Origin of the sequence: Loktanella sp. M215 (assembly GCF_021735925.1) — a bacterium.
Lineage (GTDB): Bacteria > Pseudomonadota > Alphaproteobacteria > Rhodobacterales > Rhodobacteraceae > Loktanella.
The window spans coordinates 572,212-628,445 of record NZ_WMEA01000001.1 but is presented as its reverse complement, the minus strand read 5'-3'; the positions used below and the strand labels follow the sequence as shown (position 1 = coordinate 628,445).

57 protein-coding genes (2 of these 57 only partly in view) are annotated in these 56,234 nt (G+C 64.3%); 38 read left to right on the top strand and 19 right to left on the bottom strand.

The window, feature by feature from the left end:
- From GLR48_RS03065 to GLR48_RS02990, 16 genes are all read left to right on the top strand, one after another.
- Positions 1 to 42 carry the 3' end of an MSMEG_0569 family flavin-dependent oxidoreductase gene (locus GLR48_RS03065; RefSeq protein WP_237058546.1) on the top strand. Its footprint begins 1,239 nt before the window's first position, so only the last 42 of its 1,281 coding nucleotides appear in the window; its start codon lies beyond the left edge, outside the window; its stop codon occupies positions 40 to 42.
- Between the two features lie 333 nt (positions 43 to 375).
- Positions 376 to 1,149, top strand: a complete 774-nt coding sequence (modA, locus tag GLR48_RS03060) for a molybdate ABC transporter substrate-binding protein (RefSeq protein WP_442915826.1) — start codon at positions 376 to 378, stop codon at positions 1,147 to 1,149.
- Between the two features lie 305 nt (positions 1,150 to 1,454).
- Entirely contained in the window at positions 1,455 to 2,348 is an 894-nt protein-coding gene (locus GLR48_RS03055) for a proline iminopeptidase-family hydrolase (RefSeq protein ID WP_237058544.1), read from the top strand.
- A gap of 44 nt (positions 2,349 to 2,392) precedes the next feature.
- Complete coding sequence (locus GLR48_RS03050) at positions 2,393 to 4,069, top strand: ABC transporter substrate-binding protein (RefSeq protein WP_237058542.1); 1,677 nt, start codon at positions 2,393 to 2,395, stop codon at positions 4,067 to 4,069.
- A gap of 3 nt (positions 4,070 to 4,072) precedes the next feature.
- A complete protein-coding gene (locus tag GLR48_RS03045) occupies positions 4,073 to 5,125 on the top strand; it encodes an ABC transporter permease (RefSeq protein ID WP_237058540.1) in 1,053 nt (350 codons plus the stop codon).
- Between the two features lie 4 nt (positions 5,126 to 5,129).
- A complete protein-coding gene (locus GLR48_RS03040; protein WP_237058538.1) occupies positions 5,130 to 6,098 on the top strand; it encodes an ABC transporter permease in 969 nt (322 codons plus the stop codon).
- Complete coding sequence (locus GLR48_RS03035) at positions 6,095 to 7,099, top strand: ABC transporter ATP-binding protein (protein WP_237058536.1); 1,005 nt, start codon at positions 6,095 to 6,097, stop codon at positions 7,097 to 7,099. Before GLR48_RS03040 ends, GLR48_RS03035 begins: the two co-directional genes overlap by 4 nt.
- Complete coding sequence (locus GLR48_RS03030; RefSeq protein WP_237058534.1) at positions 7,096 to 8,085, top strand: ABC transporter ATP-binding protein; 990 nt, start codon at positions 7,096 to 7,098, stop codon at positions 8,083 to 8,085. Before GLR48_RS03035 ends, GLR48_RS03030 begins: the two co-directional genes overlap by 4 nt.
- A gap of 164 nt (positions 8,086 to 8,249) precedes the next feature.
- Entirely contained in the window at positions 8,250 to 9,206 is a 957-nt protein-coding gene (locus GLR48_RS03025) for a LysR family transcriptional regulator (protein WP_237058532.1), read from the top strand.
- Positions 9,207 to 9,347: 141 nt separating this feature from the next.
- The gene (gene speB, locus GLR48_RS03020) at positions 9,348 to 10,259 is read left to right on the top strand and encodes an agmatinase (RefSeq protein ID WP_237058530.1); all 912 of its coding nucleotides are present in this window, start codon (positions 9,348 to 9,350) and stop codon (positions 10,257 to 10,259) included.
- Positions 10,260 to 10,264: 5 nt separating this feature from the next.
- Positions 10,265 to 11,332, top strand: a complete 1,068-nt coding sequence (locus tag GLR48_RS03015; protein ID WP_237058529.1) for an ABC transporter substrate-binding protein — start codon at positions 10,265 to 10,267, stop codon at positions 11,330 to 11,332.
- A 61-nt stretch (positions 11,333 to 11,393) separates the two neighbouring features.
- Positions 11,394 to 12,449 (top strand): ABC transporter ATP-binding protein, encoded by a 1,056-nt coding sequence (locus GLR48_RS03010; RefSeq protein WP_237058528.1) that lies wholly within the window; start codon positions 11,394 to 11,396, stop codon positions 12,447 to 12,449.
- Positions 12,446 to 13,297: an ABC transporter permease gene (locus tag GLR48_RS03005; protein ID WP_237058527.1), complete on the top strand. Its 852-nt coding sequence runs from the start codon at positions 12,446 to 12,448 to the stop codon at positions 13,295 to 13,297. Before GLR48_RS03010 ends, GLR48_RS03005 begins: the two co-directional genes overlap by 4 nt.
- Entirely contained in the window at positions 13,294 to 14,091 is a 798-nt protein-coding gene (locus GLR48_RS03000; RefSeq protein WP_237058526.1) for an ABC transporter permease, read from the top strand. Before GLR48_RS03005 ends, GLR48_RS03000 begins: the two co-directional genes overlap by 4 nt.
- A gap of 5 nt (positions 14,092 to 14,096) precedes the next feature.
- Positions 14,097 to 14,882, top strand: coding sequence for a carbon-nitrogen hydrolase family protein (locus GLR48_RS02995; RefSeq protein ID WP_237058525.1), 786 nt, complete (start codon positions 14,097 to 14,099; stop codon positions 14,880 to 14,882).
- A gap of 145 nt (positions 14,883 to 15,027) precedes the next feature.
- On the top strand, positions 15,028 to 15,948 hold the full coding sequence (locus tag GLR48_RS02990) for an MBL fold metallo-hydrolase (protein WP_237058524.1): 921 nt from the start codon (positions 15,028 to 15,030) through the stop codon (positions 15,946 to 15,948).
- A 121-nt stretch (positions 15,949 to 16,069) separates the two neighbouring features.
- On the opposite strand, the gene GLR48_RS02985 is transcribed toward GLR48_RS02990, so the two are convergent.
- The 7 genes from GLR48_RS02985 to GLR48_RS02955 all read right to left on the bottom strand — a co-directional run bounded on the left by GLR48_RS02985 (position 16,070) and on the right by GLR48_RS02955 (position 21,832).
- A complete protein-coding gene (locus GLR48_RS02985) occupies positions 16,070 to 17,803 on the bottom strand; it encodes a SulP family inorganic anion transporter (RefSeq protein WP_237058523.1) in 1,734 nt (577 codons plus the stop codon).
- A gap of 60 nt (positions 17,804 to 17,863) precedes the next feature.
- Positions 17,864 to 19,534 (bottom strand): bifunctional protein tyrosine phosphatase family protein/NAD(P)/FAD-dependent oxidoreductase, encoded by a 1,671-nt coding sequence (locus tag GLR48_RS02980; RefSeq protein ID WP_237058522.1) that lies wholly within the window; start codon positions 19,532 to 19,534, stop codon positions 17,864 to 17,866.
- Positions 19,535 to 19,560: 26 nt separating this feature from the next.
- Positions 19,561 to 20,445, bottom strand: a complete 885-nt coding sequence (locus GLR48_RS02975) for an MBL fold metallo-hydrolase (protein WP_237058520.1) — start codon at positions 20,443 to 20,445, stop codon at positions 19,561 to 19,563.
- A 14-nt stretch (positions 20,446 to 20,459) separates the two neighbouring features.
- On the bottom strand, positions 20,460 to 20,894 hold the full coding sequence (locus GLR48_RS02970) for a DUF6691 family protein (protein WP_237058519.1): 435 nt from the start codon (positions 20,892 to 20,894) through the stop codon (positions 20,460 to 20,462).
- A gap of 4 nt (positions 20,895 to 20,898) precedes the next feature.
- Positions 20,899 to 21,330, bottom strand: a complete 432-nt coding sequence (locus GLR48_RS02965; protein ID WP_237064311.1) for a YeeE/YedE family protein — start codon at positions 21,328 to 21,330, stop codon at positions 20,899 to 20,901.
- Entirely contained in the window at positions 21,330 to 21,545 is a 216-nt protein-coding gene (locus tag GLR48_RS02960) for a YgaP family membrane protein (RefSeq protein WP_237058517.1), read from the bottom strand. Before GLR48_RS02960 ends, GLR48_RS02965 begins: the two co-directional genes overlap by 1 nt.
- A 101-nt stretch (positions 21,546 to 21,646) precedes the next feature.
- The gene (locus GLR48_RS02955; RefSeq protein WP_237058515.1) at positions 21,647 to 21,832 is read right to left on the bottom strand and encodes a rhodanese-like domain-containing protein; all 186 of its coding nucleotides are present in this window, start codon (positions 21,830 to 21,832) and stop codon (positions 21,647 to 21,649) included.
- A gap of 927 nt (positions 21,833 to 22,759) precedes the next feature.
- Here GLR48_RS02955 and GLR48_RS02950 point away from each other — a divergent pair.
- The 6 genes from GLR48_RS02950 (at position 22,760) to GLR48_RS02925 (ending at position 31,163) form a co-directional block, all read left to right on the top strand.
- Positions 22,760 to 24,142: an NAD-dependent succinate-semialdehyde dehydrogenase gene (locus GLR48_RS02950; protein WP_237058513.1), complete on the top strand. Its 1,383-nt coding sequence runs from the start codon at positions 22,760 to 22,762 to the stop codon at positions 24,140 to 24,142.
- 62 nt (positions 24,143 to 24,204) lie between these two features.
- Positions 24,205 to 25,026 carry an NAD(P)(+) transhydrogenase (Re/Si-specific) subunit beta gene (locus GLR48_RS02945; RefSeq protein ID WP_237058511.1) on the top strand — a complete coding sequence of 274 codons (822 nt, stop codon included), beginning with the start codon at positions 24,205 to 24,207 and terminating at the stop codon, positions 25,024 to 25,026.
- On the top strand, positions 25,023 to 26,105 hold the full coding sequence (locus tag GLR48_RS02940) for a zinc-dependent alcohol dehydrogenase (RefSeq protein WP_237058509.1): 1,083 nt from the start codon (positions 25,023 to 25,025) through the stop codon (positions 26,103 to 26,105). Before GLR48_RS02945 ends, GLR48_RS02940 begins: the two co-directional genes overlap by 4 nt.
- A 68-nt stretch (positions 26,106 to 26,173) precedes the next feature.
- Positions 26,174 to 26,413 carry an NAD(P)H-hydrate epimerase gene (locus GLR48_RS02935; protein WP_336886611.1) on the top strand — a complete coding sequence of 80 codons (240 nt, stop codon included), beginning with the start codon at positions 26,174 to 26,176 and terminating at the stop codon, positions 26,411 to 26,413.
- A gap of 682 nt (positions 26,414 to 27,095) precedes the next feature.
- Positions 27,096 to 28,265, top strand: coding sequence for an ABC transporter substrate-binding protein (locus GLR48_RS02930; protein ID WP_237058507.1), 1,170 nt, complete (start codon positions 27,096 to 27,098; stop codon positions 28,263 to 28,265).
- Between the two features lie 93 nt (positions 28,266 to 28,358).
- Entirely contained in the window at positions 28,359 to 31,163 is a 2,805-nt protein-coding gene (locus GLR48_RS02925) for a methyl-accepting chemotaxis protein (protein ID WP_237058506.1), read from the top strand.
- 418 nt (positions 31,164 to 31,581) lie between these two features.
- On the opposite strand, the gene pqqE is transcribed toward GLR48_RS02925, so the two are convergent.
- From pqqE to GLR48_RS02895, 6 genes are all read right to left on the bottom strand, one after another.
- Positions 31,582 to 32,643 (bottom strand): pyrroloquinoline quinone biosynthesis protein PqqE, encoded by a 1,062-nt coding sequence (gene pqqE / locus GLR48_RS02920; protein WP_237064309.1) that lies wholly within the window; start codon positions 32,641 to 32,643, stop codon positions 31,582 to 31,584.
- Between the two features lie 56 nt (positions 32,644 to 32,699).
- Positions 32,700 to 32,972, bottom strand: coding sequence for a pyrroloquinoline quinone biosynthesis peptide chaperone PqqD (gene pqqD / locus GLR48_RS02915; RefSeq protein WP_237058505.1), 273 nt, complete (start codon positions 32,970 to 32,972; stop codon positions 32,700 to 32,702).
- On the bottom strand, positions 32,972 to 33,727 hold the full coding sequence (pqqC, locus tag GLR48_RS02910; RefSeq protein ID WP_237058504.1) for a pyrroloquinoline-quinone synthase PqqC: 756 nt from the start codon (positions 33,725 to 33,727) through the stop codon (positions 32,972 to 32,974). Before pqqC ends, pqqD begins: the two co-directional genes overlap by 1 nt.
- Positions 33,724 to 34,620, bottom strand: a complete 897-nt coding sequence (pqqB, locus tag GLR48_RS02905) for a pyrroloquinoline quinone biosynthesis protein PqqB (protein ID WP_237058503.1) — start codon at positions 34,618 to 34,620, stop codon at positions 33,724 to 33,726. The genes pqqC and pqqB overlap by 4 nt, the downstream gene beginning before the upstream one ends.
- A gap of 28 nt (positions 34,621 to 34,648) precedes the next feature.
- Entirely contained in the window at positions 34,649 to 34,750 is a 102-nt protein-coding gene (gene pqqA / locus GLR48_RS02900) for a pyrroloquinoline quinone precursor peptide PqqA (protein ID WP_237058502.1), read from the bottom strand.
- A 79-nt stretch (positions 34,751 to 34,829) separates the two neighbouring features.
- Positions 34,830 to 36,938 carry a S9 family peptidase gene (locus GLR48_RS02895; RefSeq protein WP_237058500.1) on the bottom strand — a complete coding sequence of 703 codons (2,109 nt, stop codon included), beginning with the start codon at positions 36,936 to 36,938 and terminating at the stop codon, positions 34,830 to 34,832.
- A 159-nt stretch (positions 36,939 to 37,097) separates the two neighbouring features.
- Between GLR48_RS02895 and gfa the strand changes: the two genes are divergently transcribed.
- From gfa to GLR48_RS02870, 5 genes are all read left to right on the top strand, one after another.
- Positions 37,098 to 37,670, top strand: a complete 573-nt coding sequence (gene gfa, locus GLR48_RS02890; RefSeq protein WP_237058498.1) for an S-(hydroxymethyl)glutathione synthase — start codon at positions 37,098 to 37,100, stop codon at positions 37,668 to 37,670.
- A gap of 94 nt (positions 37,671 to 37,764) precedes the next feature.
- Positions 37,765 to 38,877, top strand: a complete 1,113-nt coding sequence (locus tag GLR48_RS02885; RefSeq protein ID WP_237058496.1) for an S-(hydroxymethyl)glutathione dehydrogenase/class III alcohol dehydrogenase — start codon at positions 37,765 to 37,767, stop codon at positions 38,875 to 38,877.
- 374 nt (positions 38,878 to 39,251) lie between these two features.
- The gene (locus GLR48_RS02880; protein WP_237058494.1) at positions 39,252 to 41,057 is read left to right on the top strand and encodes a methanol/ethanol family PQQ-dependent dehydrogenase; all 1,806 of its coding nucleotides are present in this window, start codon (positions 39,252 to 39,254) and stop codon (positions 41,055 to 41,057) included.
- Positions 41,058 to 41,324: 267 nt separating this feature from the next.
- Positions 41,325 to 41,813 carry a c-type cytochrome, methanol metabolism-related gene (locus GLR48_RS02875; RefSeq protein ID WP_442915825.1) on the top strand — a complete coding sequence of 163 codons (489 nt, stop codon included), beginning with the start codon at positions 41,325 to 41,327 and terminating at the stop codon, positions 41,811 to 41,813.
- Positions 41,813 to 42,622: a substrate-binding domain-containing protein gene (locus tag GLR48_RS02870; protein WP_237058490.1), complete on the top strand. Its 810-nt coding sequence runs from the start codon at positions 41,813 to 41,815 to the stop codon at positions 42,620 to 42,622. Before GLR48_RS02875 ends, GLR48_RS02870 begins: the two co-directional genes overlap by 1 nt.
- Here GLR48_RS02870 and GLR48_RS02865 read toward each other — a convergent pair.
- Positions 42,619 to 43,548, bottom strand: a complete 930-nt coding sequence (locus tag GLR48_RS02865; protein WP_237058488.1) for a YVTN family beta-propeller repeat protein — start codon at positions 43,546 to 43,548, stop codon at positions 42,619 to 42,621. The genes GLR48_RS02870 and GLR48_RS02865 overlap by 4 nt on opposite strands.
- On the bottom strand, positions 43,545 to 44,072 hold the full coding sequence (locus GLR48_RS02860; protein WP_237058486.1) for an SRPBCC family protein: 528 nt from the start codon (positions 44,070 to 44,072) through the stop codon (positions 43,545 to 43,547). The genes GLR48_RS02865 and GLR48_RS02860 overlap by 4 nt, the downstream gene beginning before the upstream one ends.
- 188 nt (positions 44,073 to 44,260) lie before the next feature.
- On the opposite strand from GLR48_RS02860, the gene GLR48_RS02855 reads away from it, so the two are divergent.
- From GLR48_RS02855 to GLR48_RS02805, 11 genes are all read left to right on the top strand, one after another.
- Positions 44,261 to 45,436, top strand: a complete 1,176-nt coding sequence (locus GLR48_RS02855; protein WP_237058485.1) for an ABC transporter substrate-binding protein — start codon at positions 44,261 to 44,263, stop codon at positions 45,434 to 45,436.
- Positions 45,433 to 46,395, top strand: a complete 963-nt coding sequence (locus GLR48_RS02850; RefSeq protein WP_237058484.1) for a PQQ-dependent catabolism-associated beta-propeller protein — start codon at positions 45,433 to 45,435, stop codon at positions 46,393 to 46,395. Before GLR48_RS02855 ends, GLR48_RS02850 begins: the two co-directional genes overlap by 4 nt.
- The gene (locus GLR48_RS02845) at positions 46,392 to 46,823 is read left to right on the top strand and encodes a hypothetical protein (RefSeq protein ID WP_237058483.1); all 432 of its coding nucleotides are present in this window, start codon (positions 46,392 to 46,394) and stop codon (positions 46,821 to 46,823) included. Before GLR48_RS02850 ends, GLR48_RS02845 begins: the two co-directional genes overlap by 4 nt.
- Positions 46,820 to 47,557, top strand: a complete 738-nt coding sequence (locus tag GLR48_RS02840) for an ATP-binding cassette domain-containing protein (protein WP_237058482.1) — start codon at positions 46,820 to 46,822, stop codon at positions 47,555 to 47,557. Before GLR48_RS02845 ends, GLR48_RS02840 begins: the two co-directional genes overlap by 4 nt.
- Positions 47,554 to 48,354: an ABC transporter permease gene (locus GLR48_RS02835; protein WP_237058481.1), complete on the top strand. Its 801-nt coding sequence runs from the start codon at positions 47,554 to 47,556 to the stop codon at positions 48,352 to 48,354. The genes GLR48_RS02840 and GLR48_RS02835 overlap by 4 nt, the downstream gene beginning before the upstream one ends.
- On the top strand, positions 48,351 to 48,938 hold the full coding sequence (locus GLR48_RS02830) for a hypothetical protein (protein WP_237058480.1): 588 nt from the start codon (positions 48,351 to 48,353) through the stop codon (positions 48,936 to 48,938). The genes GLR48_RS02835 and GLR48_RS02830 overlap by 4 nt, the downstream gene beginning before the upstream one ends.
- Before the next feature lie 133 nt (positions 48,939 to 49,071).
- The gene (locus tag GLR48_RS02825) at positions 49,072 to 49,776 is read left to right on the top strand and encodes a response regulator (RefSeq protein ID WP_442915742.1); all 705 of its coding nucleotides are present in this window, start codon (positions 49,072 to 49,074) and stop codon (positions 49,774 to 49,776) included.
- 10 nt (positions 49,777 to 49,786) lie between these two features.
- Positions 49,787 to 50,935, top strand: a complete 1,149-nt coding sequence (locus GLR48_RS02820) for an FIST N-terminal domain-containing protein (RefSeq protein WP_237058479.1) — start codon at positions 49,787 to 49,789, stop codon at positions 50,933 to 50,935.
- Complete coding sequence (locus GLR48_RS02815) at positions 50,925 to 52,295, top strand: ATP-binding response regulator (RefSeq protein WP_237058478.1); 1,371 nt, start codon at positions 50,925 to 50,927, stop codon at positions 52,293 to 52,295. The genes GLR48_RS02820 and GLR48_RS02815 overlap by 11 nt, the downstream gene beginning before the upstream one ends.
- Positions 52,296 to 52,313: 18 nt before the next feature.
- Complete coding sequence (locus tag GLR48_RS02810; RefSeq protein ID WP_237058476.1) at positions 52,314 to 52,967, top strand: hypothetical protein; 654 nt, start codon at positions 52,314 to 52,316, stop codon at positions 52,965 to 52,967.
- Positions 52,964 to 53,320, top strand: coding sequence for a hypothetical protein (locus GLR48_RS02805; RefSeq protein WP_237058474.1), 357 nt, complete (start codon positions 52,964 to 52,966; stop codon positions 53,318 to 53,320). Before GLR48_RS02810 ends, GLR48_RS02805 begins: the two co-directional genes overlap by 4 nt.
- Before the next feature lie 3 nt (positions 53,321 to 53,323).
- Here the strand turns inward: GLR48_RS02805 and GLR48_RS02800 are convergent, their stop codons facing one another.
- The 4 genes in view from GLR48_RS02800 to GLR48_RS02785 are tightly spaced (each overlapping or abutting the next) and all read right to left on the bottom strand, a layout consistent with a single transcriptional unit that may run on beyond the window.
- Positions 53,324 to 54,424, bottom strand: coding sequence for a hypothetical protein (locus tag GLR48_RS02800; RefSeq protein ID WP_237058473.1), 1,101 nt, complete (start codon positions 54,422 to 54,424; stop codon positions 53,324 to 53,326).
- Positions 54,418 to 55,014 (bottom strand): hypothetical protein, encoded by a 597-nt coding sequence (locus GLR48_RS02795; RefSeq protein WP_237058471.1) that lies wholly within the window; start codon positions 55,012 to 55,014, stop codon positions 54,418 to 54,420. The genes GLR48_RS02800 and GLR48_RS02795 overlap by 7 nt, the downstream gene beginning before the upstream one ends.
- Positions 55,011 to 55,928: a VWA domain-containing protein gene (locus tag GLR48_RS02790; protein WP_237058469.1), complete on the bottom strand. Its 918-nt coding sequence runs from the start codon at positions 55,926 to 55,928 to the stop codon at positions 55,011 to 55,013. Before GLR48_RS02790 ends, GLR48_RS02795 begins: the two co-directional genes overlap by 4 nt.
- Positions 55,925 to 56,234: the final stretch of a VWA domain-containing protein gene (locus GLR48_RS02785; RefSeq protein WP_237058467.1), read on the bottom strand. It continues 632 nt past the right edge of the window; the window shows 310 of its 942 coding nt (coding positions 633-942); the start codon falls outside the window, past its right edge; it ends in the stop codon at positions 55,925 to 55,927. Before GLR48_RS02785 ends, GLR48_RS02790 begins: the two co-directional genes overlap by 4 nt.

Below are 56,234 nucleotides of genomic sequence, written 5' to 3'. Positions count from 1 at the left end.
GGACGGTGCGGCGCGGAACCGGTCCGGAGTCATTCTGCCTGACCGGCCCGTCAGGGCGACCAAGCATCCGGACCGCAACGATCTGCTGGGTGCTTTGGCACGTGTATTGCGCTGGATTGCATGTGGTGGTTATTTGGCCACGGGTGGTGCTGCGCCAAGGCACACTTTTGCTTTTGAAAGCGTCAGCTGGGTGGTGCGGGCGACGCAAGCCGCTTGCAGATGCCGCTGCCGCAGGTCCAGCGGCGCGATCCAGTCGCTGCTGGGCGATATGCCCGGAAAGAAATGACGCTTGCGTTCCGATACACCGACACGCGATATCTCTTGCTGAACTTATCGCTGCCAATGGAAGCCGCCACGGTGACACGCCCTTTCCGGATGACCCCGTCCTTGTCCATGGCTGCCGTGGTCTTGGCGGCGATAGTGGCATCCTGCCCCATACAGGCCTCGGCCGATGACATCACGGTCTTTGCCGCAGCCAGCATGAAGAACGCGATGGACGAGGTCGCAGCCCGGTGGGCCAATGCGACGGGCAACACTGCTGTGGTCTCGCTTGGCGGCAGCTCTGAACTCGCACGGCAGATCCAGCAGGGGGCGCCTGCCGATATCTTCATCTCTGCCAGTCCCGACTGGATGGACGCGCTTGATGAAGGTGGCCTTGTGGCCGCAGGCACGCGGTTCGATCTGCTGGGCAACACCCTTGTCCTGATTGCGCACGGAACGGATGTGCCACCGGTCGCCATCACACCCGGTTTCGATCTGGCAGGGTTGCTGGGGGACGGCCGTCTGGCAATGGCGCTGGTGGATGCTGTGCCTGCGGGCGTCTATGGCAAGGCGGCGCTGACAAGCCTTGGTGTGTGGGACAAGGTCGCGCCTGATGTGGCGCAGGCCAACACCGTCCGCGCGGCCCTCGCCTTTGTGTCGACGGGAGAGGCGCCCTTGGGTATCGTTTATGCCACCGACGCCGCTGCCGACGATCGGGTCAGCGTCGTCGGCACGTTCCCAGAGGACTCGCACCCGCCGATCATCTATCCGGCGGCAGCCATGGCGGCGAGTGACAATCCCTTGAATGGCGACTTTCTGGCCTTCCTGCGCAGCGACTCTGCGCGGGTGGCCTTTGAAAGGCAGGGCTTTACGGTCATTGCCGACTGAGCGGGTGCGGAGCACTGATCACGCCATACGGTCCCATCTTTTTATGCTTCGGACCGTTTGATCAAATTTGGCATTGGATCGACCGTCTATACGACGCACATCGGTCGAACGGTCCAGCCTGTTCTGGTGCCGAAAGGCGTTCTACATGGGTGTATCGATTGATTATCTTGATCTATTTGCGTGCCTAAATTTTAAGCGCTGCGCTACCTGAAACGGAGAGTTCCGGATCATTTTGACCTGTTCGATTGCCTTCGATTTTTTAAAGCGCATGCTTGCGCCAAAGAGCGATCACAGGCGGATATCAGGTGAAGATTACCACGGGCACAGCGGCATTCGGGGAATACGAGACGTGGTATCAGGTGAAGGGCGATCTGGACTCGGAAACGCCGCCGTTGATCGTCCTGCATGGCGGTCCGGGCTGCACCCATGACTACGTTCTGGCCTTCGGCGACATTGCAGACACCGGGCGGCCTGTCATCCTGTATGACCAGATCGGGAACGGACGTTCGACCCACCTGCGCGACAAGGGGCCGGACTTCTGGACTGTCGACCTGTTCATTGCAGAGCTGGAAAACCTGATCGATCATCTGGGCGTGCGGGACGGGTATCACGTCCTTGGTCAGTCCTGGGGCGGGATGCTGGGCGCCGAATTCGCCGTGCGCCGGCCCGATGGTCTGATCTCCCTCGTGATCGCGGATTCGCCCGCTTCGATGGCGCTTTGGGTGCAGGAGGCGAACAAGCTGAAGGCCGCACTGCCCGCCGACGTGGCCGAGGCGCTGACGTCCCATGAGGCAGCGGGCACGACCGACGATCCCGCCTATGTCGCGGCGTCCGATGTCTTCTACGCCAAGCATGTCTGTCGCGTGCAGCCGATGCCGCCAGAGGTCGTGCGGACCTTCGATGCCATCGCCGCCGATCCGACCGTATATCACACGATGAATGGACCCAGCGAATTTCACGTCATCGGCACCCTCAAGAACTGGACGATCATCGACAGGCTGCACCGGATCGCCGTGCCGACGTTTCTGATTTCCGGTCGCCATGATGAGGCGACGCCGGCCACAGTGCAGCCCTATGCGGACAACATTCCCGACGTGCGCTGGCAGATCTTTGAAGACAGCAGCCACATGCCGCATGTCGAGGAGAAGGACGCCTGCCTGTCTGTTGTCGCCGCTTTCCTGAACCAGACGGGCCGCTGAACGGCCCGCACATCATCTGACTGAACTCGACTTGGGGGATACCAATGATACGACATCCAAAGACGACACTGCTGGCGTCCGGTCTGGCGCTGCTGGCCGGGACCGCGCTGGCCACGGCACAGGACCGCGCGTCCCTGATGGACGCCCACAAGGGCGGCACGCTGAAGCTTGTGGCCCGCGCCGCCGCCGGCACCATCGACCCGCACGTGAATTACACCCTGCAATACTGGCAGCTGTACCAGTCGGTTTATGACGGCCTTGTTGCGTTCCAGAAGGGCAACGGCATCGACGGCACCGTGCTGGTCCCCGATCTGGCCGAGGCGATCCCGGAGGCCACGAACGACGGCAAGACCTATGTCTTCAAGCTGCGCGATGGCATCAAGTTCGCCGATGGCAGCGATCTGGGCGTCGACGACGTGGTCGCGTCCTTCCAGCGCATCTTCAAGGTGTCCAGCCCGACGTCCGGCACGTTCTACAACGGCATCGTGGGGGCCGAGGCCTGCATCGCGTCGCCCGCCGACTGCACGCTTGAAGGCGGTGTCATCGGCGATGCCGAAGCGGGCACTGTCACGATCAACCTGACGGCAGCGGATCCGGAATTCTTCTTCAAGATCGCCGTGCCCCATGCGTCGATCCTTCCGGCAGAGGCGCCGACGACCGACGTGGGCGTCGAACCGATCCCTGGCACCGGCCCCTACATGTTCGACAGCTACAATCCGAACGAAGCCCTTGTCATGGTGCGCAATCCAAACTTCACCCAGTGGAGCGAGCAGGCCCAGCCTGACGGGTTCGTGGACCGCATCGAATACGGCTTCGGCCTGACGGACGAGGCCGAGGTCACGGCGGTCCAGAACGGTCAGGCCGACTGGATGTTCGATCCGCCCCCGTCCGACCGCCTGTCGGAAATCGGCACGCAATACGCCGATCAGGTCCACGTCAATCCGCTGACCGCCTTCTGGTATGCGCCGATGAACGTGAACCTTGCCCCCTTCGACGATGTGCGCGTGCGGCAGGCGGTGAACTATGCGGTCGACCGCGCCGCGCTGGTCGGCATCTTCGGGGGGCAGGTCCTCGCTCAACCCGTCTGCCAGATCCTGCCGCCGGGCTTTCCGGGGCATGAGGATACCTGCATGTATACCAAGGACCCGGGCACGGTCTGGTCCGCGCCCGATATGGAAAAGGCGCAGGCGCTGGTCGATGAATCCGGCACCAAGGGGCAGGATATCACCGTCATTACCGAGGATTCCGTCGTCAGCCGCGATGTCGGCACCTACATTGCATCGGTGCTGACCGATCTGGGCTACAACGCTTCGGTCAAGGCGATCTCGGCCAATATCCAGTTCACCTATATCCAGAACACCAGCAACAACGTGCAGATCTCGGTCAGCCAGTGGTATCAGGACTATCCGGCCGCCTCGAACTTTCTGAACGTGCTTCTGTCCTGCGCCTCGTTCCACCCGGGGTCGGATTCGTCGGTCAACATCGCGGGCTTCTGCGACGCCGACATCGACGCCCGGATGCAGGCCGCGATGCAGCTGGCCGTCACCGACCCGGAGGCTGCGAATACCGAATGGGCGGCCATCGACAAGGCGATCATGGAAAAGGCCCCGATGGCGCCGCTGTTCACGCCCAAGCACGTCGACTTCCTGTCAAAGCGGGTCGGGAATTTCGAATTCTCGAACCAGTTCCAGTGGGTCATGGCCAATTCCTGGGTCCAATAGGCCATGAACCGGCCTGCCACAGTATCGGACTCCGCACCCGCCGCAGGGGTCGATCCTGTGAACCTGTCCGCGCCCGGCGTCCGCGCCGGACGCGGTCCCTGGGCCACGGCGGTGCGGCGGCTGTCCCGCAATCGTTCTGCCGTCGTGTCCGTCATCGTGTTGTGCATCATCGTGGTGCTGAGCGCGCTGGCGCCGCTTTATGCCGATTTGGCGGGCAGCGATCCGTTCCGGTCGAACCTCGGCGGGTCGATCACGCTGAACGGCACAAGCGTTCCGGTCATGCAGCCATCCACCACCGGGCTGGGGCTGGGCGTGACGCCGATCGGGCCGACATGGACGACGGCCTATATGCTGGGCGCCGACAATCAGGGGCGCGACGTGGCGGCGCGGTTGCTTTATGGCGGCCGGAATTCGCTGTTCATCGCGGGGGCGGCCACGGTGATCTGCTTGACTCTCGCCTCGCTCATCGGTGTTGTCGCGGGGTTTGCGGGCGGCGTCGTGGACATGGTGCTAAGCCGGATTCTCGACGTGCTTTGGGCGTTTCCGGTTTATCTGCTGGCGATTTCGCTGTCGATCGTGCTGCTGAACAGCAGCTTTGCCATCGGGCCATTCACCATCACCGCGGGCAGCCTCGTGCTGCCCATCGGGATCATCGGCGTCATCTACGTTCCTTATGTCGCGCGACCGATCCGGTCCAAGGTGCTGACCCTGCGCCAGTCGGAATTCGTGCTGGCCGCTATCGGGCTTGGCATGCCGACCCGCCGCATCCTGCTGCGGGACATCCTGCCCAACGTCGTGCCGACGCTGATCGTCTTCGTGCCGATCCTTCTGGCGCTGGCTATCGTGACGGAATCCGCGCTTTCGTTCCTGTCGATCGGGGTGCAACCGCCGGATGCCAGCTGGGGCACGATCATTCAGGACGGGCAGACCTTGCTGTATTCCCGGCCTGTCGTCGCACTGGCGCCCGGGATCGCCATCGTCATCACGGTGCTGGCGCTGAACGTGCTGGGTGATTGCATGCGCGACGCGCTCGATCCCCGGTTCAAGCTGGGATAGGCCGATGATCGCAACCATCCTGCAACGCCTGATCCAGATGGCCTTCGTGATGTTCGGCATCTCGGTGCTGGTCTTTGCCATCTTCTTTGCGACCCCCGGATCGGACCCCGCCGCCCGGATCGCAGGCCGCAATGCCGCGCCAGAGACGGTGGCCCAGATCCGCCACGACTTCGGCTTCGACCGTCCGCTGCCGGTGCAATACGCGGTGCTGATGAAACGGCTGTTCATCACACGCGATCTGACGTCCTTCGTGAACCGGGGGCAAAAGGTGATCCCGCAGGTGCTGGACGCCGTGCCCGCAACGCTGTCGCTGGTCACGGGGGCCGCGATCCTGTGGGTCGTCGGCAGCATCGGCGTCGGACTGGTGGCGGCCGCGATGCGCGATACATGGGTGGACCGGGGGTTGATGATCCTTGCCCTCATCGGCATCTCTATGCCCGTGTTCTGGCTGGGCGAGGTGATGAACCTCGTCAGTCAAAGCCGGTTTCACGACACATGGCTGTTTTCATGGGTGCCGGGGCTGGGCTACGTGCCGCTGACGGACAGCGTGTCGGGCTGGTTCAAATCCCTCGTCATCCCGTGGCTGACCCTCGCGGTGCTCTACATCGGCATCTACGCCCGCATCCTGCGGGCCAATATCATCGAGGCTTACGGCGAGGATTACATCCGCACCGCCCGCGCCAAGGGTCTGTCGGGCCGCCGCATCATGTTGCGGCATGCCTTTCGCACGTCGCTGCTGCCCTTCGTGACGATGTTCGGCCTCGATTTCGGTGCGCTGGTCGGCGGGGCGGCGCTGCTGACAGAGGTCGTCTTTGGCATCAACGGCGTCGGGCGGCTGACCTATCAGGCGCTGCAAAGTCTTGATCTGCCCGTGATCCTTGCCACGGTGATGTATGCCTCTTTTTTCGTCGTCGCGGCCAACGCGGTCGTCGACATGCTTTACGCCGTGATCGACCCGAGGATGCGCGCATGACCGAACCCTTGCTGGACGTCACTGGGCTGAGCGTCACGTTTGCCACCGAGGCGGGAGCGCTGACCGCGGTGCAGGATGTGTCCTTTACCGTGCAGCCCGGAGAGATCCTGTCCGTCGTGGGCGAAAGCGGGTCCGGCAAGACCCTGTCGCTGCTGTCGGTGATGGGTCTGCACGATCCGCGCAACACGACCGTCGGGGGCACCGTCACCTTTCGCGGCCAGTCGTTGCTGGGGCTGAAGGAACGGCAGATGCGCCGCCTGCGCGGGAACGAGATCGCCTTCATCTCTCAGGACCCCATGACCGCATTGACCCCTGTGCTGAGCATCGGGGCGCAGATCGTGGAGCAGATCCGGGCGCATGAACGCGTCGGTGCGCGTGCGGCGTGGGACCGGGCCGTGGCGCTGCTGGCCGAGGTGGGGATATTCGACCCCGACGATACCGCCCGCCGGTTTCCGCACCAGTTGTCGGGCGGCATGCGCCAGCGGGCGGTGATCGCGATGGCGCTGTCGTGCAACCCGTCGCTGCTGATCGCGGATGAACCGACGACGGCGCTGGATACGACGGTGCAGGCGCAGGTGCTGGACCTGTTGCGCAAGCTGCGGCGCGATCATGGATCGGCCATCGTGCTGATTACCCACGACATGGGTGTCGTCGCCGAAATGGCCGACCGGGTCGTCGTGATGTATGCGGGCCGCGTTGTGGAAAGCGGCACCGCCGCCGACGTTTTCAACGCGCCGATGCATCCTTATACGTGGGGTCTGCTCGGCTCTATCCCGCCGCTGACAGGCCAGCGCCCCGCGCGTCTGCCGTCCATCCCCGGTGCGCCCCCGATGGTGGGACAGGTGCCCAAAGGCTGCGCCTTTGCCCCGCGCTGCCCCGCTCGCATGGCGGTGTGCGGCACCGAACCACCCGCCCGGCGCGACGGCGATCACATGGCGCTGTGCCATCTGAACGCCGAACAGCGCGCTGCAGCCCGATCCGTGACGGCGGTGCCCGCATGATCCAGTCCCCGATCGCCCGCCCGCTGATGGAGGCCGTGGCCCTGCGCAAGACCTTCACGGTCGGAAAGACGCTTCTGCCCGGCAGCGGTCGCGCGTTGCACGCTGTCGACGGCATCGACCTGCGCATCGACCGAGGCGAGACCTTGGGCCTGGTCGGCGAAAGCGGATCTGGCAAATCCACGCTGGGCCGCTGCCTGACGCGGCTTTACGACATCTCGGGCGGCGCATTGCGCTTTGACGGGCAAGAGGTGACGCGGCTAGGCACCCATGCCCTGCGGCCGTTCCGGCGCAAGGTGCAGATGATCTTTCAGGACCCCTCGTCGTCGCTGAACCCGCACCGCCGGGTCCGCGATATCCTGAGCGAACCCCTGATCGTTCACCGCATCCGCCCCCGCGACGAGGTGTCGAGGCGGCTGGACGAGCTGATGGATCTTGTCGGTCTGCCGCAGGCCTACCTTGAACGGTTTCCGCATGAATTCTCGGGTGGGCAGCGCCAACGCATTGGCATCGCCCGGGCGCTGGCCATGGAACCCGACCTGATCGTGGCTGACGAGCCTGTATCTGCGCTGGACGTGTCGGTGCAGGCGCAGATCGTCAACCTGTTCGCGGACCTGCGCGAACGGCTGTCGCTGACCTATCTGTTCATCGCACACGATCTGGGCGTGGTGCGGCAGGTCTCGGACCGGGTGGCGATCATGTATCTCGGCTCTATCGTCGAGACGGGCCCGGTCGAGGCGGTGTTCGACCGGCCGGCGCATCCCTACACGCAGGCCCTGATTTCAGCGATTCCGGTGCCGCGCGTGGACAGCGGTCGGGGCAAGCGGATCGTGCTGGAGGGTGAAATACCCAGCCCGTTGAACCCGCCCGCGGGATGCAAGTTTTCAACGCGATGCCCCCATGCAAGCGACCTGTGCCGCAGCACGCGCCCCGCGTTGGTGCCGACATCAGACGGCCGCACGCTGGCCTGCCATCACCCGCTGGCCTGACGCGGCGGCTGTACCATCATCATGTAAACGTTTCTGCGAACCGGTATCACGCGGCTCGGTCGGCTAGAGCGCGCACAACTGCAAGATCTTCATCTGAAACGCGGGATCTCGTCATCCGTCTTGAAAACAAGAGGTGGCTGTCTGATCTGAAAGGGGCCAACACCATGCAGATCCTGGGGTCAGACTTGCGGCTTTTGCGCGTGTTCGACGCGGTTGTCAGACATCGGGGGTTTGCTGCGGCACAGGCCGTTCTGAACCTGCATCAATCGACCATTTCCAACCACATCCAGGCGCTTGAGGATCGGTTGAAAGTCACGCTTTGCACCCGCGGTCGCGCGGGCTTTGCGTTGACCGAGGAGGGACGGGTGGTTCACGAGGCCACGGTGCGGCTTCTGATGGCTCTTGACGGTTTCGTAGGAGAGACCGAGGTCATTCATGGCCGGCTGGTCGGGCGGCTACGGATCGGTGTGGTGGACAGCATCGTGTCAGACCCCGATTGCCACATCCCGCAGGTGATTGCCCGGATGGAGAAGCGCCATCCTCAGGTCAGGTTCGAATTCCGCAACGGGTCGCCGCAGACGCTTCAGACCGGCGTCCTAGACGGTGATCTGCACGCAGCGGTCGGCAGTTTTCCCTACAAGGTGCGGGGACTGGCCTACCGGTACCTTTATACCGAGACGAACACGCTGTATTGCGGGCGCGGTCATCCGATGTTCGATCTGCCGACGCAGGACATCACGGCGGATATCCTGCGGACGCACAAGGTTGCGGGACGCACCTACTGGCGGCCGGACCATGCCAACAATCAGGTCTTTGCCCAGACCACGGCCACGGCGGAAGGGGTCGAGCAGCAGCTGTTTCTGATCCTGTCGGGGGCCTATCTGGGATATGTGCCGGATCATGCAGCCTTGCCGTGGGTCGGGCGCGGTACCCTGCGCTGCCTGCGCCCAGACCTGTTTCGCTATGCCTGCCCCTTTGACGTCGCACTCAGACCTGCGGCATCCCGGGGCGCTCTGGCCGATGCCTTTCTGGAGGAACTGTCAGAGGTCTACGGACTGGCTGCGGATCAGGATCCGCCAGACACGAACCGATACATTGACGATCATCCACCTTTTGATTGAGCATTTGGTATATTTGTCCTGACCGGCTGATCTATGGTGCGTGACAACAGAAAACATCCGGAACGGAGGCCCAAGCTGACTGCAACATTCAACCAACCGCTAAGCGGCAACGAGATGCCGCGCTTCGCAGGCCCTGCAACGATGATGCGGCTGCCCACACAGCCCACCGCAGCGGGGCTGGACGCCTGTTTCATCGGCGTTCCGATGGACATCGGGACATCGAACAGGCCGGGGACGCGGCTAGGGCCGCGCCAGATCCGCGACGAAAGCCGGATGCTGCGGCCCTTCAACATGGCAACGGGTGCCGCCCCCTACGAGCATCTTCAGGTGGCGGACATCGGCGATGTCCCGATCAACACGTTCGACCTGAAGAAATCCGTCGGGATCATCGAAACCTTCTATGACGATGTGCTGGCGACGGGCGCCATTCCCCTGACGCTGGGGGGCGATCACACGCTGACCTGGCCGATCCTGAAGGCGATCCGCAAGGTGCACGGTCCGGTCGCCCTGATCCACATCGACGCGCACGCCGACGTCAACGAACACATGTTCGGCGAAACGGTCGCTCACGGGTGTCCGTTCCGCAGGGCCTGGGAAGATGACTGCCTGCTGAACGACAAGGTGTTCCAGATCGGGCTGCGCGGAACGGGCTATGCGCCGCAGGATTTCGATTGGGGACGTGACCGGGGCTGGAAGGTCGTGCAGGCCGAGGGCTGCTGGCACCGCTCGCTTGTGCCGCTGATGGCGCGCATCCGCGAGATGATCGGCGATACGCCGGTGTACCTGAGCTTTGATATCGACGCCCTTGATCCCGGCTTTGCCCCCGGGACAGGCACAGTTGAACCGGGCGGTCTGTCCACGTGGCAGGCGTTCGAGATCGTGCGGGGCTGTGCCGGGCTCAATCTGGTCGGCTGCGATCTGGTCGAGGTGTCGCCGCCTTATGACACCACCGGCAATACGGCACTAATCGGTGCAAACCTGCTGTTCGAAATGCTGTGCGCCTTGCCGGGCGTCGGACGCCGCGACATCACATTAACCAACCTGGAGTTCTGAGAATGATGAAAAGACGCACATTTCTGGCCACCACCGGTGCTGCGACGATCGGCACGCTGGCGGCGCCGACGTTGCTGAGCGCCCAAGGTGCGCCGCTGAAGGTCGGCACCTACGGCGGCTATTTCGAAGACAGCTTCAAGACGCACATCTTTCCCGAATTCACCAAAGCCACGGGGATCGAGGTGGAGTCGATTGCCGAACCCACCGGTGAGGCATGGCTGGTACAGCTGCAACAGGCGGCGCGTGCCGGTCAGGCCCCGGCCGATGTGTCGATGATCGCCCAGGTCGCCCGGCTGCGCGGCGAGCAGGCGAAGCTTTGGGCGCCGCTGGATCAGGCCGCGATGCCCGAGACGAAAAGCCTGCCGGACTTCTTTCAGCACAGCTACGACGACGGACAGATGTACGGCACCGGTGCGGTCAGCTGGTATGTGAGCCTGGTCACGAATACCGACGTCTATACTGATGCGCCGGCATCCTGGATGGCGCTGTGGGACTCTGCGAATGCGGACAAGCTGGGTCTTCTGGCGCTTGCCTCGAATTCGTTCCTGCTGGAAATCACGGCGACGACCTATTTCGATGGCACCGATATCCTCGCGACCGAAGAGGGCGTGCTGCAGGTCATGGCCAAGCTGGCAGAGGTCAAACCGAACGTCAGGCTGTGGTACCGTGACGAAGGTCAGTTCCAGCAGGCGCTGGAAACAGGCGAAATTCCGATGGGTCAATACTATCACGACGTGACCGGATTGGCCGCAGCGGACGGCAAACCCGTCCGGTCGACCTTTCCGAAAGAGGGCGCAGTGCTCGATTCCGGCTCTTGGGTCGTGTCGAGCGCGTCCAAGCAGATCGAGCAGTCGCAGGTCTTCATCAACTACATGGCCCAGCCGTCGGTTCAGGCGACACTGTCGCGGTTCGTCGGCACCGCCCCGACCGTCCCGCGCGAGCTGACTGATCTGACGGATGAAGAATTTGCAGCCGTCTCGTCTGACATCGCGCCGATCCTGCCGCGCTACGATCTTTATGTGGATCGTGCGGACTGGGTGAACCAGAAGTGGTCCGAACTCGTCACCGGCTAGAGCGATACGAATGCTGGTCCGGGGCCTTTGCCCGGGCCAGAGAAAAAGGCAGGACAGCGTCATGACACAACTTTCGCTTCAGGGCATCACGAAGCGGTTTGGCGATCTGACCGCCGTTGACGATGTGACACTCGATATCCCCGACGGCAGCTTCGTCTGCCTTCTGGGGCCGTCCGGTTGTGGCAAGACGACCCTGCTGCGCCTGATGGCGGGGCTGGAGGTGCCAAGTGCCGGTCGCATTCTGGTGGCCGGCGAGGATCAGACCGATGTGCCATCGGAAAAGCGCGATTTCGGCATGGTCTTTCAATCGCTTGCCCTGTTTCCTCATTTAAGCGTCGCCCAGAATGTGGCCTATCCCCTGACGATCCGGGGTCGCCCGAAGGCCGAGGCGCGGGCGCGGGCCGAGGAACTGCTCGCCCTCGTGCAGCTGGACGGCGTCGCAGATCGGCGGATTCACCAATTGTCGGGCGGTCAACGCCAGCGCGTCGCCATCGCGCGCGGGCTGGCGATCAATCCGAAGGTGTTTCTGCTGGACGAGCCGCTGTCCGCGCTGGATGCGAACCTGCGCGAGCATATGCAGGTCGAATTGCGGCAGTTGCAGCAGCGGCTGGGCGTCACGACGGTTTGCGTGACGCACGATCAGAAGGAGGCGCTGACGATGTCGGATCAGGTCATCGTCATGGAAAAGGGCCGTGTCCGGCAGATCGGTGCCCCGATGCAGGTCTATCGCAACCCGGCCAATGCCTTTGTCGCGGGGTTCATCGGGACGTCGGCGCTGATCCCCTGCCGGTTGGTCGGGGGGCGCACGATCGAGATCGCCGGACAGCCGCTGACGCTGCATCCCGATGACCGGGTCAATTGCGGGGGCGGGACCGATGCTGTCCTGTCGGTCCGGCCAGAGGACGTGCGTCTGACGGTGCGGGAAGATGGGCCGGACACCTTGACCGCCCGTGTCATCTTTGTCCGCGATCTGGGCGAAAGCGTGCACTACGTGCTTGATCTGAACGGTCAGGACATCACGGCCCTTTATCATCCGTCGGCGCGGCCGGACATCGCCTCCGGCGATGTGGTCAGCGTGACCTTCGCCCCCGGCAGCTGCACGGTCCTGCCGGCATGAGTGTCCGTAGCGACCATCCCACCCCTGCTTGGCTCGCGGGCTTCCCTGCAGTCTGGCTCGGGATCTTCTTTCTGGTGCCCTTCGTCATCATGCTGACCGTCAGCGTGGCCCACCGGGTCCCCGGCGGATTCTTCGAGCCGGGGTTCGAGCTCGACAGCTACGTCAGGTTCTTCTCTGCCTTCTTCGGCAAGATCCTTCTGACCTCTCTTGCGCTGTCGGCGGGGGCGGCGGTGATCTGCGTCGGGCTGGCGTTTCCCTTCACGGTGATCCTGTCGCAGATGCGCAGGCGATCGCAGACGATCATTCTGGTCGTGCTGCTGTCGATCCTGTCGCTGTCAGAGGTCATCATCGGATTTTCGCTGTCGACCTTGCTGTCACAGACGGCCGGTGTCGGCAACCTTCTGGTCTGGCTTGGCATTCTGGACGCGCCAAGGGCGTTCACGCCCAGCCTTTTCGCGCTGATGACCGGCATGTGCTACCTCGCGCTGCCCTATGCGGTGCTGGTGCTGTACCCGCCGGTGTCGCGTCTGGACCCCGAGTTGACGGATGCCGCCCGGATGATGGGCGCCAGCCCGTTGCAAAGGTTCACGACGGTGACCATTCCGCTGTTGCGGGCGCCCATTCTGGGGGCCTTGATCCTTGTTTTCGTTTTTACGCTGGGGGTTTATCTGCTGCCGCAGGTTCTGGGCAAACCGCAGCACTGGACGCTGTCGGTGCACATCACCGATCAGGCGGTGTTCCAGTCGAACCTGCCGTTCGCGGCGGCGATGGCCGTGCTTCTGTTGATCGTGTCCCTGGCGCTGGTCGGTTTGACCTTGCTGGTCGGTGGCAAGGGGGACGCGACATGACCAAGGCGGTTCAGACGACCTATGTGGCCGTGATCCTGCTGTTGCTGGCCTGTCCGATCATCGTGGTGGCCGGTGTCTCGTTGAACGGTCAGCAAAGCCTGCGGTTTCCGCCGCAGGATCTGTCCCTGCAGTGGTATGCTGCCTTCCTGCAGGATCCCGCCTGGCTGATCCCGTTGCGCAATTCACTGGTCATCGCGGCTGCGGCCAGCACGTTGGCGGTCGTCATGGCGCTGCCGCTGGCATTGCATATCTGGGCGCGAGGCGGCTGGGTATCGCGAGCCTTGTATACGCTGGGCGTGGCACCTTTCATGTTGCCTCCTGTCATTTCTGCCCTCGGGTTCATGGTGTTCTGGATTTCGGTCGGCATGTATGGCCGCATGGCCGCGACCATCGTCTCTCATGGTGTGTTCCTGATCACGCTGCCCTTGGTCACGCTCAGCCTTGGCCTATCGGCCATCGACCGGTCACTGATCGAGGCGGCGCGCACGATGGGGGCCGGGCGCTGGACCGTGTTTCGCACGATCCTGCTGCCGCTGCTGACGCCTTATGTGATATCGGGCTATGCCTTCGCCTTCGTCTTGTCGCTGAACGAATACATCATCGCCTACATGGTGGCCGGTTTCACGGTCGAGACGTTGCCGATCAAGATCTTCAACAGTCTGCGCTATGGCTACACACCGATCATGGGCGTCGTGTCATTGCTGTTCGTCATGCTGGCGGCGCTGATCTTTGGCATGATCGGCCGGTTCGGCGACTTGCCGCGTCTGTTGGGTGCCGAAAGGGTACAGGAGTGAGTATCATGCGTCTTGCACTGTGGCAGGGCGCCGGCGTGCCCGGCGATCTGGACGGCACACTGGCCGAGGTTGCACGGATCGCCGCGATGGCGCGGCAGCAGAACGCGGACCTTCTGGTCTTTCCCGAGGGGTATCTGACGGGTTACTATCTGCCGGGTCTTGTCCGTGGCGGTTTGCCGGGCGTCGAACAGGCGCTGGCAGATGTCGCCGGCATCGCCATGCGCCACACCCTCGCCATCGCGATGGGAACACATGTCGAGGCCGGCGACGGTCTGAGCAATGCGGCGGTCGTCATCGACGCATCCGGCAGGGAACTGGGGCGATATGCCAAGCGCGCCCTGTTCGGCGACTGGGAAAGACAGACGTTTCAGCCGGGACGCGAACCGCTCCGCTTTCAGTGTGCGGGTCTGACCGTTGGCGTTGCGATTTGCTATGACGTGGAGTTTCCGGAACTCATCCGAGCCGAGGCGCTGGCAGGCGTTGATCTTGTCATCGTGCCAACGGCCCTGATGGCGCCGCACGACCGGATTGCCCGGCTTCTAGTGCCGACCCGCGCGATGGAAAACCAGATCGCGATTGGCTATGCAAATCGTGTCGGTCACGAAGGACCGTATGCGTTTGTCGGCCTGTCGTCGATCCGGGACCCGCAAGGCGAGCCTTTGGCCGCCGCAGGGTCAGAGGCACAGTTGTTGGTGGCAGACATTGACCGTCAGGCGATCCAGAACGAGCGTGCGGCAGACTCCTACCTTGACGCCTTGGACCGACTGCGGTCATCCCCGCTGTCTGCATGATCCTGCATTGACCTGACCGCCTGCGGGTGGTCTGCGGGGCAAAGATCGGTTTACCAGCAGGCTTTGTCTGATGGATAAGGGACGATAAATGATGGTGCAGGGTCTGAATCGACGCGGACCCTCTATGCCGGAAAGGTGCAGACATATGGATGACATTCCAAAGCTGAAACAGCGCTTCGTGCGGCATTCGCCTTCGACCGGCGCAGGCAGCCCGGATGTCTGGGGCATCTACGAGCCTGATACGGGATCGATCCAGTATGTCTGTGCCGATCCGGCGACGCGCGAGGCTGTGCTGATCGACGTGGTCTGGAACTTTGACCCGGTCGGTTTCAAGACAAGCACCGTCAGCATGGATCAGGTACTGGACCTTGTGCGCGACAATGGGCTGACCGTCGCGCGGGTGCTGGACACCCATCCCCACGCCGATCACGTCATGGCCTCGACCCTTTTGAAGGCTCGCACCGGGGCACCGAATGCCATCGGTGAAAAGGTGCGCGACATCGCGGTGCTGTGGCGGGACATCTACAACACGCCGGGTGCCTTCGATCCGGATGCGGATTTCGACGAGCTCTTTGCCGACGGGGACAGCTTTGCCGTGGGTGACCTGACGGTCCGGGTCATGCTGTCGCCGGGGCATACGCTGGGATCGGTCACTTACGTCTGCGGCGACGCGGCTTTCGTGCATGATACCTTGATGCAGCCGGACAGCGGCACGGCGCGGGCCGATTTCCCGGGTGGCAGTGCAGATGATCTGTGGAACTCGATTCAGGCGATCCTTGCGCTGCCGGACACGACGCGCCTGTTCGTGGGTCATGACTATGGTGCAACCGGGCGGGACGCACCCGCATGGGAGGCGACGGTGGCCGCACACAAGGCAGACAACATCCATGTCAGGGACGGGACCGCCAAGGCCGACTACATCAAGGTCCGACAGGACCGCGATGCCACCTTGGCCTTGCCGCACCGGATGCTGGCAGCGCTGCAGATCAACCTGCGCGCAGGGCAATTGCCGCCGGCAGAGGATGACGGGATGCAGTATCTGAAAATCCCGGTCGACAGATTCTGATCATCCGGGCCAGCCTGGGCCGCCATATCATCATCGGCAGGAAAGCGATCCGGCCTGACGAACGGCAGACGCACCGCCCATGCTCATGCGGGCAGCGACGTCATTCCGGTCGCTGCCGCCGTCAGGCGACGGCGGTCGCTTTCGGGCGCAGGGCCTCGATCGCATCGAACTGGGACAGAAAGACTTTGCCGGTCATGTGATCGAGGAAATGGCTGCGATTCAGGCGATCCATCACGGGACCTTTCACCTCTGACAGGTGCAGGCGGATGTTCATGTCGGACAGGCGGGCCGACAGCGCCTCAAGGCTTTCGAGGGCACTGAAGTCGATGTCGTTCACGGCAGAGCACATCAGGACCACGTTGCGGATCGCGGCGTCTTTCACCACCCGGTCCAGCACGTAATCCTCCAGATATCTGGCGTTGGCGAAATAGAGGCTTTCGTCGATGCGCAGGGTCAGGATGGCGGGGTCGGTCTGGACGTCGTGGCGCTTGATGTTGCGGAAATGCTGGGTGCCGGGGACGCAGCCGACCTCTGCGATGTGGGGTTTGGAGGTCTTGTAGAGGTGCAGCAGGATCGACAGGATCACGCCCGCCGACACGCCGGTTTCCACGCCGAACCACAGGGTCGCGAGGATCGTGACCAGCACGGCGGCAAAGTCGGCGCGGGAATAGGACCAGCTGGTCCGCAGGATGCTGAAGTCGACGAGGGACAGCACCGCCACGATGATCGTCGCCGCAAGCGTCGCGTTGGGCAGGAAGTAGATCAGCGGCGTCAGCGCGAAGGCCGCGATGGCAAGGCCCACCGCGGTATAGGCACCGGCGGCGGGGGTTTCCGCGCCTGCATCGTAGTTCACGACAGAGCGGGAAAAGCCGCCCGTCACCGGGAAACCGCCGGTCAGGGCAGAGGCGACGTTGGCGGCCCCCAGACCGATCAGCTCTTGGTCCGGGTCGATGCGCTGGCGCTTTTTGGCGGCCAGCGTTTGTGCGACGGAAATCGATTCCACGAAGCCGATGACCGAGATCAGCAAGGCGGGTAGCAGCAGTTGCCCAACCAGCGTCGGAGAGAAGGAGGGCAGTGTCAGCGGCGGCAGGCTTTGCGGGACATCGCCGACGATCTTGACCCCGTGGTCTGACAGACCCAAGGCCCAGACCACCACGGTCGTGACCACGACGGCCAATACCGGACCGGCCTTTGTCAGCGCGCCAGCGAGCCCAGCCTTCATGCCCCAGCCGCGCAACAGCGGGTTCAGGCCCTTGCGGACCCAGAACAGAAAGGCGGTGGCGCCGACGCCGATGACAAGGGTGATTGGATTGATCTCGCCCAAGTGTTCGAACAGGGTCTTCAGCAGTTCGGGCAGGGTGTCGCCCGACGCGCTGATGCCGAGGATATGCTTGAGCTGGCTCAGCGCGATCAGGATGCCGGATGCGGTGATGAAGCCCGCGACAACCGGATGCGACAGGAAGTTCGCGAGGAACCCCAGCCGGAACACGCCCATCAGGATCATCATGCCGCCCGACAGTGCCGCCAGCGTCAGCGCGGCCAGCGCGTAACCCATCGTGCCCTGATCCGCGATGTTCCCGATCGCCGCCGCCGTCATCAGCGACACGACCGCCACCGGCCCCACCGCCAGCGCCCGGCTGGTGCCGAAGATCGCATAAAGGATGATCGGCGCGATGGAGGCATAAAGCCCCGCCTCTGGCGGCAGGCCGGCCAGCATGGCGTAGGCCAGCGACTGCGGGATCAGCATGATCGTGACGATCACGGCGGCCACCAGATCGTTTGACAGGTTGGCGCGGCTGTAGGTGCGACCCCAGGTCAGGATCGGCAGATAGCGGGCGATGGCGGCGGTGTTCATGAGGTGACTTTCAGGAAAGGTCGCGGCCCGGGGATGGCCCCCGGACCGCCGGTGCTTGCATCAGGCGGTCGTCTTCTCGGGTTCGGCCATCCATTCGCGGCCCTTGAGCATGGCGTGCCAGTACACCTGCGGCAGGGCCTGCGCCTTGAGCGTCCAGGCCAGACGGCTGGGCTGCGTGCCGTCGATCAGCCACGTGGGAAAGCTGGGCAGCAGCTTGCCGCCATAGCCGAACTCGGCCAGCACGATCTTGCCACGCTCTACCGTCAGCGGGCAGGAGCCGTAGCCGTCGTAGATCGCGGCGGCGGATTTGCCGTGAATGTCCGCCATGATGTTGTCCGCCACCACCGGGGCCTGCTTGCGCGCGGCGGCCATGGTCTTGGCGTTGGGTGCGTTCATCACGTCGCCCAGCGACCAGATGTTCTGATAGGTCTTGTGGCGCAGGGTGGCCTGATCCACGTCGACCCAGCCTGCCGCATCCGCCAGCGGAGAATTCCTGATAAACCCGGGCGCGCGTTGTGGGGGGCAGACGTGGATCATTTCGAAGTCGACCGTGACCTCGGTCGGGGCGGTGTCAGGCTTCGCCACCTTGAAGGTTGCGGTCTTTGCGGCGCCGTCGATGGCGGTCAGGGTGTGGAAGAAGTTCAGGTGCGCGTCATATTTCTCGACATAGCGCATCAGCGCGGGAACGTAGTCCTTGACCCCGAAGAGCACGCCACCGGCGTTCATGAACTGGACGTCGATATCCTTCAGCACGCCCGCGCGGTGCCAGGCATCGCAGGACAGATACATCGCCTTTTGCGGCGCACCGGCGCATTTGATCGGCATCGGCGGCTGGGTAAACAGCGCGCGGCCGCCCTTTGTCTGTTGCACCAGTTTCCAGGTGTAGGGTGCCAGGTCATAGCGATAGTTCGATGTCACACCGTTGCGGCCCAGCGTGTCGCTCAGGCCTGCGATGCCGTCCCAGTTCAGTTCCAGCCCCGGGCAGACGATCAGGCGGGTGTAGCCGACCACACGACCGTCACCGAGGATGACGGCGTCCGCGTCCGGCGTGAAATCCGCCACCGCGGCCTTGATCCACGTCACGCCGTCGGGGATCAGCGGCCCGGTCTGACGCTTCGTGTCCTTGGCATCGAAGATGCCGCCGCCGACCATCGTCCAGCCGGGCTGGTAATAATGCACCTCTGACGGGTCGATGATCGTGATGTCGAGGGTCTTGTCCCGCGCCAGCAGGCTGGCGGCCACGGCGATCCCGGCAGAGCCTGCGCCGACGATCACGATATCCGCGCGCACGTCGGGGGCTGCCAGCGGCTTGGTCGTTTGGGCCGCGGACTGTGCGACGGTGGCGGTCATGTCGTAACCGGCGGCGTGGGTGCGGGCCAGCAGGTCGGCTTCCGGCCGCTTGCCCGCCTCTGACCGTGTCCACAACGTCGCGGCGCGGGTGCCTGACTTGCAGAAAGCTAGCACGGGGGCCGGAATCTCTTCTAGTGCGGCACCGAAGGCCGCGACGTCGGCGTCGGTGATCTGGCCAGACACGACGGGCAGGTGCCGCACCTGCAGGCCCGCTGCCTCTGCTGCGGCCCTGATTTGGGCGAAAGAGGGTTGGTCAGCGGATTCGCCGTCCGGCCGGTTGCTGATGACACTGGCAAAGCCTGCGGCCTTGATCGCGGTCATGTCCTCTAGCGCGACCTGCGGCGCGACCGAGACCTGGTCCGTCAATTCCCTGATATCCATCGCCATTCTCCTGCCCGGGGTGTCGTTCAAAGGCCGTTGACCGGCACTTTCAGCATCAGATTGCCGTCCTTGTCGCGCGGCAGGACACCGGCGCGCATGTTGACCTGCAGCGACGGCAGGATCAGTTTCGGCACAGCCAGGGTCGCGTCGCGTTCCGTGCGGAACTTGACGAAGTCTGCCTTCGTCGCACCGTTGCCGACGTGGATGTTGTGGGCCTTTTCCTCGCCCACGGTGGTTTCCCACGCGATATCGCGGCCGTTCGGTCCGTAGTCGTGGCACATGAACAGGCGCATGTCGTCGGGCAGCGTCAACACCCGCTGGATGCTGTCATACAGCGTCGCCGCGTCGCCGCCCGGGAAATCGGCGCGCGCCGATCCGCCGTCCGGCATGAACAGCGTGTCGCCGACGAAGGCTGCGTTGCCGATCACATGCACCATGCAGGCGGGCGTGTGGCCGGGCGTGTAGATCGCAAAAGCCTGCATCGCGCCGATCTGATAGGTGTCGCCATCCTTGAACAGCGCGTCGAACTGTGACCCGTCGCGCTGGAACTCGGTGCCTTCGTTGAAGATCTTGCCGAAGGTTTCCTGCACGACCATGATCTTGTCGCCGATCCCGATCTTGCCGCCCAGAGCGTTCTGAATATAGGGCGCGGCGGACAGGTGATCGGCATGGACATGCGTCTCGATCAGCCATTCCAGCGTCAGACCGTGTTCGCGCACGAAGGCGATCATCCGGTCCGCGTGGTCATAGGTGATGCGGCCGGCGAAGTAATCGATGTCCATGACGCTGTCGATGATCGCGCAGGACGTCGAGGCCGGGTCCTTGACGACGTAGCTGATCGTGTTGGTGGCGTCGTCGAAGAAGGCGGTGACCTCTGGGGCGGTGGTCATGTCGACGGGAAAATCGGTCATGGTGTGTGGTCCTTTCAAGCAGTGGCGGCGCGGGAGGAGCGTGCGGCGGTGATGCCGCGCGCCAGCAGGATACCTGCGATCAGTGCGCCGACGAAAATGAAAACCGAAGTGTTGCCGGTGCCAAGCGCCGGCAGCGCGCCGCCCGGGCAGAAGCCCGCGATGCCCCAGCCTGCGCCGAACACGGCGGACCCGCCCAGCAGGCGCACGTCGATCACGCGGCTGGTCGGTAGGTGAAACCGGTCGGCCATGACCGGCATCGGGCGTTTGAGCACGAAGCGGTAGCCGAGGAACGTGACGATCACGGCGCCGCCCATCACGAAGGCGAGGGACGGGTCCCAAGTGCCGGCGATATCGAAGAAGTTCAGCACCTTGGCCGGGTTGGCCATGCCAGAGACGGAAATGCCCGCGCCGAAGATCAGGCCGGTCAGATAGAGGGTAAGAATGCGCATGGGATCAGGCTCCGATGACGTGGCGGATGATGAAGACGGTGGCGGCTGTGGCGGCCATGAAGGTCAGGACCGAGGCCGCTGACCGCGGCGACAGCCGCGCCAGACCGCAGACCCCGTGGCCCGAGGTACAGCCCGACGAGAATGTGACGCCGACGCCGACCAGCAGGCCGCCGACAATCAGCATGGTCGTCGAGACTGGCACGTCGACGACGGGCATCGCCCCCGTCAGCCACAGCACCAGCAGCGGTCCGCTGACCATGCCGGCCAGCAGCGTAGCGCGCCAGGTGAAATCGGACCGCGAGGCGGGGGCGATGAGGCCCGTCAAGATGCCCGTCGCGCCGAAGATGCGACCGTGCAGCCCCATCAGCAGCACGGCGGCCAGTCCGATCAGGGCACCGCCGCCCAGTGATTGCAGGGGTGTGAACGCGGTCTCCATCATTTCACCGCACAGGTGCTCATGCCGAGCAGGGTATAAAGCGGGCAGACCCGGAAAAGCGCCGTCCCGATCATGACAAGCCCGACAATGGTGATCAGCGTGACGGCAAGCGTGCCGTGAAAGACCGCAATCGGTGCGATCCATGTCAGTGCCAGCAGGACGACCCCGACAAGGGCCCGCATCGTACGGTCTGCCGTTCCGATATTATGTGTCATTGGAATGATCCTTCGGTAAGGGGTGAAGCGCTTCCCGACGATAGCGCTTGATGGTTATCAAAGACTTTGTCCCCGCAGGGCGACAAAACCCGAAAAGTGTGTTAAGGCGCGCCGGGGCAGAGGTTGATCGCGTGGGGCACGTGATCCTCGGCAACGTCGTCCGGCCAACGGATATCCAAGGCCACGGCAGGCTTTGCCAGACGTGCCGCGACATCCTTCGGCTGATCATGGCCAGTCTTGGCGCGGGCAGTTTCCGCAAGGGACAGGCGTTTTGCGGTGTGGACCATGAGACTCTCCGTGAAAGAATCTGCGTTTCGTTACTTATTCAATAATTCATATATGTTTTTATCCGCTGAGGCAATATGCAATGATGTCGCAGGATGATGCTCTTGAAAGTCGCTCGACGCCAGCGCGCAAGGGACGTCATATCAGTGGGCAGGTGATGCGATCGGAGAAGCTGCGCATCAAACAGGTCTTCGGTCGAACCGACAGGGTCGTCCCTGGTGCTGTCCTGCGCCGGACGCGCTGAACAGAACATGCCGCCATGCTGTATGGCAAGGCTCCGGATCTTGCCCGACGTGCGTCAGATGTGGTGAGAGGTGGCCGCCGACAGACGTCACCGGGACTGCACCCAGACTGGTAGAGGCCAAGCCGATCGCGGCGATGACAGGCTAGCCGCAATCGGGACGGGTCCCAGCCGCGGCCCAGCCCACTTCGGAACGGTGGCGCAGGAGCGCGTTTGTCCGTGCTTCGAACCCGACTGAAGAGGGCGATCAGTCGGAAAGACACGCAATGGCCATCACGTCGCGTCGTTGATCCGGGCACGTCAGACTGTGTGCGGCTCTGAAGGACCGGAGGCGGTCAGGTGGGAATGCGTCTCGCGCCGCCCCGTCACGCGCCACGCTGCTGATTGTTCCAGGTCGCGCGACCTTTGAATCCATCTGTCCGGCCTGCCCTCGATTGCGGCGACCGCCAGCTTGGCCTTGTTGGCGGTATCATGGCGCCGCGCCGGGTGGCCTCTGACACGCCGTATCGCGCCATGGTCGGCTGATCCCGCGTGATCCCCGAAGATTTCGCCATGCAGACCTGGATCAGTCCGTCGCCGCAAGAAAGCGCGCATAGAGGACAGAGCCAGCCGACAGGCTGACAGTGTGGGCGCCTTGGTCGGTCAAGAGCCACCCGCCATCCCAATCAATGCCTGCGAGGAGACGACAATGACCTATCAAAGCTTCAATCCTGCCACGGGCAAGCTGCTCAAGTCGTTTGCAGACCTGACCGATGCGGAACTGGAAACAAAGCTCGCCGCCGCCGCCGACTGCTATAAGGCATGGAAGGCGATTTCCCACGCCGACCGGGCCGTCATCATCGCCAAGGCGGGCGATCTGCTGGACGAACGGGCCGAGGATCTGGCCCGCACCATGACGCTTGAAATGGGCAAGCGCATCGACGAGGCGCGCGGCGAAGTCGCCTTTTCCGCCAACATCATGCGCTATTACGCCAAGAACGCTGAAAAATTCCTGCGCGACACGCCGCTGCATCCGGAACATGGCGAAGGCCATATGGAAAGCAGCCCCATTGGCGTCATCTTCGGGGTCGAGCCGTGGAATTTCCCCTATTATCAACTGGCCCGCGTGGCCGGACCGCACCTGATGGCAGGCAACACGCTGGTCATCAAGCATGCAGGCTGCGTGCCGCAATGCGCCATCGCGTTCGAGGCGGTGCTGACCGATGCCGGTGCGCCGCCGGGGTTGTACACCAACCTGATGATCTCTCACGACCAGTCCGATAAGGTCGTGGCCGACCCGCGCATCAAGGGCGTGGCCTTGACCGGCAGCGTCGCCGCGGGGCGGATCATCGCCGCCAGCGCGGGCCGCGCGTTGAAGCCCTCGTCGATGGAACTGGGCGGGGCCGACGCCTTTATCGTGCTGGCGGATGCCGATATGGCGCATACGCTGAAGTGGGCAATCTGGGGCCGGATGTACAACACCGGACAGACCTGTTGTGCCGCAAAACGCTTCATCGTGATCGACAGCGTGGCCGAAGAATTCATGGCGGGGTTCGAGGCCGGGTTGGCGGCGCTGGAGGCGGGCGATCCGCTGTATGCCGCGACCACGCTGGGTCCGCTGTCCAGTGAATCCGCGCTGGTCGATCTGCTGGCGCAGGTCGACGTCGCGGTGAAACATGGGGCCACCGTCGTCTTGGGCGGCACGCGGCTGAACCGGGCGGGCAGTTACATGCAGCCGACAATCCTGACGGACGTCACCCCCGACAACCCGGCCTTCCGCGACGAATTCTTCGGCCCCGTGGCGATGGTCTTCCGGGTCAAGGACGAGGCGGCGGCCGTGGCGCTGGCCAACGACAGCGACTTCGGTCTGGGCGGGTCGGTCTTTACCACCGATATGGACGCCGGACGCCGGGTGGCGAGTGCTGTCGAGACGGGGATGATGTTCATCAACAACATCAGCTGGTCCGACGCGGACCTGCCCTTCGGCGGGATCAAGGCGTCCGGGTACGGCCGCGAACTGGGCAACATGGGCATCCAGCAGTTCGTGAACAAGAAGCTGGTACGCACCATCAAGGCAGATGCGCCGGTCTGAGGTATCGCCTCCGGGCGGCGGAAGGCCTTCGCCGCCCGGCTCCTTTCATCGGAAGCTTGCCCATGTTCGTGAAGAGCGCCGTTCTGAAAGAAACCGGTCCGGGCGAGCGACGGGTCCCAGCGGTGCGCAGCGGTGCCAAGGGCAAGCTGACGGCGATGCCGCAGATGGTCGCCTTCATCGCTTTGACCGACGGCACGCCGTGGCTGGGGGTGCCGACGCTGATCGCTGTCTACTTTGGCTTGGCACGCCTCTTCGGCATCCTGACGACTTTGCCCATCGGCGGGGCGGACATGCCGGCCCTGATCTCGGTCTACACTGCCTTCACGGGGCTTGTGGTCGGGTCGGCGGGCTATGCCCTGCAGAACCCCGCAATGATGATTGCGGCTATGTGCGTGTGGGCTGTGGGCCTGATGCTGACACTGCTGAGGCCCAAGGTGATGAACCGGTCGGTCGCCGATATCCTGTTCAAGACCTTCAGGGCCACCAAGACGCAGAGGTACGGCAAGGTAGACGGCGAACCGAAACCGACCGCCCCCGCCGACGACGGCATACGTGATGGCAGGCAGGTCATCATCTTCCAGTCAGACGCGATCAATCCTGAATTCGCGCTTGCCGACGTGGCCCTTGTGATCGGGGCGAATGACGTGGTGAAGCCGGCGGCGCGGACGGACACGTCCTCGCCCATCGCGCGCCAAGTCTACGTCATTGGGTGCGGGACCGGCAAAGGCTACGCCGGTATCGTCAACGCGCTTTTTTACAAGGGTAATTGCAACGCGGTCTACGGCGACGCCGCCGCGATCCTGACCGAGATGACCGAGGCCGTGCGCGGCCTTGGCAAGGCCGCAGCGGAGCCCGCGCGGATCATTCAAGGAGACACCTCATGACCAAGACAATGCACGCCGCCTTCGTCACCGCCTTCGGCAAGCCGCTGGAATTCCGCGACGTGGCGATCCCCACGCCCGGACCGGGCCAGATCCTGGTCAAGACTGAGGCCTGCGGCGTCTGCCACACCGACCTGCACGCCCGCAACGGCGACTGGCCCGCGAAACCGACACCGCCCTTCATCCCCGGCCACGAAGGCATCGGCATCGTCGTGGCGCTGGGCACCGGTGTCACGCTGGTCAAGGAAGGCGACCGGGTCGGCGTGCCATGGCTTTATTCCGCCTGCGGCCATTGCGAACATTGCCTGCAGGCCTGGGAAACTGTCTGCGCCGAGGCGCAATACGGCGGCTATACGGTCAACGGCGGTTTTGCCGAATATATCCTGGCGGATCCGAACTACGTGGCCCACATCCCCGCAGGCCTGACACCGCAACTGGCGGCCCCGCTGATCTGCGCAGGGGTTACGACCTACAAGGGCCTGAAGGTGACAGAGGCGCGGCCCGGGGAATGGGTCGTGATCTCTGGTGCCGGGGGCCTTGGGCATCTGGCGATCCAGTATGCCAAGGCGATGGGGTTGCAGGTCTGCGCGGTGGATATCGACGCGGGCAAGCTGGCGCATGCGACAAAGCTGGGGGCGGATTTCGTGGTGAACGCGACCGACGCGGACGCCATCGCGGCTGTCCGCAAGGGCACCGACGGAGGTGCCCATGGCGTGCTGATCACCGCTCCCTCGATCCCCGCCTTCCATCAGGGCATCGCGATGGCCCGCAAGCGCGGCACCTGTGCGCTGGTCGGCCTGCCAAAGGGCGATTTCCCGGTGCCTTTGTTCGACGTCGTGGCGAACTGCATCACGATCCGGGGATCCTTCGTCGGGAACCGCGAAGACATGGCCGAAACGCTTGCCTTTGCCGCGGACGGTAAGGTCAAGGCCGACATCGAGTTGCAGCCCCTGAGCGCAATCAACGACGTCTTCGATCGGCTGGAGCAGGGCAAGGTCGCGGCCCGCGTCGTGATCGACTTCGCGGGCCCTGCCGACACCGGCAAGGCTATGCCGCGTGAACTGGAGGCGCTGCCATCCTGAACCCCATACAGGCCCTTCTGACCGTGGGTCAGATGACCGAGGTCGCCGCCTGACGGGGGAAGGTTGCGGTGTTGTGCGGTCCGGGCAGCAACGGCGGCGACGGGTTTGTCGTGAGCCGGCATTTGGCCGTGGTCGGCCGGGACGTGCGGCTGGCCTTGCTGTGGCACCGGGACCATCTGAAGGGAGAGGCGGCGCATCACGCAGCGCTTTGGTCCGGCGCTGTGGCATTGCCTGACGCCAGAGGTGGTCGACGATACAACGCTGGTCGTGGATGCGCTGTGCGGCGCTGGTCAGAGACGGGTCCTTGATGCGCCTGTGGCCCCGATATTTGCCGCCGCTGCACATCGCCCGCAGTGCCGCCGATAGGGTGATCGCAACCCCCGACGGTCGCGCGATCATCAATGCGAACGCGCCGCCGACGCCGGGGATGGCGGCGGCGGTGGATGGCAAGCGGCTGCGGCTCTGCGCCTTCACAACGCCGGGCGATGCAGATCTGCAGAGCCTTGCCCGCAGCCTCGCAGCATGCTTTTGCGCCGCTCCGACGCGGCTCAGCAGAGGTACAATTCCTCTTATATCCAGCGCCAGCGTGAGGCTCCGCAGGGCTGCTGTCATGCATGGGACATAGGCTGAACCCACTTCTGGTCGCATGTCAGAGTGGCCGAGGTGCGACGGCTTTGCACGGTCCGGCTGGGGTCCGGGTCCCTTCGACCGCTGGATGCGGCCGGAATTGTCGTCGTGCGCCTTCAGGTTCTGTTCTGGTTCAAATGCGATCAACCCAGCCGCAAGATAGGGTGCATTTACCAACTGCGATGCGTTTTAAGTCCGGGGGCGATGCAACCCAAAGTTCTGGTTTCATTCAAATGCAATGCCCGTGGACAGGGCAAAATCCGCAGGCGCAGGAACTTTCGGGAATGGCGCATAAGGCCATTCACCTCGCATTGACGAATACCCTTCAAGGTCGCGACGAACGTATCAGACCGGGAGAGCCTCATGAAACCGATCATCCGACTGCTGGCCCTGGCCGCGCTGGCAAGCCTCGCGGGTCAGGTCCGTGCCGAGAGCGGCATCGCGCCTGACGCCGTCAGCTTCGCGCAGGTCGCAGCGCTCGACGGCCCTGCCGCTGCCCTTGGTACGGGCATGCGAGACGGAATCCTCGCAGCCTTCGAGGAGGCAAACCGTGCCGGCGGCGTGCACGGTCGCACCGTGCACCTTGACAGCTTCGATGACGGTTACGAGCCGGACCAGTCGGTGGCACTGGTGCGGTCGATCATCAGCGGCGATAGCCATCTGGGCTTTATCGGGGCGGTTGGCACGCCGACGTCGCAGGCTGCCCAGCCCATCACGACCGAGGCCGGCGTGCCCTTCATCGCTCCGTTCACCGGAGCGGGCTTTCTGCGCGATCCCGCCCTGAGCAATGTCATCAACGTCCGCGCCAGCTATGGCGCCGAAACGGAAGCGTGGATCGCCTATCTTGTTGATGGCCTGGGCCTGCAGTCCATCGCGATCCTGTATCAGGACGACGGTTTCGGGCGGGTCGGGCTGGACGGCGTCGTGCAAGCCCTCGACAAGCGTGGGATGACCCTGGCGGCGCAAGGGGCCTATACCCGCAATACCGTCGCCGTGAAATCCGCCCTGCTGGGCATTCGCAAGGCTGCACCGGAGGCTGTCGTCATGGTCGGTGCCTACAAGCCCATCGCCGAATTCATCCGCCTGTCAAAGTCGCTGAAGTTTGACCCCACCTTCGTGAACATTTCGTTCGTGGGATCCGATGCGCTCGCTGCGGAGCTCGGCCCTGACGGCGCAGGCGTGATCATCAGTCAGGTCGTGCCATTTCCGTGGGATGCGTCGCTGAAGATCGTTGCGGATTATCAGGCCGCCATCACCGCCGCCGATCCGGATGCACATCCCAGTTTCGTGACGCTGGAAGGCTATCTTGCGGGTCGCATCGCCCTGCGTGCGCTGGAGGAGGCCGGCCCCGACCTGACCCGGGACGGATATCTGGCGGCGATGAACGGACTCGGCAGCTTCTCTCTCGACGGACTCGATGTCGCCTATGGTGCAAACGACAACCAGGGTCTGGACGACGTGTTCCTGACGCGGATCACGGACGGCGGCACATTTGAAACAATCGCAGCACCGCAAGCTCACGCCAGCAACTGACGCAGCGCCGCGACTCACCGCCCAACCGCCGCCGCCCCGATGCAGGTGGTGGTCGGTGCGCGCGTTGCGCAACTGCACGTACCAAGGAATGATATGACCCAAACCCTCAGACGTCACTTCGGCAGCATCGCTTTCAAGATCATGGGCAGTCTGGCAGCCATGGGCATCGCAACCGGAGCCGCAGTGATCGTGGGGCTTCTGGTCTTCGCGTCGCTCGGGGCGTCGGTGCAGTCGCTGATGACCGGCGGCATCCCGCGGATCGGGGCGAGCCTGACCGTCATCGCCGGAAGCCGTGCGGCAAGGGATGCGCTGGCCTCGGTCACATTGGCCGCGGGGCCCGAGGCGCTGGATCAGGCGCGGCAGCGGTTTGGCATGGCGCTGGATGAACTGGACGCCAGCGTGGCCAAGATGGATTCGGCCGCTGCGTCCGGGCTGCCGCAGATGGTTGACGATCTTGCTGGGGCGGTGGACCGGATGGCTGCCGCCCTTGGCGAGAGGTTCAGGGCCGAGGCGCAGATGATCGCTCAGATCAAGGATTTCCAGTCCCTCGCGACGACGACGAGCGAGACCCTGACAGAACAGTCCGACACGGCCTTCTTCGACCTGTCGATCGGCGGCGAGACCACTGTCACGACAGTCCGCGGCGCCCTCGAGACACTGACGGAGGACGAATTCGGATTGATGCAGGCCATCATGGAGGCGCGGGCGGACCTGAACCTCGTCACCAGTCTCGCGTTGGCGATCAATGCAGAGCAGGACGCCGCGTTGGCCGTCATCATGCGCGATATCGTCACCGCGGCGTTCAACCGGATGGACCACGCCCTCACGCTGCTGAAAGACAACAATCGCCTGGCTGACAGCGAGGATACTTTGCTGGCGGCCCGCGACGCACTTGGTCAACTGGCCAAAGGCGGGTTTGCCCGTCGGCCGGGCCTGTCTGAACGGTTGCTGGCGTTGCGCAAAGAGAGTGACGCCGCTTTGGGACAGTTGATCGACGATCAGTCTTTCGCATTGGCCATCATGGCGGAGGATCGTGCCACCGAAACCGATGCTGCGATCCGCAAGCTGGTCGATACCGACGTCGGCAAACTGCGGGAAACGTCGCAGATCGAGATTGCCGTGAAATCCTTGTTCGTGGATGCGCTGCTGGGTGCGGCGTCACAGGACACGATGGCTGTCGAGGCCGCGCAGGCGTCTTTGACGGAAAAAGCGCGTGTCGTTGCTGCCAATGCGACGGTTGATATGGTGACACCTGACCTGCGCGCAGGTCTTGATCGGATCATCGCATTTGCAGATGCGAAAGACGGGCTGCTTGCCACGCGGCGCACGTATCTTGATGCCGTGACCACGGCCGCGGCCCTGTCCCGCGATGCCAGCGACCGGCTGACACAGATCGCCGCCACGGCCCAAGAGCAGGGCGCAGAGGCCATGCAGGCGATGGTGCGGTCTGGCGATGCGGTGCTGGCCGAGACGGCGCGCGCGCGTGTAAAGATGCTGCTGATCGGTGGCATGGGTGCGGCGCTGCTGCTGTTGTCGCCGCTGCTGACATGGTTCTGGATCGTCAAGCCAATGGGCCGTGTCACGCGGGTGACGGAACGGCTGGCCACCGGCGATCTTGCTCCGGTAACAGGTTTCGAGCGGACTGGCGGAGAGATCGGGCGGATGGCGGCAGCACTCGGTGTTTTCCGCAACGGGCTGATCGACCGCGAGGCAATGCAGGCCCAAGAGCGCGAGCGCGAGGCGCTCGACCGGTCAAACGCCCTCGCGGCCCAAGAGGCGAAACGTCTGGCAGAGGTCAAGGCCAAGACCGCACAGGCGGAACGCGATGCGCGTGAACGCGCCCGCGACGACGCCGACCGGGCGCGGCAGGCCGACCTTGCACGCACGGCGCAAGCGGAACGCGACGCCCGTGCCGCCGAGCAGGCGCTGGTCGTGACTAATCTGGCCCAGGCGCTGCAGAAACTCGCTGCAGGAGATCTGACCACCGAGATCGCGACCCCCTTTGCCGGGGGGTACGAGGACCTGCGTCGTGATTTCAACGCGACAGTGGGGGCGCTGGCCGCGACATTGCGCGAAGTGATTGATAATGCGGAAAGCATCAAGAACGGAGCGCGCGACATCTCATCCACCGCCGATGGCCTGTCACGGCGGACCGAAAGCACCGCCGCGACCCTGCAGCAGACCGCGCTTGCGATGGATCAGTTGACGTCGTCGGTCGGATCCTCGGCGCGTCTGGCCATCGAAACCGATGCCTCTGTCGCAGCCGCCAAGGGGAATGCGGAGGTCAGCGGTGGCGTCATCGCCGAAACCGTCGCGGCCATGGACCAGATCGCCAAATCGTCCGACAAGGTCACGGCGATCGTGAAGCTGATTGACGATATCGCGTTCCAGACAAACCTTTTGGCGCTGAACGCGGGGGTCGAGGCCGCGCGGGCGGGCGATGCCGGCCGCGGCTTCGCCGTCGTCGCCTCGGAAGTGCGGGCGCTGGCGCAGCGGTCATCCGAGGCTGCGAGCGATATCGGAGATCTGATCGCCCAGAGCGGGCATCAGGTGCGCAAGGGCGTGGAACTGGTCGGCCGCACCGGTGCAGCGCTTGGCGAGATCGTCGCCTCCGTCTCGACAATCGCGGGGCAGGTGTCGGATATCGCCGCATCCGCAAAACGTCAGTCGACGACCTTGGCTGAAATCAATGGCGCTGTGACACAACTGGACCAGTCGACCCAACAGAATGCGGCCCGGCTGGAAGAGACGACAGCCGCGAGCGAAACATTGACGCAGGATGCCGTGTCGCTGGTCGTCAGTCTGGAACGGTTCAATCTGCGCGATGCTGGGGTCGGTTTGACCCACAGGCAAAGTGGCACAGGTGGCGCATTGTCAAAATACGCCAGATCAATCTGACGAGGGGAGCCCGCAATCGCGCCATTGCTGCGGTTTTCGGCGCCCCATTCCGTTTTGGCCGCATCCTGATATGATAATGCCGAGGCATTAGGGCTGCATTGTATCGGGATGCCGTCCGTTCCCTGCGTGCAGTCCTCTTCTCGGCTAAGTCGGGGCAGGCGATCCAGCCAATCAACGCGCGCGGCTTTGCTTTCACGTCGGGTTTTATGTCCTGATCTCGTTTTCAACGTGATCACGCTGGCCCGTCAGCTGAGATGGATTTCCGTTCTTCGAAACGAGGACTGTGGTGCTCGCTCAAGAGGCGCTGAATGGCAGCAGCTCGCTGATGATCTCATGTTACGCAGAAATGCGCGGCCGAGATTAGACCACCGCCGTTCGCGTAACAGTGAACAACACCCCACGCGCGCCGTAGCAGAGCCTATGATGGGCTGGCGCGGTGGGTGAGCGTTGCGCTGTCGTCCGTGGCGAAATCCTCGGCCAGTGCGACCATCCGGTCATGCAGAGGAGACTTGATGCAGACGGGGTCCGTCGCCGCTGGATCGCCGGCGATCGCCATCGCCTGACACCGGCAGCCGCCAAAGTCGATCTTGCGGCGGTCGCAGGAGCGGCAGGGTTCCTGCATCCAGTCTTCGCCGCGGTAGGCCTGAAAGGCGGCGCCCTGATACCAGATCTCGGACAGGGGCCGGTCACGGACGTTGTCGAAGGTCAGGTGCGGGATGGTTTCGGCAGCGTGGCAGGGCAGGACCTTGCCGTCCGGCGTGACATTCAGCCCAGTCGTGCCCCAGCCGCCCATGCAGCGCTTGGGGTAGTCGCTGTGGTAGTCGGCGGGGACGTAGTCGAGGACCAGCTGGCCCTTCAGCCGCACGCGGGCCTCGGCCACGATCCGGCCGGCCTCGGCCGCCTGTTCGCGGGTCGGCATCATCGCGGCGCGGTTTTCCATCGCCCAGCCGTGGAATTGCACGATGGCGACCTCGATGCGGCGGGCCTTCATCTCAACTGCCATTTCAATGGCGCGGGGCAGCTGATGCAGGTTCTGGCGGTGCACGACGGCGTTCAGCGTCAGCGGAAAGCCCGCATCGACGATCCACTGGGCAGCCTGCATCTTGCGGGCAAAGCCGCCGCGGTAGCCGCCGATGCGGTCGGCCATGTCGGCGTCGGTGCCTTGCAGCGACAGCTGCACGTGGTCCAGGCCCGCCTCGTCCAACTCCTTCAGCCGTCGTTCGGTCAGGCCGATGGCCGAGGTGATGAGGTTGGTATAAAGCCCCGCGTCCCGGGCCGCGCGGACGAGGTCCACCAGATCGCGGCGCGAGGCAGGTTCGCCGCCTGACAGGTGCAGTTGCAGCACGCCAAGGTCGGCGGCCTGTTTGAAGACGTCGATCCAGACCTCGGTCGGCAGTTCGGCGTCCCTTTTCGTCAGCTCCAGCGGGTTGGAGCAGTAGGGGCAGGACAGCGGGCAGCGGTGGGTCAGTTCCGCCAGCATCGCGATGGGCGGCTTGGGACGCACCGTCGTCGCGGCGGTGGGGGTGGCGTGGGTGTTCACGGGCGGGCCTCCATGATGCGGCGGTCCATCAGGCCGGACAGGAATTCGCGCATGTCGGTGGTGATCTGGTCGACGGGGGCCGCGTAGCGGGCGGCAAGCGTGTCCGCGATCTGCGATACCGACCTCTGGCCGTCGACCTCGTTCAGGATAGCGAGGCCGACGGGGTCGAGGTTGATCGTGCGTTCCGGGGCGAGCAGCACCCAGAGGTCGCGGACCCGGTCGAAATGCAGGCGGACGCCGCGCGGGATGACGGGGATAAAATCCTCCATCAGGAGGCCTTGGCGCGGGCCGGGATCAGATGCGTGCCGGGTTGCCATGCGCCGGGCGGGATCGCACCCGGGGTGACGTAGGCCGCGTGCAGGGCGTCGAGCTGCGACCAGAGCACGTCGGTCTTGAAGGTCAGTGCGGCGGCGGCGGCGTCCTGCTTTTCCTGCGTGTCGGCATGATCCAGCACCCAAGCGAGGCCGAAGGCCACGTCCTTGGGCGCCTCCGACAGACGGTTCTTGAAGTAGGATAGACTGCTGTCGTCGGCAAAATCGTAGTGCTGCAGCAGGCCTTCGATGCGGGCGGCGTGGATTTTGGGCGCAAAGAGTTCGGTGAGGGAAGCAGCCACCGCCTCCAGCAAGGTCTTGTCGCGCACGAAGCGGACGTAGGCGTCGACGGCGAATTTCGTTGAGGCCATGACACCGTCGGTGCTGGCGACATAATCGCGGTCGAGGCCCACCGCATCCGCCAGCCGCAGCCAGCGCATGATGCCGCCTTCGTTCTGGTCGGTGCCGTCGTGATCCTCGATGCGCGAGCGCCACGCGCGGCGCAGGGCGGGGTCGGTGACGCGCGACATGAAGGCCGCGTCCTTCATCGGGATGCTGGCCTGATAGTAGAAGCGGTTGATGACCCAGGCGCGGACCTGATCCGGGGTGCAGCCGCCGGAATGCAGCAGGTGATGAAAAGGGTGCTTGTCGTGGTAACGCTCGGCGCCGATCTGGCGCAGGCGGGCCTCGAAGGCCTCTTTCGTTGCGGTCATATGTCGATCTCCATCCCGTCCTGCCCGATCGTCCATCCGGCCTGTTCCGCGATACGACGCTGGTCCGAGGCCGGTCTTAGGACCGGGTTCGTGTTGTTCATGTGGACATAGACGCGGCGACCCGCATCCAGCCCGTCGAAGGCGGCCATCGACCCGTAAGGCCCCGACATCGACATGTGCCCCATGCGCTTGCCGGTCTTCTGGGACAGCCCCGCCGTGACCATTTCGTCATCCTGCCACAGCGTGCCGTCGAAGAACACCGCCGCGGCCCCCGCCAGCCTGTCGCGCAGGTCGCCGGGAAAGGCGGCACAGCCGGGGATATAATAGGCATCCTTGCCGTCTGCCTGCAGATGCACCCCCACGGTCTGTTCGCCCATAAGGTCGGTCTGAACCGTCGCCCCTTCAAGATAGAGCGGCACCTTGCCGGGCACCGCGAAGAGCGTCGCCGTCAGACCTGTCGCGATCTCGACCGGCTTGCCCAAGGCAATGGTCTGCCGCGTCACCACGGCGGGATTCAGGGCGGCAAAGATCGGGTTGTCGGCCAGCGTGCGATGAATGTCGGCGGTGGCGAAAAGTGTGAAGGGCTGCTGTTCCCGCAAGGTCAGAAGGCCCGCGACATGGTCGATGTCGCCGTTCGTCACCAAGACGGACTGCACAGGCAAGCTGCGCAGATCCGTAGGATGCAGCGCAGGCGTGCGGGCCAGCTGGTCACGGATATCGGGTGAGGCGTTCAGGATCGCCCAGTCGCTGCCATTTGCCGTGAAGGCGACGGAAGATTGGGACTGCGCCGGGATTTCTCCGCGTCGCGCCAGATTACAGTTTTCGCAACCGCAATTCCATTGGGGCAATCCACCGCCAGCGGCGGCCCCCAGAATATGTGCGCGAAAGGTCATTCAGCGGCCCCCCGCGCACATGAAATTTCTAGAACAGCACGCCGCCGGCGTCTTCTTCGCCGTCCGGGCCGTACATGTTGATTTCCATGCCGCATTCGATTTCGCGGATGATCGGTTTCGTCCAGGCCATGATGGTCCTCCCAATGGGTTGCGTATCAAACGACTATCGGTAGGTGCCGGGTCAGCGTCTATCATACTTATGTCGCAGATCACGTGGAAGAGAGGTCGGCGCCAGTGACCTTTAGCGCGAAAGCATAGGATCGTGCCGCATCCTCAAGTGCGGCAAAGCGGCCGGACTTTCCGAAGTGGCCAGAGGTCATGTTCGTGCGTAACATCAGGATGTTGTCGTCGGTCTTGAGGCGGCGCAGGCGGGCGACCCACTTGGCGGGTTCCCAGTAGGTGACGCGCGGATCGGACACTCCGGCAGTGACAAGGATCGGCGGATAGGCCCGGGCGGTCACGTTATCGTAAGGCGAATAGCCGCGGATATCGTCAAACGCCTGCCTGCTTTCGATCGGATTGCCCCATTGCGACCACTCGCCCGGTGTCAGCGGCAGGGTATCGTCGAGAATCGTCGTCAGCACATCCACGAAGGGCACATCGGCGATCGCCCCGGCCCAGAGGTCCGGCGCCATGTTCAGCGCGGCACCCACCAGCAGTCCGCCCGCAGAGCCGCCTTGGATGACGATCCGGCCCCTGTCCGTGTAGCCGTCTGCGATCAGTTGAAGCGCCACGGCGATGAAATCGTGAAAGGTGTTGGGCTTGGACGCGAACTTTGCCGCCTCGTACCAGTTGCGGCCAAGCTCCTCTCCTCCCCGCACGTGGGCGATGGCGTAGACGAAACCGCGATTCACCAGCGACAGGCGGTTGGCCGAAAAGGACGCGGGCATGCTGGCGCCGTAGGACCCGTAGCCATAAAGCAGGCAAGGTGCTGTGCCGTCCAGCGCGGTGTCCTTGTGATACAGGATAGTCACCGGCACCTGCGCGCCGTCGTGGGACGGGGCTGTCGTGCGGATCGTGACATAGTCGGCCGGATCGTGGCCCGAGGGAATCTCGACCGTCTTGCGCAGCGTCCGCGTGCCCGAGGCGAGGTCGTAATCAAAAACCTGCGTCGGCGTGGTTGGCGAGGAATAGGTAAAGCGAAAGTTGCCGGTGTCGTATTCCGGACTGGGATCGCTGCCGAGGCTGAAGGCCTGCTCATCGAACCCGATGCTGCGCGCGGCGCTGATCGGCTCGTCCACCCGCACGTAGCAGATCCGCGGCAGGGCATTGCGCCGCTCTGTCCAGATCGTCCAGTCCTTGTAGGCCGCGAGGCCCACGATCATGCGCCCGTCCTCGTGCGGGATCAGGTCGGTCCAGTGGTCGCGTGACGGGGTGGCGACGGGTGTCGTCATCACCTTGAAATCCTGCGCGCCATCGGCGTTCGTCAGGATCAGGAAGGCGTCGCCCTGATGTTCGATATCGTATTCCAGCGCGGTCGTCCGCGGCTCGACCATGCGCGGGGCGGCGGTCGGGTCAGCGGTCGGAATCACGCTGATCTCGTTCTCGTCATTCATGCCGGTCGAGATCGCGATAAAGGCGCCGGACCGCAGGCGATGGACGCTCACATGATACCGCGTGTCGGTTTCCGTGTAGACCAGCGCATCGGTGGCCGGATCGGTTCCGAGGGTGTGACGGTAAGCCCGGTTTGGGTGGTGGCGTGCATCGACGCGGACATAGAACAGTGTCCGTGCATCGGCCCAGGCGACAGATCCTACGTCGGGAATATGATAGTCCAGATCGGTGCCCGTGGTCAGGTCGCGAAAGGTCAGGCGATGGAACTCCGACCCGTTCACATCGGCGGCCCAGGCCAGCGTGCGGTGGTCTGGGCTGACCTGAGTCGTCCCGAGTTGAAAGTAGTCCTCGGTGGCGGCGGCGACGTTGACGTCCAGCATCACCGCGGACGGGCCGCCGTCGCGGGGGGTGCGGATGAATACCGGATATTCCGCACCATCGTCGTAACGCACGCCATAGGCGTAGGGGCCGTTCTGGCGCGGCACGCTGCTGTCGTCCTCCTTGATACGCGCCCGCATTTCGGCGACCAGCCGCGTCTGCAGATCGGTCGTATCGGCCATTGCGGCGTCGTAATAGGCATTTTCCGCCGTCAGATAGGCGGCGATATCGGCGGGCAACCGGTCGGGCGCGCGCATCGCCTCTTGCCAGTTGTCGGCGCGCAGCCAGCCGTAGTCGTCGTGCAGGTCGACGCCGTGGACCGTCGTGACGCGCGGGTGGCGTGCGGCGGAGGGGGCGTCGGGCAGGGCCGGGAAAGAACGTGACATGGTGGTCCTTTGGAAGTGATCGCGCTCAGTGTGGTCACCTCCCCGCCGGATGACAATGGGATGGGACGGTCCGTCCGGCACCCATCCCCTTTTAGGTTGAATTGTCACAGGGCGGTGATCGTCCGATAGTCACCTGACATTCACAGGGGGAGACCTGCAATGACCTATGAAAACGTAAAGATTCACCCGGCGGTGGACAATGGCGTCAAGCACGACGAAAAGCCCGGCTTTTCCGGCGGAACGCTGACCTGCAAATGCGCGACCGACAAGGTCGAGGTCAAGATCAGTGCCCAGACCGCACACAATCACATCTGCGGTTGCACGCAGTGCTGGAAGCCCGAAGGCGCTGACTTCAGCCAGGTGGCCGTCGTCGACCGCAATGCTGTCGAGGTCACGGCGCACCCGGAAAAGCTGGAAGTGGTGAACAAGGATGCCACCATCCTGCGCCACGCCTGCAAGGCATGCGGCACCCACATGTATGGCCGTATTGAAAAAGAGCATCCGTTCCACGGCCTCGACTTCGTGCACACGGAACTGTCGGGCGAGTCCGGCTGGTCAGAGCCGCAGTTCGCGGCCTTCGTGTCGTCTGCGATCGAAGGCGGCGTGAGCCCCGACAAGATGGGCGATGTCCGCGCCCGCCTGAACGAGCTGGGTCTGCCGCCCTACGACGCCCTGTCCCCGGCTCTCATGGACGCCATCGCAACTTTCGTTGCCAAAAAAAAGGCGTCCTGACGGCCTGATCGCACGCGTCCGCGCTTTTCTGCGCGGACGCCTCACATCTTGACGAAAGACGCGCGGCCTTGGGCCGCTTAAGAAGGATATAGACATGCGAACCCGTGCAGCCGTGGCCCTGAAGGCCGGACATCCGCTTGAAGTGATGGAGGTGAACCTGGAGGGGCCGAAGGCCGGCGAGGTGCTGGTCGAGATCAAGGCGACCGGCCTGTGCCACACCGACGCCTTCACTCTGTCGGGCGACGATCCCGAAGGTGCCTTCCCCGCGATCCTGGGCCATGAAGGCGCCGGCGTCGTGCTGGAGGTGGGCGAGGGGGTGACCAGCCTCAAGCCCGGCGACCACGTGATCCCGCTCTACACGCCCGAATGCCGCGAGTGCGAGTATTGCCTGAACCCCAAGACGAACCTCTGCCAGAAGATCCGCACGACCCAAGGCGCGGGCGTGATGCCGGACGGGACCAGCCGGTTCAGCATGCTCGATGGCACGCCGATCCTGCATTACATGGGCTGTTCCACCTTCGCCAATCACACGGTCCTGCCCGAAATCAGCCTGGCCAAGATCCGCGACGACGCGCCCTTCGACAAGGTCTGCTACATCGGCTGCGGTGTGACGACGGGCATCGGTGCGGTGATCAACACCGCCAAGGTGGAATACGGGTCGCGCGCGATCGTCTTCGGTCTGGGCGGCATCGGTCTGAACGTGATCCAGGGCCTGCGGATGGCGGGGGCGTCGCAGATCGTCGGCGTCGACATCAACCCCGACAAGGTTGCGATGGGCAAACGCTTCGGCATGACGGATTTCGTGAACCCCAAAGAGGTGAAGGGCGACCTCGTCGGCCACCTGGTCGAGCTGACGGGCGGCGGCGCGGATTATACATTCGACGCCACGGGCAACGTGCAGGTCATGCGCACAGCGCTCGAATCGGCGCACAAGGGCTGGGGCGAGAGCATCATCATCGGCGTGGCCCCCGCCGGCGCCGAGATCAGCACCCGGCCGTTTCAGCTGGTTACGGGACGCAGCTGGCGCGGCACGGCCTTCGGCGGTGCGCGCGGCCGGACGGATGTGCCCAAGATCGTGGACTGGTACATGCAGGGCAAGATCGAGATCGACCCGATGATCACCCACACGATGCCGCTCGACGACATCAACAAGGGGTTTGATCTGATGCACAGCGGCGAAAGCATCCGCGGCGTCGTCATCTACTGAGCCGACGCGCTCCAAGCGGCCCATCCCGACGGCCCGGTCATAGCGACCGGGCCGTTCGCATGCGCGTCCTTCGGCAGGGGCGGCCACCTGATTTTTCGCTGAAAAATCGCCGGGACGGTTATGCTTGGGGCGGGCCATTTTGCAGGCAGACAAGGTGACCGTCCGCAGGCCCGGCCCCATCGGTATCCCTCGCCACCCATCCAAATCATACTATAGGTTGAAAAGCCCTTGTTCGCGTTGACAGGACGGCTGCGGGGACGCTTCATGAGATCAGGATATGGACGCGACAGGCTATCGCAACCGCCCGAGGAGGGGCAGCTGCACCCCGTTGCATCCACCGTATTCGTAAGCCTGACGCATCTGGGAGGATGACAATGAAATCGGTAATGATGAGCATGGCCGCTGGCCTGTTGATGACGACGGCGGCTCCTGTCTTCGCCAATGACTCCGTGACAGCGATCGCCAACGACCCCGGTCAGTGGGGCATGCAGCTGGGCCAGTATGACGGCTCCCGCTACTCCAAGCTGGACAAGATCAACAAGGAAAACGTCGGTGATCTGCAGGTCGCTTGGACCTTCTCGACCGGCGTGCTGCGTGGCCACGAAGGCTCGCCCCTGGTCGTGGATAACGTGATGTACGTCCACACGCCGTTCCCGAACACGGTCTATGCCCTCGATCTGAACGATGAAGGCAAGATCCTGTGGAAGTACCAGCCGCAGCAGAACCCCGACGTTATCGGCGTGATGTGCTGCGACACGGTCAACCGCGGCGTGGCCTATGCCGACGGCATGGTCTTCCTGCACCAGGCCGACACCACGGTGGTCGCGCTGGATGCGAAGACCGGCGAAGTGAAATGGTCCGTCCAGAACGGTGACCCGGCGAAGGGCGAAACCAACACCGCGACCGTCACGATCGTCAAGGACAAGGTCCTCGTCGGCATCTCGGGTGGTGAATACGGTGTGCGCGGTCACCTGACCGCCTACAATATCGCCGACGGGTCCATGGCATGGCGCGCCTACTCCACCGGGCCGGACGAAGACATGCTGGTCGACCCGGAAAACACCATGGTTCTGGGCAAGCCGATCGGAAAAGACTCCTCGCTGAACACCTGGGAAGGTGACCAGTGGCAAATCGGTGGCGGCACGACCTGGGGCTGGACGACCTACGACCCCGAGCTGAACCTGATCTACTACGGCACCGGCAACCCCTCGACCTGGAACCCGTCCCAGCGTCCGGGCGACAACAAGTGGTCGATGACCATCATGGCCCGCGACCCCGACACAGGCATGGCGAAATGGTTCTACCAGAAGACACCGCACGACGAGTGGGACTTTGACGGTGTGAACGAGAACATCTTGGCCGATCAGGAGATCGACGGCACGATGCGCAAGGTGCTGGTCAACTTCGACCGGAACGGCTTTGGCTACACGCTGGACCGTGAAACCGGTGAATTGCTGGTGGCCGAGAAGTACGACCCGCAAGTCAACTGGGCGACCGAAGTCGACATGAACAAGGACTCTGAAACCTACGGACGCCCCTTGGTCGTGGCTGAATATTCGACCGAGCAGAACGGCGAAGACACCAACACCACCGGCGTCTGCCCGGCGGCACTGGGGTCCAAAGACCAGCAGCCGGCGGCCTATTCGCCCGATACCGGACTGTTCTACGTGCCGACCAACCACGTCTGCATGGACTACGAGCCCTTCCGCGTGAGCTATGCCGCAGGCCAGCCCTACGTCGGTGCGACCCTGTCCATGTTCCCGGCACCCGACAGCCACGGCGGCATGGGTAACTTCATCGCCTGGGACGCCACCAAGGGCGAGATCAAGTGGTCCCTGCCAGAGCAGTTCTCTGTCTGGTCCGGTGCGATGGCGACCGCTGGCGGCGTCGTGTTCTACGGCACGCTGGAAGGCTATCTGAAGGCCGTCGACGCCGAGACGGGTGAAGAGCTCTACAAGTTCAAGACGCCGTCGGGCATCATCGGCAACGTCTTCACCTACGAAAATGCGGGCAAGCAGTATGTCGGCGTCCTCTCGGGCATCGGCGGCTGGGCTGGCATCGGCCTCGCGGCCGGTCTGTCGAATGCCAACGACGGTCTGGGTGCCGTGGGTGGTTATGCGGCACTGTCCGATTACACCGCTCTGGGTGGCCAGCTGACGGTCTTCGCTGTCCCCGAGTAAGCGACTGCACTGAATGATGGCGCCGCCCCCGGGTGATCGGGGGCGGCGTTGCTGTCTGCACAGCACAGAATCGTACAACCGCAACTTAAGTTTGATTTGCGCCCAGTATGCCGCGGGATACGCTGACACCAACACTCTATGGGAGGAGTAACAATGAATCGTTTTGTGACCAGCGCAGCGCTTGCGATGATGGTGGCGAGTGGCGCCTTTGCACAGGATACAGCGACGACCGATGCGGCGGCGACAGACGCGGCACCCGCTGCTGACATGGCGGCTGCCGCCAGCGCTGACGGCGCGACCGACAACGCGGCACTGACCGACACTGCTGTGGACCACAACGACGGTATTCGCAACTTCAACGCCGAAGACGTCCCGACCTTCGCGATTGCTGCGGACGGCACCGTCGATTGGCCGACATTTTCCGGGTTCCGTCGCTATCATGCCGAATGCCACGTCTGCCACGGTCCCGACGGCGAAGGGTCGAGCTATGCGCCGGCGTTGAAAAATTCGGTCATGCGGATCGACTACTACGACTTTGTCGGCATCGTCGCCGGTGGCAAGCAGGAAGTCGGTCAGGCGCAGAATCAGGTGATGCCGTCCTTCGGCGCAAACCCGAACGTGATGTGCTACCTCGATGACATCTACACCTACCTGCGGGCCCGTGGGACCGAGGCGATCCCGCGTGGCCGTCCGGCCAAGAAGGAAGCGAAGACCGACGCCTATGACGCGGCCGAAGCCTCTTGCATGGGCTTCTGATGCGCCTGGCGCTTGCCATGATCCTGTGTGCGGCGGTCCCCGCCAGCGCACAGGTCGCGGATCTGGTGGACCGCACGCAGTTGCGGGTCTGCGCGGATCCGGCAAACCTGCCGCTGTCGGCAGAGGACGGCAGCGGGTTCGAGAACAAGATCGCGGAGCTGATCGCGGCGCAACTTGACGTGCCCGTCGCCTACACGTGGTTTCCGCAGGTCAACGGCTTCATCCGCCAGACGCTGAGTGCTGGAAGATGTGACGTCGTCATCGGCTATGCCCAGGGCGACGAAATGGTGCTGAACACCAATCATTATTACACCTCGACCCACGTGCTGGTGGTCAAGGCGGACGGGCCGTTGGCCGGTGTGACGCAACTTTCGGATCCCGCGCTGAAGGATGCCAAGATCGGCGTGGTGGCCGGTGCGCCGCCGACGACCCATGTGGCGCGTCTGGGGTTGATGAAGAACGCCAAGCCCTACAACCTGATGACCGACCGCCGGGTCGAGGATCCTGCCGGCGATATGCTCCGCGATGTGGAGGATGGGACGACGGACGCCGCCCTGCTGTGGGGGCCGATCGGCGGGCCGAAGGCCAAAGCATTTCCCGACCTGAAGGTCATTCCGCTACTGGCAGAGGCCGCGACGCCGCGCCTTTTCTATCGCATCACGATGGGTGTGCGCGCTGGCGAGGATAACTGGAAGCGCGAGTTGAACAGCCAGATCCGCCGCAATCAGGACGGGATCGACGCGATCCTGCGGGACGCGGGCGTGCCGCTTGTCGACGATTACGGCACCGCGCTGAAGCCCGAAAACTAGGGCTTCGGTGCCGTGAAGGTGCCGAAGGCCCGAGGGCCTGCGGGGACGTCGACCTCTGCCACGACCTGCAACGTCGCTGTGTCAATCAGGCTGACCGTATCCGAAAACCAGTTCGCGACCACGATGCGCGACCCGTCCGCGGTGGCGGCGATCCCTTCGGGGTAGTCGCCGACGTCCACGGTGCCGGTCACGGCAAAACGCGCGGCATCGAAGACGGTGACGGTGCTGTCGTATTGGTTGGTGACATAGCCATGCCCCGCCGCAAAAGCGACGGCATAGGGCCGTTCGCCGGTGGCGATTGTGGCCAGAATCGTACCGCTGACCGGATCGAGCACGCTGACCGTGTCGTCGAGCACATCCGCGGTAAAGATCAGACCGTCGTGGAGCGTGACGCCAAAGGGATGCTGGCCGACGGGCCATGTCGTCGCCTCATCGCCCTGGATCACTGTCACCGCATCGGCGTCACGATCGGCTGTCACGATCAGGCCGGGCGCTGCTGCAACGCCGGACGGCAGCGCGCCGACAGGCCATGACGCGACCTCGGCGCCGGTTTCGGGGTTGATTTCCCTCAAGGTTCCGGTCTGGTCGGTGACAAGCGCCGTACCAGTCTCTGGCCGGATCGCGAGGCCGAAGGGCGCGCCTGCGATCTTATGCTGTGCCAGGGGCCGCCCCGTCATGTCGAAGACGTGCAGCAAGCCCGTGTCCACCGCGACGGCCATGATGCGACCGCGCGCGGCGTCGATGGCGACGGCGGCGGGGTTGCCGGGCAGGGGGGTGATGGTCAGGATGGCGCCCGTATCCGTGTCGATCAACGTCAGCATGCCGGCCGTCTGAGAGGTGATGGCGGCGATATCCGCGCGCGCGGCACCGGACATGCAAAGGGCCGCCAGAATGGCGGCCCCGGTCACGCGTATCGCAGGGATCACTCGACCTTGCCGAAGCGGTCGACCAGCGCGTCGATGCCGGTCTGGTGCAGGGCCTCGACACTCGCGACGGCGGCATCGTCATTCAGGTCCGCCGGCGGTTCGTTCTGCGGGAAACCGCGGTAGAAGGCACCTTTCCACGTCAACAGCGTCTTGCCGTCGGCGTCCTTCAACGTGATGTGAGAAGCGTAGTTCGTGGCCTTCACGACGTCGAGGTTGGTGTCCAGCATCAGGGTCGAAATCGCGTATTTCTCGGGCTGCAGCTTCAGCAGTTCCTCGTTGATGACCTGACCGTCCTCCATCGTGCGCACGCGGGTGGCGCCTTTTTCGGTGCCGGTCGCCGCGACGCTGGCGACACCCGGAAACCACGACATGTCGTCGAAGTGGCCGATCACGCCCCACACGTCGTCCACCGGCGCGTCCAGCGTCACGGTCTGCTCTGTCTTCAACCGGACGGGGCCGTGCGCGAGGGCCGGTCCCGTGACCAGCGCCAGGCAGGCCGCCAGCGTCATCATCATTTTCGTCATCTGTCTATTCTCCCTGATCGCGTCGGTGCGATCTTGTCCCCTTGATGCGGACCTTGGAAGGGGACCTGCAATCCAACGAAAGTATGAGGTTCAGCAATATCAGGCCCTTGTCAGGTCATTGTGAAAAGAAAGCGGTTGTATCGCAGACGCGGGTTGTGTCCGATGGCATGCAAGGGGAGGACGCAAGGATGAGACAGGGGGCGATCTGCTGCGCGCTGGCGCTAAGCGCGCTTGGCCACCCGGCGCTGGCCGATGTGACCTACCGCGCCGCCGTGATCCGCGTCGACGCGCCGGGTCCGTTGCCGATCTCTCGCCTGGACCTGCCGCCCAAGGATCTGGGGTTCGCGGGGGCTGCCCTTGCCACCGACGACAACATGACGACGGGCGCCTTCACCGGCCAGACCTTCGAGACGGTGACGGTCGTGGCGACACCGGACACGGTGCAGGCCGACATGGCAAAGCTGCTGGACGACGGGATTTCCTTCATCGTGACGCTGGCCGATGCCGCCACCACCGTGGCGCTGGCCGATCAGGCGGGTGACCGGGCGCTGCTGATCAACGCCGCCGCCACGGACGACAGCCTGCGCGGCGCCGACTGCCGCGCGAACCTGTTGCATGTGACGCCGTCGGACGCGATGCGCGCCGATGCGCTGGCGCAATACCTGATCTGGAAGCGCTGGGGCGCGTGGTATCTGATCGCCGGCAGCCATCCCGAGGACATCGCACTGGCAGAGGCCTACAAACGCGCGGCCACCAAATTCGGTGCGGAGATCGTCGAAGAGCGCACCTATGAGGATACCGGCGGCGCGCGGCGCACGGACACCGGCCATGTGCTGGTGCAGGCACAGATTCCTGTCTTTACCCAGCGCGCGCCCGACCACGATGTGATGATTGCGGCCGACCATACGGGCGTCTTTGCGGATTACCTGCCCTATCACACGTGGGACGCGCGGCCCGTGGCCGGGTCCGCCGGGCTGATCCCGACCAGCTGGACCCCGGCGATGGAGGCCTGGGGCGCGACCCAGTGGCAGAACCGGTTCGAGGAAGGCGCCCGCCGCCTTGCACAGGAAGAAGATTTCGAAACCTGGGTCGCCTTGCGCGTGCTGGGCGAGGCCGCGACACGCACGAATGGTGGCGATGCCGCCGCAATCCGCGATTTCATCATGTCGGGCCGGTTCGAACTGGGTGCCTTCAAGGGGCAGAAGCTGACCTTCCGCGACTGGGACGGGCAGTTGCGCCAGCCCGTGCTGCTGGCCGCCGACAACGTCATCGTCTCCGTCTCGCCGCAGGACGGATTTCTGCATCAGACCAGTACCCTCGACACCCTCGGAATCGACCGCACGGAAACGGAGTGCCGCAAATGAGACCTCTTGCCCTGATCGCGCTGACGCTGGCCGGACAACCGGCCTTGGCCGACCGCATCTTTGTCACCAACGAGCGTGGGAATTCCGTCAGCGTGCTGGACGGTGACACGCTGGAGGTCATCCACACGATTGAAGGGATGCAGCGCCCTCGGGGCATCATCGCCAGCCACGACGGCAAGACGATCTACGTCTGCGCCTCCGACGACAACCTCGTGCGGGTCTACGATGCGGCCACGTTCGAGGAACTGCCGTCGCTGCCGTCGGGCGCCGACCCGGAGCTGTTCGTGCTCGACCCGGTGGGCGACCGGTTGTTCATCGCCAACGAGGACGACAACCTTGTCACGGTGGTCGACGTGAACACCCGGCAGGTGCTGGCCGAGGTGCCGGTCGGCGTCGAACCCGAAGGCATGGGCGTCAGCCCGGACGGCAAGATCGTGGTCAATACCTCCGAGACGACGAACATGGCGCACATGATCGACACCACGACCTACGAGATCGTCGGGAACGTGCTGGTGGACGGACGGCCGCGCTATGCGGAATATACGCCGGATGGCCAGACGCTTTTCGTTTCGGCCGAGATCGGTGGGACGGTCAGCGTGATTGACGTGCCCAGCCGAGAGGTTACGCACAAGATCACGTTCGATGTGCCCGGACTGCTGCCAGAGGCGCTGCAGCCCGTGGGCATGCGCGTGACCGAGGATGGCAAGAAGCTTTACGTGGCGCTGGGTCCGGCGAACCGGGTCGCGGTCATCGACGTGGCCAGCGACACGGTCACCGATTACCTGCTGGTCGGCCAGCGGGTGTGGCAGTTGGCGTTTTCGCCGGATGGATCGCGGCTTTATACGGCGAACGGCAATTCCAACGACATATCAGTGATCGACACCGCGACAGATACGGTCACCGAATCCGTGCAGGTCGGTCAGCAGCCCTGGGGTCTTGTCGTGGTGCCCACACCATGAGGCGCGGTGTCACATTCGCGGTTTGCGCCCTGATCGGATCGGCCGCCGCAGCGCAGCAATTCGATTACGGCATCTCTGGCATGTTCGGAAAGGCCAATCGCACCGATCTGCCGCCGCTGACCCTGTCGTCCGGAAAACCCGTCGCGGAGGCGCCTTACATCCTGAAATCCGGCGGCTATTACCGGATCGAGATCGAGGCAGATGGCACGATGTCGTCCGGCCTGACCGGCGCGGATTTCTTTCACGCGGTTTGGGTCAAGAGCGTCGAAATCGACGATATCGAGATCGTCGCAACAGGATTGCAAAGCATCAACCTGGAAGAGGGCGATGCCGAGATCAGCTTTATTGCGATCCAGCCGGGCACCTACACGTTGTCGATCCCCGGATCGACGGGCGACACCCAGAAGGCCGTCTTTACAATCCAATGAATGACATCGTTGATGCCCCGGCCCTCGACATCGCTGCGGTCAGCCACCGCTTCGGGGCGAAGGCTGCCTTGCAGGACGTCAGCCTGACCGTGCCGCGGGCGGCGTTCTGTGCGCTTCTGGGCGTCAACGGCGCTGGCAAGACGACGCTGTTCTCGCTGATCACGCGGCTTTATGACAGCACGTCCGGCCGGATTAGCGTTGCGGGTTTTGACGCCCGCCGCACGCCCGGCAAGGCGCTGGCCCGGCTGGGCGTGGTGTTTCAAAGCCGCGCGCTGGATGGCGACCTCAGCCTGCGGCAGAACCTCACCTATCACGCGGCATTGCACGGCATCTCTGCCCGCCGGGCCGCACCCCGCATCGCCGAAGTTTTGGCGCTGGTCGATCTGGACCCGCAGATCGACGCCCGCGTCAGCACCCTGTCTGGTGGCCAGCAACGCCGGGCAGAGATTGCCCGCGCCCTGCTGCACCGCCCCGAACTGCTGTTGCTGGACGAGGCGACGGCGGGCCTTGACGTACGGGCGCGGGCCGACGTGCTGGCGCTGGTGCGCCGCCTGATCGCGCAGGAAGGCGTCTCGACCCTGTGGGCCACGCATATTTTTGAAGAGCTGGAGCCTGCCGACCACGTGGTCGTCCTGCATCATGGCCGGGTGCTGGCGGATACGACGGCCGGCGATCTGGCAGGGGCTGGCACCTTGTCCGACGGTTTCATGGCGCTGACGGGAGAGCCGTCGTGACCGGCTGGAGCATCGCATTCGGCGGAATCGCCAAGCGGGAGTTCCTGCGCTTTACCCATCAGCGCGAGCGGTTCCTTGCGGCGCTGGTGCGGCCACTGGTCTGGCTGTTCATCTTTGCCGCAGGGTTTCGGTCGGTGCTGGGGGTCAGCATCGTGCCGCCCTACAAGACCTATGTGCTGTACGACGTCTACGTGACGCCCGGCCTCTGCGGGATGATCCTGCTGTTTGCGGGCATGCAATCGTCGCTGTCGATGGTTTACGACCGCGAAACCGGGGCGATGCGCAGCCTGCTGGTCAGCCCCTATCCACGCTGGTTCCTGCTGGGGGCCAAGCTGACCGCGGCGGTGCTGGTGGCCGTCCTTCAGGTCTATGCCTTCTTGCTGATCGCATGGTTCTGGGACGTGCGCCCGCCGGTGATCGGCTACATCGCGGCCCTGCCCGCACTCGTGCTGGCGGGGCTCATGCTGGGGGCGCTGGGCTTGCTGATCTCATCGGGAATACGGCAGTTGGAGAATTTCGCGGGGGTCATGAATTTCGTGATCTTCCCGATGTTCTTTGCGTCCTCCGCGCTTTATCCGCTGTGGCGGATGCAGGAATCGAGCACGCTGCTGCACGATATCTCGGCGGCTAATCCGTTCACCTACGCGGTCGAACTGATCCGCTTTGCGCTTTACGGCCAGTTGAACCTGTTGGCGGTGGCGATCACGCTGCTGTGCCTGATCGTGTTCTTCGCGGCCACGGTTTTCATGTATGATCCGGCCAAGGGCTTGTGGCGCGGAAAGAAGGGGGGAGCATGATCAAGGCACTCATTCTGGCACTGGTGGCCGCGGGTCCAGCGGCGGCTCAGCAGGTCACGGATCTGGACTGGCCCTGCGTCCAGCGCAAGCAACCGCAGTTGTCGATCGCACAGGTCTGGACCGGGCCGTTGCCCGATGACGCGACCGAGGCGAAGGCAAACGACGCAACCATCCGCACGCTTGCGCGCAACATCGCGTTGCGCCGCACGAGTCTGGAGGATGCAGAAGCGATGATCGACACCTTTGCCGGCGATCATGATCCGGCGGACATGACGGCTTTGTTTCTGGCAACCTTCAACGACGTGCAGCGCGCGCGTGATCGGGTCATGGCCGGGATTACCCGATATGCCCACAGCCAAGAGACTCTGGACGCGCGAATCAACACGCTGCGCAAGGATTTCGACGCCCTGAACGCCGCAGATCCACCGGATTTCGACGCCATCGACAAGATGGAGGCCGATCTGGACTGGGCGACACGCATTTTCAAGGATCGCCAGCAGGCGCTGAGCTATGTCTGCGAGACGCCGGTGATCCTGGAGCAACGCGCTTTCGCGCTGGGCAGACTGATTCAAGGGAAGCTGTAGCTGACCCTGTCAGAAGAATCGTCTGATATCCGCCGATCGCAAGGCATTATGTCGTAAGACACTCGCTATTGGACGTTTCGGTAGTAGGATCAAGGTTCGGGCAGGGGAGTGTCCGAACCAAGGGGAGGAACCCATGAAACACGAAGACATCGGCGTCGCCAGCCGTGAAAGCGTGATGACGGCTGCCGCTGGCAAGCGAATCGAGACCGTCCTGATCGTCGACGACCATCCACTGATCTGTCAGGCGCTTGTCATGACGATGACCCATGAACTGGGTCTGCAGAAGGTGCGAGTCGCCGCAAGTCTGAGCGATGCCATCGCCGCGCTGAAGGTTGATGGACCGCCTGACGCGATCGTTTTGGACCTCAAGCTGCCGGACGTCGAAGGCGTCGAAGGCTTGCTGGCCCTGCGTCAGAAAGCGCCGGACGTTCCGATCACCGTGCTGTCGGCAGAACTGGAGTCGCGCATGGTGACGGCGGTGCTCGCGGCAGGAGCCTGCGGCTATATTACCAAGACCATGCCGCAGTCCGAGATGATGGAGGCCTTTCGCCGTATGTGGCGCGGCGAGACCGTGCTGCCGGACGATTACGATCCCTGCTCTGATGAAGAGGATGAGGCGCTGGCCCTGGCCCGCTGTTTTGCCACGCTGACGCCGCAGCAGATGAACATCCTTCGCCTGATCTGCCAGGGGCGGCCGAACAAGATCATCTCTTACGAGTTGTCGATCGCCGAGGCGACAGTGAAGACACATATCGCGGCGATCATGACGAAGGTGAATGTGCGCAACCGGACCCACGCCGCCCTTCTGGCCGCCAAGGCGCGGCTGTTCACGACGTAAGGCTGCAATCATGCGCGACGACAGCGCAGCCATGGCGCGACATCCCATCGTCCTTACGCAGGAAGGCGACGGCACGGCCATTCTGGCTGCCTGCCGCGCGGCCTTCGGGGACAGCGACCTGACGATGATCCTGTTCTTTTCACCGGACGGCGGGCAGGTGGCTGACGTATCCGCATTGCTGGCTGAAGCTTTCGGTCCGCAGTGCGATGTCATGGGGTGTTCATCCGCCGGGGGGTTCGCCTTCGGCGGCTATGACGACAAGCAGGTCGTGCTGATCGGCTTTCCGGCTGACACGTTCCGGGCCAGTGCCGTCTGGCTGCCGTCCCTGCGTCAGCACATGGCGCGCGGCTGGATGCGCACCCTGCGTGACCTGTCGCAAGGCTTCGCGCCCACGCCCGGACGCGCACAGTTCGGCCTTTTGCTGATCGACGGCATGAGCGGGCGCGAGGAGCTGATTACCACGACCGTCAATGCCACCCTGCCGGACCTTCTGGTGCTTGGCGGATCCGCCGGGGACGGGCTGCGATTTGACCGCACACACCTCGCCCTCAACGGTGAAAGCCGCGAGGAAAGTGCGCTCTTTTGCCTGATAGAGACGGATTTTGCGGTGGAAGAGGTGGTCTTCGATCCTTTCATCCCGGCAAGCCAGCGCATGTTCGTGACGCGTGCCGACCCAGACGACAGGCTGCTGCAGGAGATCAACGCCGAACCCGCGGTCGAGGAATACGCCCGGTTGATCGGTGTGCCTGTTGCCGATCTGGGGCCCGCGGCCTTTGCGGCAAACCCGATCCTCGAACGGTCCAACGGGCGGCATTTCGTCCGTGCGATCAGCGGTGTCACCGCATCCGGGGGGCTGTCCCTGATGTCGGCAGTCGAAACCGGCGCGATCCTGAAACTCGGCCGGGCCGACAGCCTGACCCGCGGCATGCGAGAGCGGCTGGACGAGTTGGGAGAGGTCGCGCTGATCCTTGGCTTTGACTGCATCCTGCGTCGCATCGCGCTGGAGGAGGCGGGGCAGGGCGTGCTGATCAATGCCCTTTACAGCAAATTCAGGATTGCGGGGTTCAATACCTATGGCGAACAGCACTGCGGGATTCACGTCAACCAGACCTTTGCCGGTCTGGCGATCCTGACGCGGAGGGCCGGGGATGCTGCGTGACGCTGACAGTCCGGACCGGCAGATCGCCAAGCTGGAACGCATCGTGGAATCGCTGGTCGAACGGCTGGAGCGGGCGGAGGAGGCGCGCGGCCCGTCCTATGCGCTGACCCGCGCCGCCGCCCTGCTGGAGCGCGAAATCATTGCGCGCAACGACGATCTGGAACGGGCGCTGACCGACCTGGAGGCGATCAACGCTGAACTGGCGCAGGCGCATGCGGCAGCCGACGAGGCGAACCGTGCCAAGTCCCGCTTTCTGCGGGCCGCCAGCCACGACCTGCTGCAACCGCTAAGTGCAGCCAAGATGTTCCTGTCGCATCTGGCCAATCTGTCCACGGATCCTCGGCAGGTCGATATCGTGTCCCATCTGACCGGCACCATCGAATCCGCCGAAGAGCTGATCGGCGCATTGTCGCAGATCGCGCGGCTGGACGGGCGCAGTGTACGGCTGGACCTCACTCCGCTGTCGCTGGACCGGTTGTTCTGGCGGTTGGGACTGGACCTGCAGCCACTGGCCGTGCAGCGCGGCGTCGACCTGCGGTTCGTGAAGTCCAGCCTGACGGTCGAGAGTGATCCCGTCTATCTGCGCCAGATCGCCCAGAACCTGATCGCGAACGCCCTCAAATACACCGATGGCCGCAAGGTGCTGGTCGGTGTGCGTCGGCACGGTGACACGGCCTGGCTGGACGTCTGCGATCAGGGTCCGGGGATCGTCGAAGGCGACCGGCAGCGGATCTTTCAGGAATTCGAGCGTCTGGGCAATTCGGATCAGCCCGGCACAGGCCTGGGTCTGTCGATCGTCCAGCGGGCGACCCATGTTCTGGGGCATCCGTTGGAGCTGATCTCGGTACCGGGGCAGGGGTCGCGTTTTCGCGTCGGCCTGCCTGTCAGGTCCGGACTCTGCGCGATGCCTGTGCCGAAACATGATCGCCCGCGCCGTAATCTTGCGGTGCGTCTGAAAGGCCTTCATGTGCTTGTGGTAGAGAATGATCCGTCCATGCGGCAGGCGTTCGACGCATTGCTGACCGGATGGGGTATGTCCGTCACGACGGTCGATACGATCAAGGCGGCCCGTCTGGCGCTGTCCCGTCGCCGCCCCGATCTGGTATTGACGGACTATCGCCTCGACGGTGGCGAGACAGGCATCCAGACGATCCGGCAGTTGCGCGCCGACAGCGACGACGATCTGCCGGCGGTTCTGGTCAGCGGCGATGATACGGACGCAATGGCCGACGATGCCGGCACCCTCGGCATCGCGGTGCTGGCCAAGCCTGTCGACGAGGCGCTGCTGCAACGCGCGATGTGCGCGGCCTTGCAGGACGCGGCACAACGCACTGTTGCCGGCGCCACGGCAAATGTTTGAGTATGAGGGACTGAATTCATGAATTTTTTCAAGATACTTGGGCCTGCGGGTCTGTGCCTCGTGACGCTGCCCGCGCTGGCGGGGCCGCTCACGGACCTGATCATGGCACCCGGTACGCTGACCGATCTGCCCAGTTACGCTGTGGTACGATACACCCTTGACCGCCGCCTGCCGGGTCTGCCCGCCGGGCAGGCGATGCCCGGCGCCGGAACGGGTGTGCCGCTGCCAGACGCCGTGGTGGACGGTGAGGTGCTGATGACCGTGACGCCCGGCGAGACCGGCCCGCAGATCGTCATGACGCGGATCGAGGGTGACCAAACGAAACCCGTGGCCAGCTTTTCGGCCAAAGGGCCGAACCCGGTCCTGATCTTCTTTCTGGAAAACGTCGTGCGGAACATGGCGGCCCAGACCGGCGGCAGCCCGTTCTATATCCGCAACACGATGCGCGCGACGTTGGCAGAGGCCGCCCCTGATCTGTCGGGGACTGGTCCGCAGACCGTCAGCCTGACCCCTTTCGCACAGGACCCGAATGCCGCGCGCATGGGTGACTGGGCCGGGCTGGCCGTCGATTTGACCTTCGATCCCGCCGATCCGGGGATGATCACGCAACTGGCCGCCCACGCGGGCGACGGTCCCGGCGCCTATAGCGAAACCATGACACTGGAAGAATGATGCGTATCCTGACCCTTTGCCTTGCCCTGACCGCGACGCCCCTGCTGGCAGCAGAGCCGATCGCCCCGGCCCTGAACGACTACCCGACCGAGGCGCGGGCGGATTACGTCTTTGGCTGCATGGCGACCAACGGCCAGACCCGTGAAGCGCTGACCAAATGCTCCTGCTCGATCGACACCATCGCGTCGATCCTGCCCTACGATGGTTACGTCTCGGCCGAGACGGTGCTGCAACTGCGGCAGGGCGGTGGCGAACGGGCGGCGATGTTCAGGGGCGGCACAGCCTCCGTCAACGAGATGCTGGCCGCTTTGCGCCGCGCGCAGGCCGAGGCCGAAATGCTTTGCTTTCAGTAAGTCTTAGGGGCCGGCGGGTCCGTAGATCCGCCGGTCCAGCGCCGCCAGCCGTGCGGGCGGCAGCCCGGCATCCTGTGCGGCCCGGCGTTCCGCCAGCAGATCGCCGCGCCGCCGGGCCTGCCACAGCGCGAAGCGGGGCAGCGGCGACCAGCGTCTCCGGACGCGCGCCCAGCCTGCTGCGGTGGCATCCGGCGCAAGGCGCAGGGCGGCCACGGCCAGCCCGACGATCAGGCCTATAACCGACAGACCGATCAGCAACCAGACCTGCCGCGCGCCGATCACCCCGGTCAGCGTCTGCGCGTTGAAGAAGCTTGCGACCGCAATCGGCAGCGACGGAATCTCGACCGCATCCATCCGCCGGGTTGTCGCGTTGAAGTAGGGGATGGTGACGCCTTCCAGCACACCGGGCTCGCCCGTATGGGGGCGGAATTCCCACGTCCAGATGACCTGTGCCACCGGCCCTTCGGCGGTCAGGAACAGGTCCCGCTGCACCGGGGCGGCGAAGGTGATCAGCCAGTTTTCGGACACGACGGGGCGGGGCGGCAATTGTTCCGGTAAGGCACCCAGCGCGCGGAGCGTGACCTTGCGGATGACCGTCGCGCCGTCGGGCAGGTGACCCGCGTCGGCAGACAGCTCGTCGGTCAGCTCGACCGCTTCGGCCGACAGATGCCAGCCGCGGTCGATGGGAAAGGCACCGACGGACAAGGCCAGCGGTTGTCCCGTGACATCCATGTCCTGTCGCTGGCTCTGGCGGTCGATGACCGTCAGGTGGTGGATCGCGGGGCCAAATGTCACCATGCCGGATTGCTTGGGCCAGACCGCGACGTGACGCTCCATCACGATGCGGGACAGGCCGTCGATCATCTCCTCGTGCCAGTCATCGGGGGCGGTCTGGATCCAGTCGAAGGACCCGGTGCCGAGGATTTCCAGCTTTTCGTTGGCGACCTTCAGGTCGTAGACGGCGCGGATCGTCAGCGGAATCATCTCTCCCACAACAGAGGTGTCGTGGCCGGGATCGGCGATGATCGACATGTGCATGCCGGGTTTGTCCTGCGCCAGCGCGGGACCGGCCAGCAGCAGCAGACATGCGAGCAGTTTCACCATGGATCCCCCTTGTCCGGCGCGGTCAGGCCCATCGCCAGACGGCGTCCGTATTCGTCGCGCAGCCGCAGCCGCAGGAATTCGCCGGGGTCGTCGGGCAGCGTTGCAAGCCACGCCGCGTCCGCGACCCGCTTGCCTTCGTCCAGCGGACGGCCCAGCCGCCGCGCCTCTGCCACGGGAGAGCCGCCGGGGGTCGCGATAACGACGGTGGCGATGCGGCCCGCGCCATTGCCGTCGCCCTGCAGCGGCGGGATCAGGGCATTGACGACGTTGCGGTTCTCTCGCGCCTGACTGTCGGCGGGGTTGGCAAAGAGGACTGCGTCGAAATAGGCGCGTGACAGAGGATACTTGCCCGTGGCCGCAAGGCTGAGGCCGCGGTTGTAGGTCGATCCGCGCCCCGCTTCGCGGAACGCATCGTCGGCGGCCTCGTAGTCGCCGGCATCGTAAAGCATCACGCCGCGCACGTCAGGGTTCGATACGGATTGTGCCGCGAGTCCCGGCATTCCCAACAGCAGCGCCAGCTTGCCGCGGGCATCGCCCCCGCTGACGAGCAGGGCGATCAGGCCGGCGACGATCAGCGTCAGGCGGATCATCTGCGCCGCCGGAACATCAGGGCGGCAGCAGGCAGGGCAAGGATCAGCAGCCAGCGGCCGAAGTCGCGCACGGCGTCCGTGGCATCATCGCTGCGCGCCAGCCGCGCGGTGCGCGCGGAGTCGATGCGTTGCAGCAAAGGCCGGGCCTCAGCGGCCGGCGCCGCCGCGCCGCCGCCCGCCTGCGCCAGTGCCGCGAGAGACGCAGGATCGGGGGCCGGTGCCTCTGGCGATGTCTTGTCCAGCGTCAGGGCCCAGACCCGGGCGCCAACGGCGCGCAGGCGGGCCGCCTCGTCCAGGGCCTGTTTGTCCGTCCCGCCACCGTCAGAGATCACGATCAGGTCCGCACCGCCGATGCCGATACCGTCCTGCGCAAACAGATCGTTCGCCATCGACAGGGCGATGTCCGGGCGGCTGCCGCTGACCGGCATCGTCTCGCGGTCCAGCACGGCGATCAGGCTTTCGAGGCTCGCGGCGTCAGAGGTCGGGGCCGACACGAGGTAGGCGTCGGCGCCGTAGACCATGATGCCGACGGGGCGTTCCTGCGCGTCGGCCATGACCGTCGCTGCGGCGGCTTGCAGGTCCGCCAATGCGGGGGCCGTGGTGATCGAGGGTGAGAGGTCGAGCAACAGGATTAACGGGTCCAGCGCGCGGTAGGCGACGGCACCGGGTAGAAGTCGCGCCGGGCCGGTCAGGGCCAGCACAATGACCGCCGCCGCGATGAACGGCAGCAGCAGCGCCGCGTCGCGCCGCCCGTCGGTCAGCGCTCCCAGGCGGCGCAGCGGACCCAGCAGCGCGGGGTCGATGATCCCGGCCCAGTCACCTGCCAGCCTGCGCTGCCGCACCCACCAGGCGAGCCCCAGAACCGGCAGCAGGGCCAGCAACCACCATGGGCGCAGCAGCAGCAGACCGCTCATGCGCGTCGCCTTTGGCCCGCGAAAAGGCACAGAGCAAGGGCCGCCGCCGCGCTGAACGGCCAAAGCGGGTGGGGAATGGCGAGGGGCGGACGGTCGCCGGGGTTCGGCTCCAGCCGGTCGAGTTCATCCATGATCTGCTGCAGATCGTCGGTGTTGCGCACGCGAAAGGTGGTGCCGCCGGCGGCCGTGGCGATGGCCCGCAGGGTGGCAAGGTCCACCGCATCGCGCGCTGCGGGGCGGGTTTCCAGATCCTCCGGTCCCAGGGCAATGGTGTGGATGCGCACGCCGTCCTCTGCTGCCAGCGCC

Coding starts and splice junctions, on each gene's coding strand:
- modA (WP_442915826.1), top strand. CDS start 376: ATGACCCCGTCCTTGTCCATGGCTGCCGTGGTCTTGGCGGCGATAGTG.
- GLR48_RS03050 (WP_237058542.1), top strand. CDS start 2,393: ATGATACGACATCCAAAGACGACACTGCTGGCGTCCGGTCTGGCGCTG.
- GLR48_RS03045 (WP_237058540.1), top strand. CDS start 4,073: ATGAACCGGCCTGCCACAGTATCGGACTCCGCACCCGCCGCAGGGGTC.
- GLR48_RS03040 (WP_237058538.1), top strand. CDS start 5,130: ATGATCGCAACCATCCTGCAACGCCTGATCCAGATGGCCTTCGTGATG.
- GLR48_RS03035 (WP_237058536.1), top strand. CDS start 6,095: ATGACCGAACCCTTGCTGGACGTCACTGGGCTGAGCGTCACGTTTGCC.
- GLR48_RS03030 (WP_237058534.1), top strand. CDS start 7,096: ATGATCCAGTCCCCGATCGCCCGCCCGCTGATGGAGGCCGTGGCCCTG.
- GLR48_RS03025 (WP_237058532.1), top strand. CDS start 8,250: ATGCAGATCCTGGGGTCAGACTTGCGGCTTTTGCGCGTGTTCGACGCG.
- speB (WP_237058530.1), top strand. CDS start 9,348: ATGATGCGGCTGCCCACACAGCCCACCGCAGCGGGGCTGGACGCCTGT.
- GLR48_RS03015 (WP_237058529.1), top strand. CDS start 10,265: ATGAAAAGACGCACATTTCTGGCCACCACCGGTGCTGCGACGATCGGC.
- GLR48_RS03010 (WP_237058528.1), top strand. CDS start 11,394: ATGACACAACTTTCGCTTCAGGGCATCACGAAGCGGTTTGGCGATCTG.
- GLR48_RS03005 (WP_237058527.1), top strand. CDS start 12,446: ATGAGTGTCCGTAGCGACCATCCCACCCCTGCTTGGCTCGCGGGCTTC.
- GLR48_RS03000 (WP_237058526.1), top strand. CDS start 13,294: ATGACCAAGGCGGTTCAGACGACCTATGTGGCCGTGATCCTGCTGTTG.
- GLR48_RS02995 (WP_237058525.1), top strand. CDS start 14,097: ATGCGTCTTGCACTGTGGCAGGGCGCCGGCGTGCCCGGCGATCTGGAC.
- GLR48_RS02990 (WP_237058524.1), top strand. CDS start 15,028: ATGGATGACATTCCAAAGCTGAAACAGCGCTTCGTGCGGCATTCGCCT.
- GLR48_RS02985 (WP_237058523.1), bottom strand. CDS start 17,803: ATGAACACCGCCGCCATCGCCCGCTATCTGCCGATCCTGACCTGGGGT.
- GLR48_RS02980 (WP_237058522.1), bottom strand. CDS start 19,534: ATGGATATCAGGGAATTGACGGACCAGGTCTCGGTCGCGCCGCAGGTC.
- GLR48_RS02975 (WP_237058520.1), bottom strand. CDS start 20,445: ATGACCGATTTTCCCGTCGACATGACCACCGCCCCAGAGGTCACCGCC.
- GLR48_RS02970 (WP_237058519.1), bottom strand. CDS start 20,894: ATGCGCATTCTTACCCTCTATCTGACCGGCCTGATCTTCGGCGCGGGC.
- GLR48_RS02965 (WP_237064311.1), bottom strand. CDS start 21,330: ATGGAGACCGCGTTCACACCCCTGCAATCACTGGGCGGCGGTGCCCTG.
- GLR48_RS02960 (WP_237058517.1), bottom strand. CDS start 21,545: ATGACACATAATATCGGAACGGCAGACCGTACGATGCGGGCCCTTGTC.
- GLR48_RS02955 (WP_237058515.1), bottom strand. CDS start 21,832: ATGGTCCACACCGCAAAACGCCTGTCCCTTGCGGAAACTGCCCGCGCC.
- GLR48_RS02950 (WP_237058513.1), top strand. CDS start 22,760: ATGACCTATCAAAGCTTCAATCCTGCCACGGGCAAGCTGCTCAAGTCG.
- GLR48_RS02945 (WP_237058511.1), top strand. CDS start 24,205: ATGTTCGTGAAGAGCGCCGTTCTGAAAGAAACCGGTCCGGGCGAGCGA.
- GLR48_RS02940 (WP_237058509.1), top strand. CDS start 25,023: ATGACCAAGACAATGCACGCCGCCTTCGTCACCGCCTTCGGCAAGCCG.
- GLR48_RS02930 (WP_237058507.1), top strand. CDS start 27,096: ATGAAACCGATCATCCGACTGCTGGCCCTGGCCGCGCTGGCAAGCCTC.
- GLR48_RS02925 (WP_237058506.1), top strand. CDS start 28,359: ATGACCCAAACCCTCAGACGTCACTTCGGCAGCATCGCTTTCAAGATC.
- pqqE (WP_237064309.1), bottom strand. CDS start 32,643: ATGCTGGCGGAACTGACCCACCGCTGCCCGCTGTCCTGCCCCTACTGC.
- pqqD (WP_237058505.1), bottom strand. CDS start 32,972: ATGGAGGATTTTATCCCCGTCATCCCGCGCGGCGTCCGCCTGCATTTC.
- pqqC (WP_237058504.1), bottom strand. CDS start 33,727: ATGACCGCAACGAAAGAGGCCTTCGAGGCCCGCCTGCGCCAGATCGGC.
- pqqB (WP_237058503.1), bottom strand. CDS start 34,620: ATGACCTTTCGCGCACATATTCTGGGGGCCGCCGCTGGCGGTGGATTG.
- pqqA (WP_237058502.1), bottom strand. CDS start 34,750: ATGGCCTGGACGAAACCGATCATCCGCGAAATCGAATGCGGCATGGAA.
- GLR48_RS02895 (WP_237058500.1), bottom strand. CDS start 36,938: ATGTCACGTTCTTTCCCGGCCCTGCCCGACGCCCCCTCCGCCGCACGC.
- gfa (WP_237058498.1), top strand. CDS start 37,098: ATGACCTATGAAAACGTAAAGATTCACCCGGCGGTGGACAATGGCGTC.
- GLR48_RS02885 (WP_237058496.1), top strand. CDS start 37,765: ATGCGAACCCGTGCAGCCGTGGCCCTGAAGGCCGGACATCCGCTTGAA.
- GLR48_RS02880 (WP_237058494.1), top strand. CDS start 39,252: ATGAAATCGGTAATGATGAGCATGGCCGCTGGCCTGTTGATGACGACG.
- GLR48_RS02875 (WP_442915825.1), top strand. CDS start 41,325: ATGGCGGCTGCCGCCAGCGCTGACGGCGCGACCGACAACGCGGCACTG.
- GLR48_RS02870 (WP_237058490.1), top strand. CDS start 41,813: ATGCGCCTGGCGCTTGCCATGATCCTGTGTGCGGCGGTCCCCGCCAGC.
- GLR48_RS02860 (WP_237058486.1), bottom strand. CDS start 44,072: ATGACGAAAATGATGATGACGCTGGCGGCCTGCCTGGCGCTGGTCACG.
- GLR48_RS02855 (WP_237058485.1), top strand. CDS start 44,261: ATGAGACAGGGGGCGATCTGCTGCGCGCTGGCGCTAAGCGCGCTTGGC.
- GLR48_RS02850 (WP_237058484.1), top strand. CDS start 45,433: ATGAGACCTCTTGCCCTGATCGCGCTGACGCTGGCCGGACAACCGGCC.
- GLR48_RS02845 (WP_237058483.1), top strand. CDS start 46,392: ATGAGGCGCGGTGTCACATTCGCGGTTTGCGCCCTGATCGGATCGGCC.
- GLR48_RS02840 (WP_237058482.1), top strand. CDS start 46,820: ATGAATGACATCGTTGATGCCCCGGCCCTCGACATCGCTGCGGTCAGC.
- GLR48_RS02830 (WP_237058480.1), top strand. CDS start 48,351: ATGATCAAGGCACTCATTCTGGCACTGGTGGCCGCGGGTCCAGCGGCG.
- GLR48_RS02825 (WP_442915742.1), top strand. CDS start 49,072: ATGAAACACGAAGACATCGGCGTCGCCAGCCGTGAAAGCGTGATGACG.
- GLR48_RS02820 (WP_237058479.1), top strand. CDS start 49,787: ATGCGCGACGACAGCGCAGCCATGGCGCGACATCCCATCGTCCTTACG.
- GLR48_RS02815 (WP_237058478.1), top strand. CDS start 50,925: ATGCTGCGTGACGCTGACAGTCCGGACCGGCAGATCGCCAAGCTGGAA.
- GLR48_RS02810 (WP_237058476.1), top strand. CDS start 52,314: ATGAATTTTTTCAAGATACTTGGGCCTGCGGGTCTGTGCCTCGTGACG.
- GLR48_RS02805 (WP_237058474.1), top strand. CDS start 52,964: ATGATGCGTATCCTGACCCTTTGCCTTGCCCTGACCGCGACGCCCCTG.
- GLR48_RS02800 (WP_237058473.1), bottom strand. CDS start 54,424: ATGGTGAAACTGCTCGCATGTCTGCTGCTGCTGGCCGGTCCCGCGCTG.
- GLR48_RS02795 (WP_237058471.1), bottom strand. CDS start 55,014: ATGATCCGCCTGACGCTGATCGTCGCCGGCCTGATCGCCCTGCTCGTC.
- GLR48_RS02790 (WP_237058469.1), bottom strand. CDS start 55,928: ATGAGCGGTCTGCTGCTGCTGCGCCCATGGTGGTTGCTGGCCCTGCTG.